The 57333-nt window shown below is 71.4% G+C and carries 46 protein-coding genes, 1 tRNA gene and 2 pseudogenes; 13 read left to right on the plus strand and 36 right to left on the minus strand.

Going from position 1 to position 57333, the window contains the following annotated elements:
* Nucleotides 1-53 precede the first annotated feature (53 nt).
* From ABZZ38_RS01835 to ABZZ38_RS01870, 8 genes are all read right to left on the minus strand, one after another.
* Nucleotides 54-1265, minus strand: coding sequence for a site-specific DNA-methyltransferase (locus ABZZ38_RS01835; protein WP_356734662.1), 1212 nt, complete (start codon nt 1263-1265; stop codon nt 54-56).
* 238 nt (nt 1266-1503) lie between these two features.
* Nucleotides 1504-2025: an ATP-binding protein gene (locus ABZZ38_RS01840; RefSeq protein ID WP_356734664.1), complete on the minus strand. Its 522-nt coding sequence runs from the start codon at nt 2023-2025 to the stop codon at nt 1504-1506.
* 119 nt (nt 2026-2144) lie between these two features.
* Entirely contained in the window at nt 2145-2882 is a 738-nt protein-coding gene (locus ABZZ38_RS01845) for a methyltransferase domain-containing protein (RefSeq protein WP_356734666.1), read from the minus strand.
* Between the two features lie 63 nt (nt 2883-2945).
* Nucleotides 2946-4340: a hypothetical protein gene (locus tag ABZZ38_RS01850; protein WP_356735250.1), complete on the minus strand. Its 1395-nt coding sequence runs from the start codon at nt 4338-4340 to the stop codon at nt 2946-2948.
* Between the two features lie 2 nt (nt 4341-4342).
* The gene (locus ABZZ38_RS01855; RefSeq protein WP_356734668.1) at nt 4343-5107 is read right to left on the minus strand and encodes a hypothetical protein; all 765 of its coding nucleotides are present in this window, start codon (nt 5105-5107) and stop codon (nt 4343-4345) included.
* A 39-nt stretch (nt 5108-5146) separates the two neighbouring features.
* Entirely contained in the window at nt 5147-5731 is a 585-nt protein-coding gene (locus ABZZ38_RS01860) for a hypothetical protein (RefSeq protein WP_356734670.1), read from the minus strand.
* 161 nt (nt 5732-5892) lie between these two features.
* The gene (locus ABZZ38_RS01865; protein WP_356734672.1) at nt 5893-6192 is read right to left on the minus strand and encodes a hypothetical protein; all 300 of its coding nucleotides are present in this window, start codon (nt 6190-6192) and stop codon (nt 5893-5895) included.
* A gap of 80 nt (nt 6193-6272) precedes the next feature.
* The gene (locus ABZZ38_RS01870) at nt 6273-6782 is read right to left on the minus strand and encodes a nucleoside-diphosphate kinase (RefSeq protein WP_030344300.1); all 510 of its coding nucleotides are present in this window, start codon (nt 6780-6782) and stop codon (nt 6273-6275) included.
* A 407-nt stretch (nt 6783-7189) separates the two neighbouring features.
* Here ABZZ38_RS01870 and ABZZ38_RS01875 point away from each other — a divergent pair, with 407 nt between their 5' ends.
* Both ABZZ38_RS01875 and ABZZ38_RS01880 read left to right on the plus strand, forming a co-directional pair.
* Complete coding sequence (locus ABZZ38_RS01875; protein ID WP_356734674.1) at nt 7190-7849, plus strand: NUDIX hydrolase; 660 nt, start codon at nt 7190-7192, stop codon at nt 7847-7849.
* Nucleotides 7846-8259, plus strand: a complete 414-nt coding sequence (locus tag ABZZ38_RS01880) for an NUDIX hydrolase (RefSeq protein WP_356734676.1) — start codon at nt 7846-7848, stop codon at nt 8257-8259. Before ABZZ38_RS01875 ends, ABZZ38_RS01880 begins: the two co-directional genes overlap by 4 nt.
* Before the next feature lie 135 nt (nt 8260-8394).
* Here ABZZ38_RS01880 and ABZZ38_RS01885 read toward each other — a convergent pair whose 3' ends face one another.
* On the minus strand, nt 8395-9222 hold the full coding sequence (locus tag ABZZ38_RS01885) for a hypothetical protein (protein WP_356734678.1): 828 nt from the start codon (nt 9220-9222) through the stop codon (nt 8395-8397).
* A 157-nt stretch (nt 9223-9379) separates the two neighbouring features.
* Nucleotides 9380-10213 (minus strand): annotated as a pseudogene (locus tag ABZZ38_RS01890) (mobilization protein); the annotation flags it as partial.
* Here ABZZ38_RS01890 and ABZZ38_RS01895 point away from each other — a divergent pair.
* Nucleotides 10211-11329 (plus strand): annotated as a pseudogene (locus ABZZ38_RS01895) (site-specific integrase); the annotation flags it as partial. The pseudogenes ABZZ38_RS01890 and ABZZ38_RS01895 overlap by 3 nt on opposite strands.
* A gap of 122 nt (nt 11330-11451) precedes the next feature.
* On the opposite strand, the gene ABZZ38_RS01900 reads toward ABZZ38_RS01895, so the two are convergent.
* From ABZZ38_RS01900 to ABZZ38_RS01950, 11 genes are all read right to left on the minus strand, one after another.
* Nucleotides 11452-11525 (minus strand) — tRNA-Thr (locus ABZZ38_RS01900).
* A 115-nt stretch (nt 11526-11640) separates the two neighbouring features.
* Nucleotides 11641-13185: an alpha/beta hydrolase gene (locus ABZZ38_RS01905; protein WP_356734680.1), complete on the minus strand. Its 1545-nt coding sequence runs from the start codon at nt 13183-13185 to the stop codon at nt 11641-11643.
* Between the two features lie 62 nt (nt 13186-13247).
* Nucleotides 13248-14453: a DNA polymerase III subunit delta' gene (locus ABZZ38_RS01910; RefSeq protein ID WP_356734682.1), complete on the minus strand. Its 1206-nt coding sequence runs from the start codon at nt 14451-14453 to the stop codon at nt 13248-13250.
* A 91-nt stretch (nt 14454-14544) separates the two neighbouring features.
* The gene (gene tmk / locus ABZZ38_RS01915; RefSeq protein WP_356734684.1) at nt 14545-17727 is read right to left on the minus strand and encodes a dTMP kinase; all 3183 of its coding nucleotides are present in this window, start codon (nt 17725-17727) and stop codon (nt 14545-14547) included.
* 232 nt (nt 17728-17959) lie between these two features.
* Nucleotides 17960-20803 carry a type I DNA topoisomerase gene (gene topA, locus ABZZ38_RS01920; protein ID WP_356734686.1) on the minus strand — a complete coding sequence of 948 codons (2844 nt, stop codon included), beginning with the start codon at nt 20801-20803 and terminating at the stop codon, nt 17960-17962.
* Between the two features lie 382 nt (nt 20804-21185).
* Nucleotides 21186-21383, minus strand: a complete 198-nt coding sequence (locus tag ABZZ38_RS01925; RefSeq protein WP_356734688.1) for a hypothetical protein — start codon at nt 21381-21383, stop codon at nt 21186-21188.
* Between the two features lie 580 nt (nt 21384-21963).
* Nucleotides 21964-23484, minus strand: a complete 1521-nt coding sequence (locus tag ABZZ38_RS01930; RefSeq protein ID WP_356734690.1) for a class I SAM-dependent methyltransferase — start codon at nt 23482-23484, stop codon at nt 21964-21966.
* 91 nt (nt 23485-23575) lie between these two features.
* Nucleotides 23576-24322, minus strand: coding sequence for a small secreted protein (locus tag ABZZ38_RS01935; protein ID WP_356734692.1), 747 nt, complete (start codon nt 24320-24322; stop codon nt 23576-23578).
* 187 nt (nt 24323-24509) lie between these two features.
* A complete protein-coding gene (locus tag ABZZ38_RS01940; protein ID WP_356734694.1) occupies nt 24510-26900 on the minus strand; it encodes a sodium-translocating pyrophosphatase in 2391 nt (796 codons plus the stop codon).
* A 247-nt stretch (nt 26901-27147) separates the two neighbouring features.
* Entirely contained in the window at nt 27148-27609 is a 462-nt protein-coding gene (locus tag ABZZ38_RS01945) for an ATP-binding protein (RefSeq protein WP_356734696.1), read from the minus strand.
* 285 nt (nt 27610-27894) lie between these two features.
* Nucleotides 27895-28248, minus strand: coding sequence for an STAS domain-containing protein (locus ABZZ38_RS01950; protein WP_003967428.1), 354 nt, complete (start codon nt 28246-28248; stop codon nt 27895-27897).
* A gap of 80 nt (nt 28249-28328) precedes the next feature.
* On the opposite strand from ABZZ38_RS01950, the gene ABZZ38_RS01955 reads away from it, so the two are divergent.
* Nucleotides 28329-30806 (plus strand): DEAD/DEAH box helicase, encoded by a 2478-nt coding sequence (locus ABZZ38_RS01955; protein WP_356734698.1) that lies wholly within the window; start codon nt 28329-28331, stop codon nt 30804-30806.
* Here ABZZ38_RS01955 and ABZZ38_RS01960 read toward each other — a convergent pair.
* From ABZZ38_RS01960 to ssd, 7 genes are all read right to left on the minus strand, one after another.
* Complete coding sequence (locus ABZZ38_RS01960) at nt 30748-31068, minus strand: Rv3654c family TadE-like protein (protein ID WP_356734700.1); 321 nt, start codon at nt 31066-31068, stop codon at nt 30748-30750. The two genes, ABZZ38_RS01955 and ABZZ38_RS01960, sit on opposite strands and share 59 nt — an antisense overlap.
* A 224-nt stretch (nt 31069-31292) precedes the next feature.
* Nucleotides 31293-31670, minus strand: coding sequence for a TadE family type IV pilus minor pilin (locus ABZZ38_RS01965; protein ID WP_356734702.1), 378 nt, complete (start codon nt 31668-31670; stop codon nt 31293-31295).
* Nucleotides 31657-31845: a DUF4244 domain-containing protein gene (locus tag ABZZ38_RS01970; RefSeq protein ID WP_356734704.1), complete on the minus strand. Its 189-nt coding sequence runs from the start codon at nt 31843-31845 to the stop codon at nt 31657-31659. The genes ABZZ38_RS01965 and ABZZ38_RS01970 overlap by 14 nt, the downstream gene beginning before the upstream one ends.
* Nucleotides 31846-31910: 65 nt before the next feature.
* Nucleotides 31911-32630 carry a type II secretion system F family protein gene (locus ABZZ38_RS01975; RefSeq protein ID WP_356735252.1) on the minus strand — a complete coding sequence of 240 codons (720 nt, stop codon included), beginning with the start codon at nt 32628-32630 and terminating at the stop codon, nt 31911-31913.
* 38 nt (nt 32631-32668) lie between these two features.
* Nucleotides 32669-33541 carry a type II secretion system F family protein gene (locus ABZZ38_RS01980; RefSeq protein ID WP_356734706.1) on the minus strand — a complete coding sequence of 291 codons (873 nt, stop codon included), beginning with the start codon at nt 33539-33541 and terminating at the stop codon, nt 32669-32671.
* A complete protein-coding gene (locus ABZZ38_RS01985; RefSeq protein WP_356734708.1) occupies nt 33535-34686 on the minus strand; it encodes a TadA family conjugal transfer-associated ATPase in 1152 nt (383 codons plus the stop codon). The genes ABZZ38_RS01980 and ABZZ38_RS01985 overlap by 7 nt, the downstream gene beginning before the upstream one ends.
* The gene (gene ssd, locus ABZZ38_RS01990) at nt 34683-35786 is read right to left on the minus strand and encodes a septum site-determining protein Ssd (protein WP_356734710.1); all 1104 of its coding nucleotides are present in this window, start codon (nt 35784-35786) and stop codon (nt 34683-34685) included. Before ssd ends, ABZZ38_RS01985 begins: the two co-directional genes overlap by 4 nt.
* A 608-nt stretch (nt 35787-36394) precedes the next feature.
* On the opposite strand from ssd, the gene ABZZ38_RS01995 reads away from it, so the two are divergent.
* The gene (locus ABZZ38_RS01995) at nt 36395-37225 is read left to right on the plus strand and encodes an HAD-IB family hydrolase (protein WP_356734712.1); all 831 of its coding nucleotides are present in this window, start codon (nt 36395-36397) and stop codon (nt 37223-37225) included.
* Between the two features lie 452 nt (nt 37226-37677).
* Here the strand turns inward: ABZZ38_RS01995 and ABZZ38_RS02000 are convergent, their stop codons facing one another.
* Entirely contained in the window at nt 37678-38514 is an 837-nt protein-coding gene (locus tag ABZZ38_RS02000; RefSeq protein WP_356734714.1) for an oxidoreductase, read from the minus strand.
* 112 nt (nt 38515-38626) lie between these two features.
* Between ABZZ38_RS02000 and ABZZ38_RS02005 the strand changes: the two genes are divergently transcribed.
* Nucleotides 38627-39613, plus strand: coding sequence for an ATP-binding protein (locus tag ABZZ38_RS02005; RefSeq protein ID WP_356734716.1), 987 nt, complete (start codon nt 38627-38629; stop codon nt 39611-39613).
* Here the strand turns inward: ABZZ38_RS02005 and ABZZ38_RS02010 are convergent.
* Nucleotides 39591-40868 (minus strand): hypothetical protein, encoded by a 1278-nt coding sequence (locus tag ABZZ38_RS02010; RefSeq protein ID WP_356735254.1) that lies wholly within the window; start codon nt 40866-40868, stop codon nt 39591-39593. The two genes, ABZZ38_RS02005 and ABZZ38_RS02010, sit on opposite strands and share 23 nt — an antisense overlap.
* A gap of 307 nt (nt 40869-41175) precedes the next feature.
* Here ABZZ38_RS02010 and ABZZ38_RS02015 point away from each other — a divergent pair, with 307 nt between their 5' ends.
* From ABZZ38_RS02015 to ABZZ38_RS02040, 6 genes are all read left to right on the plus strand, one after another.
* Nucleotides 41176-43533: a SulP family inorganic anion transporter gene (locus ABZZ38_RS02015; RefSeq protein WP_356734718.1), complete on the plus strand. Its 2358-nt coding sequence runs from the start codon at nt 41176-41178 to the stop codon at nt 43531-43533.
* A 300-nt stretch (nt 43534-43833) separates the two neighbouring features.
* Nucleotides 43834-45831: an acetate--CoA ligase gene (gene acs, locus ABZZ38_RS02020; RefSeq protein WP_356734720.1), complete on the plus strand. Its 1998-nt coding sequence runs from the start codon at nt 43834-43836 to the stop codon at nt 45829-45831.
* A 162-nt stretch (nt 45832-45993) separates the two neighbouring features.
* Complete coding sequence (gene nhaA / locus ABZZ38_RS02025) at nt 45994-47550, plus strand: Na+/H+ antiporter NhaA (protein WP_356734722.1); 1557 nt, start codon at nt 45994-45996, stop codon at nt 47548-47550.
* A gap of 39 nt (nt 47551-47589) precedes the next feature.
* Nucleotides 47590-48093, plus strand: a complete 504-nt coding sequence (locus ABZZ38_RS02030) for a phage holin family protein (protein WP_356734724.1) — start codon at nt 47590-47592, stop codon at nt 48091-48093.
* Nucleotides 48090-49025: an alpha/beta hydrolase gene (locus ABZZ38_RS02035; RefSeq protein ID WP_356734726.1), complete on the plus strand. Its 936-nt coding sequence runs from the start codon at nt 48090-48092 to the stop codon at nt 49023-49025. The genes ABZZ38_RS02030 and ABZZ38_RS02035 overlap by 4 nt, the downstream gene beginning before the upstream one ends.
* 176 nt (nt 49026-49201) lie before the next feature.
* A complete protein-coding gene (locus tag ABZZ38_RS02040) occupies nt 49202-49402 on the plus strand; it encodes a hypothetical protein (RefSeq protein WP_356734728.1) in 201 nt (66 codons plus the stop codon).
* Nucleotides 49403-49416: 14 nt separating this feature from the next.
* Here the strand turns inward: ABZZ38_RS02040 and ABZZ38_RS02045 are convergent, their stop codons facing one another.
* The 3 genes from ABZZ38_RS02045 to nth all read right to left on the minus strand — a co-directional run bounded on the left by ABZZ38_RS02045 (nt 49417) and on the right by nth (nt 52402).
* Nucleotides 49417-50616 (minus strand): MarP family serine protease, encoded by a 1200-nt coding sequence (locus ABZZ38_RS02045; RefSeq protein ID WP_356734730.1) that lies wholly within the window; start codon nt 50614-50616, stop codon nt 49417-49419.
* Between the two features lie 66 nt (nt 50617-50682).
* Nucleotides 50683-51342: a CoA pyrophosphatase gene (locus tag ABZZ38_RS02050; RefSeq protein WP_356734732.1), complete on the minus strand. Its 660-nt coding sequence runs from the start codon at nt 51340-51342 to the stop codon at nt 50683-50685.
* 268 nt (nt 51343-51610) lie between these two features.
* Nucleotides 51611-52402 carry an endonuclease III gene (gene nth / locus ABZZ38_RS02055; protein WP_356735256.1) on the minus strand — a complete coding sequence of 264 codons (792 nt, stop codon included), beginning with the start codon at nt 52400-52402 and terminating at the stop codon, nt 51611-51613.
* 960 nt (nt 52403-53362) lie between these two features.
* Between nth and ABZZ38_RS02060 the strand changes: the two genes are divergently transcribed.
* Complete coding sequence (locus tag ABZZ38_RS02060; protein ID WP_014046869.1) at nt 53363-54037, plus strand: Crp/Fnr family transcriptional regulator; 675 nt, start codon at nt 53363-53365, stop codon at nt 54035-54037.
* Nucleotides 54038-54204: 167 nt separating this feature from the next.
* Here ABZZ38_RS02060 and ABZZ38_RS02065 read toward each other — a convergent pair whose 3' ends face one another.
* The 3 genes from ABZZ38_RS02065 to ABZZ38_RS02075 all read right to left on the minus strand — a co-directional run bounded on the left by ABZZ38_RS02065 (nt 54205) and on the right by ABZZ38_RS02075 (nt 57042).
* The gene (locus ABZZ38_RS02065; protein WP_356734734.1) at nt 54205-55092 is read right to left on the minus strand and encodes a prohibitin family protein; all 888 of its coding nucleotides are present in this window, start codon (nt 55090-55092) and stop codon (nt 54205-54207) included.
* Nucleotides 55093-55312: 220 nt separating this feature from the next.
* On the minus strand, nt 55313-56143 hold the full coding sequence (locus ABZZ38_RS02070; RefSeq protein WP_356734736.1) for an MBL fold metallo-hydrolase: 831 nt from the start codon (nt 56141-56143) through the stop codon (nt 55313-55315).
* Nucleotides 56140-57042: an NUDIX hydrolase gene (locus tag ABZZ38_RS02075; RefSeq protein WP_356734738.1), complete on the minus strand. Its 903-nt coding sequence runs from the start codon at nt 57040-57042 to the stop codon at nt 56140-56142. Before ABZZ38_RS02075 ends, ABZZ38_RS02070 begins: the two co-directional genes overlap by 4 nt.
* Nucleotides 57043-57333: the final 291 nt, after the last annotated feature.

Consider the following 57333-nt stretch of genomic DNA (forward strand, 5'->3'; position numbering starts at 1 on the left):
CTCGCTCTCCGCTTCGCCTTGTGGCTGATCCTTCCGCCCCCTCCTCCACGCCCCTAGTTCCTCGTCCTGCCCCCGTGGCCGGGGCGGGCCCCCACCTTCTCCAAACGGGGACGGGTGAAGGTCTCAGCCGTCTCTTCGAGGATCTCGGCAGTCACCCAGCGGCGTTCCATCTTGTGCGCTACGGCCGCGGTGGTGCCCGAGCCGGCGAACACGTCGACGACAATGTCGCCTGGGTCAGTGGCGATCTGGATCACGCGCTTCAAGAGAGCCTCAGGCTTCGGGGTCGAGAAGATCCGCGACCGGTCGAAGAGCTTGGTCACCTCGGCCTTCGCCTGGCGGTTGTCGCCGACCTCGTCGTGCGTCCAGAAGGTGGTAGGCACGAGGCCACCCAGTTCCGACTGGAACCGCTTTCGGAACGGGAAGGTGCGCCCCGTCTTCCCCCACCAGAGCCGGTTGTCCTCACGCAGTGCGTCGAATGTCTCCCTCGAGCACGACCACCAACGGTTGCCTCGCGGGGAAAACACATCGCCGTGTGGACCGACTACCTCATAGCGGCCGTCCTCGTATGCGTGGGAGGCCGTGAGGTCCGACCTGCGCCAGGGGCCACGAGGGTCGTTGTCCGGGTTCCAGAACTCCTGGTCGCTCAGCTCGGTGCGATCGATCTTGTTGAGCACAAGATCGCTCTTGGAGCGGGCGTAGACGAGGAGGTAGTCATGCACTGAGGAGAGGTGCTGGGCCGAGTTGTTGCGAGCGTGGATCTTCTGCCAGACGACAGTCCCGACGAAGTTGCCGCGTCCGAAGACCTCGTCCATGAGAACACGGCAGTACGCCATTTCAGCATCGTCCAGATGCACCCAGACCGATCCGCCAGGGGCCAGAAGGTCACGGATAAGAAGGAGTCGGTCACGCATCATCGTGAGCCAGACAGAGTGCTCAAGCGCGTCGTCGTAGTGCTGGAAAGCCTGGCCCGTGTTGAAGGGCGGATCGATGTAGACGAGCTTCACCTTGCCGCGGTAGTGATCCCCGTACTCTGGGTTACGGACCAAGGCATGCAAGGCGTCGTAGCTGTCGCCATGAATGAGAAGGTTGTCAGCTGCCGTGCCGGTGACATCGCCGGCCTTGCCGGCTTCCTGCAGTAGGCGAACTTCCGTAACCCGCGGGTCTTGCCGTGAGACCCACTCGTATCCGCCGTCCGCTGTATTCCGCAGGGCCTCATCCCTGCCGACCCACGACAGGGTCAGGCGCCCACTCGTCACCCGCGACACTCCCATGCACCTCGATCGGCCCGCGATTCAGACGCAGACCACAACACTCACTGCAAAGGTACCGGCCGCCGCCGACAGCGACGGGCGGTTGCGAGTCGTCGGAGCTGCGGTTCTACGGATAGGCACCGTCGGCGGGTGCAGTGTGCGGTGCCTCACAGCCTCAGGCCGGCCTTGATAGGGCTACGAGGTGCAGCGCTCTGACGCTTATGTGACTGCCGTGTGGTGATCAGCGGGGGTCCTACAGATCGCGAAGCGCTACGAGAGCGCGCCCCATCACGAGTGGGGTGATCTCTGAGCCGCCCGACTCTCTGAGCGCGGCTCTCGGATGGCTGGGCACTTCGGCCCAGACGACCTTCCCAGTGAGCGGCTGCGTGGGGAAGTAGCCCCAGCGGTTGGCCATTGCCTGGATAAGGACGAGTCCGCGGCCCCCGGTGGCACTGGCGTCGCCGGCGCGAGGTACCGGCGGTCGGGGGTCAGGGTCACTGACCGCGAGGATGATGCCGCCGTCGGTAGGCCAGAGCCTGAGCAGGATCGTGCCGATGCTGGCAGATTCGGCAGCCGTTTCCGGTGTCCCGGCGAGGCGGGCGTGCTGGATGGCGTTGGTAACCAGCTCCGAGACGAGGAGCCGGGAAACTTCGATTCCCTCGTCGGGGAAGCGCCAGCGCTGGAGGATGTCGACGGTGTGGCGGCGGGCCCAGGCGACGGCGTTGGGGGTGGCGGCGAGGGTCAGCTCGCTGATGGACGGTGGGACCTGGTTCATGCGGGTGGCTCCCTCGGCGGCGTGGCCGGGCGGGTGCGGGGCGCTGTGGCGTAGGTGGAGGCCCGCGAGTCCGGGGCGGCTAGGGACGGGTCGTCCCGGACCCGCGGGCTGCTGAGGGGCTACTTCGTGGCGACGACGTAGACGCTGCCCCATCGGCGCTTCGGATTGGCCATGGCGGGGTCGAACGTCCAGGGCTCGACGGTGGTGAAGCCGGCCTCGGTGAAGAGCTGGACAAGCTTCTCGTGGTCGTACGCCCACAGGTGCGGGGTGTACGTGGGGTCGTCGTCCTGGTCCCGGAAGACGAGATTCACGAGGTCGAGCCGGGTGTTGATGTCGCCACGGCAGTCGCGCTTGGCGTACCAGCGCTCGATCATCTCGTCGGTGGTGTCCATGGGCCCGGGGTACTGGCCCAGGGCGAAGGCAGCGTCGGGAACGCCGGTGACGATCCGGCCGCCCGGGACGAGGACGCGGTGGGCCTCGCGGACGTAGTGCTTGGCCGAGCGCGGGTAGTCGATGTGCTCCAGGAAGTGCTCAGAGAAGATCTCCTCGGTGCTGTCGTCCTGAAGGGGGATGCCCTCGCGGATGTCCCAGAGGAGGTCGGCCGGCGGGACGAGGTCGATGTTGAAGAAGCCGTCGATGCGGTGGGCTCCGCCGCCGATCTGGACCTTGGCGGGCTTGTCGTCGATCCGGCCGTTGGGCCAAGCGCGCCGGCTGGCGTGGTGGTAGCGGTGGAGCTCGATCTCCTTGGCGGCGGCCCGAAGGTTGCGGGCGAGGCCGTGGGTGGTGGCGGGGTCGGCGAGGACGGAGGCGATCTGCTCGCCGAGGAGGTCGACGGAGGGCATGCCGGAGGGACTCATCACGGATCTCCTGCGTGTGAGGTTGCTCGGGGTGGGGTGGGCCGCGAATGGCGGCGGCGGTGATCAGGTGGCGCTGGGCGCGGGGGCGGGCCACTGGTTGTTGCGCATGAGGGTGTATTTGATGTCCACCAGCCGCGGGGCGATGGTCAGCGCGAGCTCTTCGGCCGGGTGGAGGTGACCGGCATCGTCCTGCTCGGCGCGCCAGACGCGGTAGTCGAGGTTGGGGTAGGCCGGGTTGATGCCGATCTCGCCCTTGGGCATCGTGCCGTTGAACGGGGCGACGATGTCCATGTGGTTCCAGTAGTTCCAGGCTTGCAGCGCCTTGTGTTGGTCGAAGTAGAAGTAGAAGTCGGGGTAGCGGCCGAAGGTGCGCAATTCCCGGTGGATGAGGTGACCGAGGAGCGGTCCGAGCTGCGTGGCCAGGGAGTCGAACTCCCAGCGCTTGTGGTGCCAGGCTTCGGGGGCGTCGCCGGGCGCGAAGAGGCGGGCGGCGACGAGGTAGCTGATCCGCTCGACCAGGTACGCGCTCGCGTGGCTGGTGTCGATGGTCGGGTCGACTCGGTGGATGAGCTCGGCCAGCTGCTTCGGACGGGGACGGAACCTTGCGAGGTCGAACTTGCCGGCCATGGCCGGGAAGGAGGCGAACAGCATCTCCTTGTACAGCCAGTTGTTCAGCTCGCCGAGCTCGGCCAGGCGCCGGGTGTGGTTAGACGTCGAGTGAAGCATCAGGTACTCGGCGACCGCTTCGAAGTACAGATAGCCGAGGATCGGCAGGCGGGGGATCGTCTCGTCGAGCAGCTTGAGGAACGGCTCGGCATCGACCTGGGTGCCCTGGTAGGCGACGGCGGCGGCGGTGGCGAGGAATGCGGCTGAGTTCTTGACCCTGCTAACGACGGTCTCGCGCAACTGGTGGCGTTCGTTCTTGCTCAGCAGGTATTCGAGGTGGCTGTAGATCTGCAGGTGGATGAGGCCCAGCCGCAGGTAGTCCACGCCGGCGAGCCCGCGGTACGCCTGCGGTGGGGTGTCGATCTCGAAGATCAGCGGGGTAGGGATGCGGTCGGTGACGCCGAGCTTGGCCAAGAAGGTCGGCGCCTCCTTGGTAAGGACGTAGGAACCGAGGTTGTGCATGCGAAAGCCCTCGTCGGTCGCGGTGAGCGGCGCGCAGTAGATGCTTCCGACGAGGCAGCCGCCCGACGGGTAGAGCACTCCCTGCCGGTTGATCTCCTCCAGGGCGTGGGTGACGTGCAGCAGGTGCAGCTTGCCGTTTCCGCTAAGGGCCTCGAAGAGGGCGTTCTGCCGAAGCAGGTGGCCGTTCGGGGCCTCCTCGGCGAGCCGTCGTTCCCAGCCCGCTGTCTGGGTGGCGAGCGGGTCGGTGAGGTCGGAGGGGCTGGGGATGAGGGTGGAGTCGAAGAAGGCGTGGGCGTCGGCCCACAGGTGGTAGGCGTCGAGGAAGTCCATGGTCACACCAGGCCCTTCTCGGCGAGTGCGTAGCGGACGGCTGCCGTGCCGCTGGCCCCGGCGAGGTAGGCCCGCTCCGAGACCAGGACCAGGTCGAAGGCGAGGTGACGCAGCTGGTCGAAGGCAGGCTCGCGGACGTACCGGGAGTCCGGCCACCACTTCAGCTTCGGCAGCCGGTAGCGGTCCAGGGCATCGGCCGCCTTGACCATGTCGGTGATGCGCTCGGACCGCACGTGGTCGGACTTGTCGTCTGCGGTGAACGCCTCGTACGGAATGTCGTGCAGTCGGACGGCGGTGGCCGCCTGCACGATCCGTCGGGGCGTGGCGGCGAGGCCGAAGTGGCCCCAGACGGTGTCGGCGTTCGCGGCGAGCCAGATGGCCGCGCGGGCGCCATGTCCGCGGTCGTCCTGGTCGTGACGCCGCTGGCAGTCGTGTACGGCGGCGGCGAGGATCGCCGTGGCGGCGTCGGCGTCGTCGAGGCCGTTGGTCTCGGCGAGGACGGCGGCGAGCGCCGCCGTCCTCATGGCGTGCCGGACGCCGTGGAGCGACGTGTACAGCCGAGGGTCCGCCCACCATCGGGTCGGCAGTCCGCCGTGTGCGAGCAGCTCCTTCGACTGCGCGCGCAAGACCGGCGCCGAGGGCGGCGGAAGGTCGGGCCTGCTGTCTCTGATCCACGCGACGGTGGCGTGGTCCATGTGCTGGTGGAGCGGGAGCTGCCCACGGGCAGCCAGGTCGATCAGACTTGCGGTCAACGGGGTCGTGCTCACTCGTGCCCACCCCCTTGGTGGTCTCCGCGGTGATGTTCCCTACCGGATCGGCGCGGCCTGCTGTTCGCGCTCCTTGCGCTCCTTCTCGGCGGCCTCGAAGGCGGCCGTGAAGTCGGCCAGCTCCTCCTCCGTCATCAAGGTCACCCCGAGCGCCCTGGCGACGTCCGTGATCTTGGCCTCCGCCTCGGCGCGGGCGGCGTCCGAGGCGCCGTCCTCCAGCAGCACCTCGAACTCGGCGTGGTAGCCCCACGCCTCGCTCCACTTGACCGCGATCTCGACGTCGTCGAGGCGGAAGTTGTGACGGAAGTTGAACGCCTCGTGCATCGCCGACTCGAACCCGAGCGCGTTGAACACCTTCACCGCAGCGGGAACGTCGGCGGGCGCGATGGCGAACTCGGTCTCCGCGAAGGCTGCACCCTGCCCGATCTTGCTCCCCTTGAGGGTGATCTTGGCGGTGCCGGCGGCGGTGTTGTCGGTGACCTTCAGGAGCTGGTCGGGGAGTACGTAGAAGTAGATGTGCTTGTCGTCAGGGCCCAGGTCCTCCCCGTCCGCCTTCAGGCGGGTGACGAGCTGGTCGTGGACCTCCTTGGTGAAGCGGGCGCGCATCTCGATCTCGACGGCCACGGGGTTGCTGCCTCCTCGTTTCAGGCATGGCGAAGCCAGCCGGACCCTGCCTTGCGGGGGGCCTGTCCGGTCGGGCGATCGCTATGGGATTGGTGGTCGAGCGCGGGGGTGATGCGGCCGATGCGGGTGCCGGCCGCATCACCCCGGTGGATCGGTGGGTGTCAGCCGAGGGTGCCGAAGCGCTCCTCGATGACTCCCGAGTGCAGGTAGGTCGGGAGCTGGACGCCTCCGACCGACGTGCGGCCGGTGGCGACCTGCTCCTCCGTCTCGCTGGGGAAGCCCTCCAGCAGGCGCAGGCACTGCTGGGCCCACTCACGCGAGGCGGGCCAGTCGCCCAGGTCGCGGTGGCGCACGGCCAGGGCGTACGCGGTCTCGGTGGCGGCCCACCGGTCGGTCGCCAGCTCACGCTGGAAGATCGACTCCAGCTCGTCGGTGGAGGCCAGGCGGGTCTGGTTGGTCATGGTGCCCTCTCGGTTCAAACGGTCGTGCCCCAGTGGTGATCAACGCCCCGGCGTCCCCGCGGTGACGCCGTGACCCGCTGCTAGTACGTGTAGATCTCGGCCAGCGTCTTGTAGTCCTGCAGCTCGTCCTTGTCGAACCACAGCTCCACCTCCTGCTTGGCCTCCTCCGCGTTGCCGGAGGCGTGCACGAGGTTCGCGACCGCCTTACCCGAGGCGATGCTGGCCGCCGCGCTGTAGTGCGAGAAGTCGCCCCGTACCGTGCCGGCCGGAGCCTGGTTCGGGTACGTGCTGCCGACGATCTTGCGGACGGTGGCGATGGCGTCGAAGCCCTCCAGCACCAGGGCGATCACGGGCCCCTGCTGCATGAACGTCGCCGTGAGGTTGTAGACCTCCGAACCCAGCCGCTCTTCCAGGTCGAAGTAGTGCTTGCGGGTGAACTCCTCGTCCATCCACTTCATCTTCGTGCCGACGATCTTCAGCGCGGCGTCTTCGAATCGAGTGATGATCCTTCCTGCCAGGCCACGCGCCAGCGCATCGGGCTTGAGCAGGACGAGCGTGCGCTCGACAGTGTGAGCCTGAACCTCGGCCATTGACTCCCTTTCGCCTTGCTAGCAACCGAACATGACGGACAATCAGCCGTCATCTGCTGAGGTTACCGGCGCTGGCAGGGCGGTTCGGGCGTGCGGGCAATGCCCCGGACGGGCGAATGCCGACCAAGGTGCGGCCGATCAGCCCACCGAGAGTCCCGATTCGGCCAACTTCTCTGTCTCCGCTATCCGCTGGGGGTGCACACCTAGAATCTCCCTGTGGTCGTCTGGCGCTCTCGCGCCTCTCATACGCCTCCCAGGGACTGAGCCTTTGGCGGGTGATTCCTTGGCCCCTGGTGACTTCGATTCTTCCGGGGCTCTTCCCGCGTGACCATGAAGTGCCAGTGCAGTGGGAGTGCACTTTCGGCGCGCGGATTTCTGCACCGGGGCGGCGACGAGGGGGCAGTCTTGTGGACGTGATCGAGCGCTGGAGCGGCCGGTACGCCTGCCTGCTGCAGTCCGCCCTACGGCTCGGCAACGAACAGTTCGCCGCTCAGCTGGGCATCGCAGTGAGGACGGTGGCCGCCTGGCACTCCGACGCATCCGTCGTGCCTCGCAGGGAGATGCAGCAGCTCCTCGACACGGCCTATGAGCGGGCTCCTGAGGCTGCGCGACAGCGCTTCGCGCTCCTGCTGGCGAAGGAACGGGCCCCAGCGGACTCGACGCCGCCCGGTGCGCAGGCGCTGCGGGTGGCCATCGCGGTGGTCGTCCGCGACAGCGATGTCCTCTTGGTGTGCCGTCGGGACGACGACGCCGCTGGAATCACGTGGCAGTTCCCGGCCGGGGTCATCAAGCCGGGCGGCAAGGCGGAGACCACCACTGTGCGGGAGACCTTGGACGAGACGGGTGTCCACTGCGCGGTCCGGCAGCACCTCGGGAACCGCCTTCACCCTGTGACCGGCGTGATGTGCGAGTACTTCCTCTGCGAGTACCTGGCGGGCGAAGCCAGCAACACTGACGCAGTCGAGAACATCGACGTCATGTGGGTCCCCAGAAACGCGGTGCCTCGCTTCATCCCCGTCGATACGATCTTCCCACCCATCCTGGCCGCCCTGGAGGAGCAGACGTGACGAACCAGAACACGGACGAGCGCCCGGGAATCGCCGCCGCCATCGTCGTGAACGAGGGCCGCGTGCTGATGGTGCGCCGCCGGGTCAGCGAGGGGCAGCTCTCCTGGCAGTTCCCGGCCGGCGAGGTCGAGCCCGGTGAGTCCCGCGAGGACGCTGCCGTGCGGGAGACCCAGGAGGAGACCGGACTGACCGTGGCCGCGGTGAAGCTGCTCGGCGAGCGCGTCCACCCGAAGACGGGCCGACTGATGTCGTACACCGCCTGCGAGGTACTGGACGGCACGGCCCACGTCGCGGACACCGAGGAGCTGGCCGAACTGGCTTGGGTCACCCATGGCGAGATCCCGGAGTACGTGCCGTATGGACTGTTCGAGCCGGTACAGGAGTACCTCGATACAGCCCTCCTCCCCTGAAAGGCCCTAGTGCCAGGGCCATGCACGCGGCAGAACGCAGCAGCCTGATGTAGGGAGCACGTCAGTAGGCCGAGTCCTGCCACAGCAGCCGGCGCAAGGCCCCATGGAGAGGTACCTTCCATGGGGCCTTAATTCTCAGTCCTCGTAGTCATCGAGGCGCCTCGTACGGCTGTACTCGCGGGCTTCGTGGGCTGTGATCTCGTGCGGGGCGGCGGCGGCCCGGATACGCTCGGCAGCCTCGTCACTCAGGACTCCGCTGGTACGAAGCTCTTCCACCAGCGCCTCCAGCCCTTGGGCGGTTGCGACAGTCCTTTCCGTCGTGCGAGTGAGCTGCGGCTCGTTGATGAGGGCGAAGGACGGCACCTTGACAGGCGGCCTATCTTCATCAGCGACGAGCGTCAGGTTGTGACGTCGGACGCCGACTTCCGCTTCCTGCCAGAGGCACCGACCGAACCGCATTCGGACTGGGTCGTCACTGATGCCACGGCGGACGACATCGAAGTACTCCTGGTCGTCGCGCGCGACGATCAGTTCTTCCAGGCGTGCAACGTCGTCCCCGGAGACCTCCACTACGAAAGTCGCGACGAGCACGTCCTCCACCGTCTCCTTGTACGAGGTCGGTGTCAGGGTGAGGCCGGGAAGCTCCAGCGACGAGACCCGCAGGTCCTCAGCCTCTTGGATCTCGATACGGAAGGTGCAAACCTCGGACCGGTCACCGACGGAGTACGAGTAGCGGTTTCCCGTCACGATCCACGCTGCGTCGGTTCCCAGCAACGGCTGGGCGTCGTCTCCGGAGGAGGCGTCGAGTTCGGCGTTGAGTTCGTCTCGTCTGCGGCCGGGGACACGAAATTCCAGCGCATAGCGGCGAAGCGAGCGACCAGTGTGAGGAGAGACCGCGGCGGGCAAACCTTCTGCTTGAAGCTGCCGGATTTCACCGAGCAGATGGAGCGACACAGTTGTCATGCGTCCACTGTGCCAGCTGGCACTGACAGTGGGTCCGGAGTGCACAGTTACGCAAGCCGCCGACCTCCCCGGCCTCCTCTGCCCTCTCTCTGCCGACGAGCCGTGACCAGGTCGCGTGCGGAGGAGGCATTGCCGGCGGCCAGATAGCCCGGGCACGCTACCTGCGATGCCGATGGCCGTCGCTTCCAAGGCTGGTTGATCCAGGCTGAGCCGCGTAGGGGTACGCCCCCACTGAACGTGTTCCCGCCTGCGCGCTGCGGCGGCGGGCGGCTTCGGCGCGGGGGTTGGGGGCGGGGTTGCGGCTGGTGTGCTGGATGCGGGTGATCAGGACGCGGGCGGGTTGGCGGGCGGTGGTGAGTTCGCGCTGGACGGCGGCCTCCCTGAGGAGCTGGTGGGGTTTGTGGCCGCCGGCCTCGGCGTTGGCCAGGACGGTGGCGAGGGCCGGCCAGGCGGGGTCGGTGAGGATGCGGTCGGCGTGGTCGGGGACGGCGGCCCGGACGTCGTGGGCCAGGGTTCGGCGGACCTGATCGTTCGGCTGGCGGGTGGCGAGGCTGCCGACGACGGGCGTGAGGGCTCGGTCGGCGGCGGCCTGCAGGTGGTGGAGCGTCTGGCGGGCGGCTTCGGCCTGGTGCGCATGGTGCTTCGCCTCGTGCCAGCGGGCGGCGACGATCGTGGCCCAGACGAGGGCGGCCAGCAGGGTTGCCAGGGCGCTGCCGTCGGGGCCGGTGGCGGTGTGGGCGAGGTCGCGGGCCGCTCGGCGCAGGGTGTGGGCGGCCTGGTTCTCGGCGCGGATCTGGGAGCGCTGGGCGCGGGCGAATGCCCGTGAGGCGGCTTGCAGTTCGGCGTGGAGGTGGGCGGGGGCTTTCTGGGCGGTGGCTTCGATGAGGTCGCCGAGCGCGATGATGTGGGCCTGGGCGTGGGTGTCATCGGCCATCCCCTGGTGGAGGGTGTCGAGGGCGTCGATGGCCTGGTGCCAGGGGGTGCTGGGCTGCGTGTCAGCCACCTGAGCGACATGTTCACCGCCATCACCGACGCCAACGCTGAGATCGTGGAGCAGAACGCCCAGCGGCGAGCGGCGGTAGAGGAGTTGGCGACCGTCCCGTGGAAGGGTGTGGTGAACCGCGCTCGCCGCAAGGCCATGAAGGCCGCGATCGACGCCATGCCGCCCTTCCGCCGGGTCACCGGACCGGCCACGCGCCAGCACATCAAGGCCACCCTCCGCGCGGCCCTGAATGACGCCGTCGGGCAGCAGATCATCACGTTCACCCCGGCGGCCCATGTCGAGATCGACCCCGTACGCAAGCCGAAGGCGCTCGTGTGGACGGACGAGCGGGTCGCCAAGTGGGAGCAGACCGGCGAGAAGCCGTCCCCTGTCATGGTCTGGACGCCGGAACAGACAGGCGCTTTCCTCGACTTCGTCGCCGAGGACCGGCTGTACGCGATGTGGCACCTGATCGCCTTCCGCGGCCTGCGGCGAGGCGAGGCGTGCGGACAGCCCTGGTCGGAGACCAACCTCGACCGGCACTCCCTCACGGTCACCGGCCAGCTCGTCCAGGACGGCTGGGAGGTCGAGGCGTCCGAGCCGAAGACGGACAGCGGCTTCCGCGTCGTGGCCCTGGACGACGACACGGTCGACGTCCTCAAGCGGCACCACGAGCAGCAGGAGGCCGCCCGCGCGGAGTGGGGGCCGGCCTGGGTGAACACCGGGCTCGTCTTCACCCAGGAGGACGGCCCCTGGCTCCACCCCGGCAAGGTCACTGACCTCTTCGAGCGGCTCGTCGCCGCCTCCGGCCTCCCGCCGATCCGGCTGCACGACCTCCGCCACGGCGCCGCCACGCTCATGCTGGCGGCCGACATCGACATCAAGATCGTGCCGGACACGCTTGGGCACAGCGACACCCGGATCACGCGTGACATCTACCAGAGCGTGCTCCCCCACGTCGGCAAGAGCGCCGCCGATGCCACCGCGAAGCTCGTACCGCTTCAGCGCAAGGCCGAGCAGGAGGAGCAGGTCCGGAAGGCCGCCAAAGAGGCGAAGAAGGCCGAGAAGGCGAAGGCCAAGGGGAAGAAGAAGGGCAAGGCCAAGAAGGCCGCACGCAAGGGCTGACGGCCGATCCGCTCACGCATCGCTCACGCAAGCACTTCCACGGCATCCCCGTCGTGCGGCTCGGCATGCCCCGGGCATGAAAAAACCCCAGGTCACGGCGAGTGAGTCCTGGGGTGATTCCGAGCCGCCTTCGGGATTCGAACCCGAGACCTACGCATTACGAGTGCGTTGCTCTGGCCAACTGAGCTAAGGCGGCACGCCCCGCGATCCCCTCGGGAAGCCCGTGGGGTGCAGCAGCGTGCCCAAGTCTACACAGGTCCGGAGGGTGCCTCGCACACCCGCGCTTCCCCGGCGGCGGCGGTCGGCGGCGGCTAGCGGCAGCGCTTGCCGTCCGCCGGGACCGTGCCGTCGAGGAGGTAGGCGTTGATCGCCGAGTCGACGCAGTCGCTGCCGCGGCCGTACGCGGTGTGGCCGTCGCCCTCGTAGGTCAGCAGGGTGCCGGAGGCGAGCTGGTCCGCGAGGGCCTCGGCCCACTTGTAGGGGGTGGCCGGGTCGCGGGTGGTGCCGACCACGACGATCGGGGCCGCGCCCCTGGCCTCGATGCGGTGCGGGGCGCCGGTGGCCTTGGCGGGCCACTGGGCGCAGTTGAGGGAGGCCCAGGCGAGGCCTTCGCCGAAGACGGAGGACGCCTTCTCGAAGGACGGGACGGCTGCGGTCACCTCGGCCGGGCTGGTGAAGGCGGGCGGCTGGTCCAGGCAGTTGACCGCGGCGTTGGCGTACATCAGGTTGGAGTAGGTGCCGTCGGGCCGGCGCTCGTAGTAGCTGTCGGCGAGGGAGAGCAGGGGGGCGCCGTCTCCGTTCATCGCCCGGGTGAGTGCGTCGCGCAGCAGGGGCCAGGCGGACTCGTCGTACAGCGCGGCGAGCACGCCCGTGGTGGCCAGGGCCTCGCCGAGCGGGCGGCTCTCGCCGGTCGGGACGGGCCGGGTGTCGAGCCGTGCGAAGAACGCCTTGATGCGGGCGGCGGCCGCCGTGGGGGTACCGGTGCCGAGCGGGCAGCCCGGCCGGCGTGCGCAGTCGGTGGCGAAGGAGTCGAAGGCCCGCTGGAATCCGGCCGTCTGGTCCCGGTTGAGCTCGGCGGTCGGCAGGGAGGGGTCCATCGCGCCGTCCAGGACGAGACGGCCGGTGCGGGACGGGAACAGCTCGGCGTACGTCGCGCCGAGGAACGTGCCGTAGGAGGCGCCGACGTAGTGGAGCTTCCGGTCGCCGAGCGCGGCGCGCAGGATGTCCATGTCACGCGCCGCCTCCACCGTCGAGACGTGCGGGAGGATCCGGCCGGAGCGCTTCGCGCAACCCGCCGCGAAGCGCCGGAAGGACGCGGCCACCAGGTCGTTCTCACGCGGGTTGTCGGGGGTCTGGTCGATCTGTGTGTAGGCGTCCATCGCGGGGCCGTCGAGGCAGTTCACCGGCTCGCTCCGGGCCACGCCGCGCGGGTCGACGGCGACCATGTCGTAGCGGGCGCGGACCGGGGCGGGGTAGCCGACGCCCGCGTACCCCTGGAGGAAGCCGACGGACGAGCCGCCGGGGCCGCCGGGGTTGACGTGCAGCGAACCGAGGCGCTTGCCCGGGCCGGTGGCCCTGATCCGCGTCACGGCCAGTTTCACCTGGTGGCCGTCCGGCTCGGTGTAGTCGAGGGGCACCCGGAGCGTGGAGCACTCGAAGTCGGGGACGCCGCAGGCGCGCCAGCGCAGCCGCTGCCCGTAGTACGCCTTGAGCTCCTCGGTCGAGGCGACGGCTCGCGCCGCTGAGGCGGAGGCGGATGCGGACAGTGCCGTGCCGCCGTCGGTGCAGCCGGCGACGAGCAGACCGAAGGCCGAGAGGACGACGGCGGTGGTACGGAGCAGACGAGCGGAGTTCATGACCGGAGCGTATCCAGGTGGTGACGGATTGTTTCCCTACGCACTCGTATGAGTGACCGCGCTCAGCCTTGACGCAGGGCCACGGTCATCGCTTCCACCGCGAGCAGCGGCGCCACGTTCCGGTCGAGGGCGTCGCGACAGGCGAGGATCGCCTCGATCCGGCGCAGGGTCGCCTCCGGCGTGGAGTCGCGGGCCGTCCGGTCGAGCGCGTCGCGGACGTCCTCGTTGGCGATGGCGATGCGGGAGCCCAGCTGGAGGGCGAGCACATCGCGGTAGAAGCCGGTGAGCTCGCTCAGCGCCAGGTCCAGGCTGTCGCGCTGCGATCGGGTCTTGCGGCGCTTCTGCTTGTCCTCCAGCTCCTTCATGACGCCCGCCGTGCCGCGCGGCATCCGGCCGTTCTGGGAGGCGCCCAGGGCCTGCTTCAGGTCCTCGGTCTCCTTGGCGTCGATCTCCTCGGCGATCTGCTTGGCGTCCTCCGCCGCGGCGTCGATCAGTTCCTGGGCCGCCTTGAGGCAGCCGCCGATGTCGGCCACCCGCAGGGGCAGCTTCAGCACGGTGGCGCGGCGGGCCCGGGCGCGCTCGTCGGTGGCGAGCCGGCGGGCCCGGTCGATGTGCCCCTGGGTGGCGCGGGCGGCGGCGGCAGCGGCCTCCGGCTCGATGCCGTCACGCCGGATCAGGACGTCCGCGACGGCGTCGACCGGGGGTGTACGCAGGGTGAGGTGGCGGCAGCGGGAGCGGATGGTGGGCAGGACGTCCTCGATGGACGGCGCGCACAGCAGCCAGACCGTGCGGGGCGCGGGCTCCTCGACGGCCTTCAGCAGGACGTTCCCCGCGCCTTCGGTGAGGCGGTCGGCGTCCTCCAGGACGATGACCTGCCAGCGGCCGACGGCGGGCGACAGCTGGGCGCGCCGCACCAGCTCGCGGGTCTCCTTCACACCGATGGAGAGCAGGTCGGTGCGGACGATCTGCACGTCGGCGTGCGTCCCGACGAAGGTGGTGTGGCATCCGTCGCAGAACCCGCACCCCGGCTCGCCACCGAGCGCCCGGTCGGGGCTGACGCACTGGAGCGCGGCGGCGAAGGACCGGGCGGCCGTCTCCCGCCCGGATCCCGGTGGACCGGTGAACAGCCAGGCGTGCGTCATCTTCGACGCGTCGGGCGGCGCCGTGCCGTTCGCGTCGGCGGTGACCAGGGCGTCGGCGTCACGGGCGGCGGCGGCGAGCTGCTCCCGGACGCGGTCCTGGCCGACCAGGTCGTCCCATACGGGCATGGGTCACCGCCTTCCTGCGTCCATGCTTCCTGCGTACGTGTCGCTATGGCTTCCCATTGTGGGGGACGGGTCCGACAACGCCGTCCGCCGGTCAGCGCCGGCCGCCGCCCCTGCGGTCGTCCTCGTCGTCGTGCGGCCCGAGCAGCTCGTCCGCGAGCGACGGCAGGTCGTCCAGCGGGGTCTCCTCCGCCCAGTCCGAGCGGCGCCGCGGCCGTCCCCGCTCGTCCACCTGGGGCAGCTCGCGCGTCCGCTCGCCGGGTGCCGGCTCCTCGTCGCGGAAGAACCCGGGCGGCACCCGGTCGGCGGGGCCTTCGGGCCGTACGGGCGGCAGGACGGCCGTCTCGTCGAAGGCACCCGAGTCGTGGACCGGCGGGCGCGCCCCGTCCCGTACCGGCGGCAGGACGGCCGTCTCGTCGAAGGCACCGGAGTCGTGGACCGGCGGGCGCGCCCCGTCCCGTACCGGCGGCAGAACCGCCGTCTCGTCGGCGGCGCCGGTGTCCCGGACGGGCCTGAGGGTCACCGTCTCGTCGATCGCGCCCGCGTCCCGGCCCGCGCCACCCGAGGTGGGCGCGTCGTCCTTGCGCATGTTGATGCGCGGTGCCGGGACCTCCTGGGTCGGCTCGTCCGGGCTCACGACGGGGGTCGGGACCGTGGTGTCGACCGCCGCCGCGGCCGAAGCGGCGGAAGCCGCGGCTGCGGCCTCCGCGAGACGCCGTGCCTCCTCGGCACGCAGCAGGGCCTCCTCCGCCTTGCGCTGCTTCTCCAGGCGTCGTGCCTCCGCCTCCGCGCGCAGCCGCTCCTGCTCTTCCTTCAGCCTGCGCAGCCGCTCCTGCTCGTCGCGGCGGGCCTTCTCCTCGGCCTCGCGGCGGCGCCGCTCCTCCTCGGCCAGCCGGCGCGCCTCCTCGGCGCGGCGCCGGGCCTCCTCGGCCTGGCGCTCGGCCTCACGCTGCCGCGCCTCTTCCTCCTCGCGGCGCTTGCGCTCCTCCTCCTCGGCGCGCAGCCTGGCCAGCTGTTCCTGGCGCTCACGCTCCAGGCGCTCTTCCTCGGCCTTGCGCGCCGCCTCCTCCTCGGCCTTGCGCCGGGCCTCCTCCTCGGCCGCCCTGCGCGCTTCCTCCCGGGCCCTCACCTCGGCCTCGGAGAGCGGCAGCATCTGGTCGAGACGGTGGCGTACGACGGTGGTGACGGCCTCCGGCTCCTGGCCGGCGTCCACCACCAGGTAGCGCCCGGGGTCCGCCGCCGCGAGGGCGAGGAACCCGGCCCGTACGCGCCGGTGGAACTCCGCGGGCTCCGACTCCAGCCGGTCCGGAGCCTCCGTGAACCGCTCCCGCGCGGTCTCCGGGGACACGTCCAGCAGGACGGTCAGATGGGGTACGAGACCGTCGGTCGCCCAGCGTGAGATGCGGGCGATCTCGGTCGGGGACAGGTCGCGGCCGGCGCCCTGGTAGGCGACGGACGAGTCGATGTACCGGTCGGAGATGACGACCGCGCCCCGCTCCAGGGCCGGGCGCACCAGCGAGTCGACGTGTTCGGCGCGGTCGGCGGCGTACAGCAGCGCTTCCGCGCGGTGGGACAGCCCGGCGCTCGACACGTCCAGCAGGATCGAACGGAGCCGCTTGCCGACCGGCGTGGCGCCCGGCTCGCGCGTGACGACGACCTCGTGGCCCTTGGCGCGGATCCACTCGGCCAGCGCCTCCACCTGCGTGGACTTGCCGGCCCCGTCACCGCCCTCCAGGGCGATGAAGAACCCCGTCTTCGCCGGTGCCTGCGCCGGGTCCCCACCGCGCAGCGCGTCCCGCAGGTCGCGGCGCAGCGGCACCCCCGAGCGGTCGTCCGTCCTGGCCAGGACCAGCGCCGCGACGGGCAGCAGCAGCGCGCCGACCAGCATGAGCGTGAAACCGGCGCCGCCGTGCGCGAAGACGAAGTCGCCGCTCGCGAGCCGGTGCGGCCCGATCGCGGCGGCGAGCAGCGGGGCGACCAGCGCGCCGAGGGCTATGGCGACCCGGACGACCGCGTGGAGGTGCTCGGTGACGCGCGGCCGGCGGAACTCCTCCGTCTCCTGATCGATCAGGGTGTGCCCCGTGTTGGCGGCGACACCGGCCGCCAGTCCCGCGCCGAGCGCGAGGAACAGCACGGTCGCCGTGTCCGGGACGAGCCCCGTCGCGAGGAGCGCGACGCCCGTGACGGTGAGGGCCAGCGCCAGCAGCCGGCGGCGCGAAAGCGCCGGGAGCACGGCACGCGCGGACCGGATGCCCAGGCCCGTCCCGCCCGTGAGGGCGAGGATCAGCAGCGCGAAGGCGACGGGACCACCGCCGAGGTCCTTGGCGTGCAGTACGGCGACGGCGGCGGCGGACGCGATGGCGGCGGCGACCGCCGCGCAGGCGAGCACGAGCAGCGGGAGGGCGGCCGTGCGGCCCTTGTCCACACCCCTGCCGGTGGAGGGGCGGCGCAGGCCCTCCAGCGGGGAGCGCGGGCGCGGCGTCTGCGCGTCGGGCAGCTCCAGGAAGTACAGGACGGACACGGAGGCCGCGAAGAGCCCGGCCGCGACGTACGAGCCGAGCGCCGCCTGGTGGGTCGAGAACCACGCGATGCCCGTGCCGAACAGGTTCCCGATGAGCGTGGCGACGAGCAGCGCGGCAGCCGCGCCGGGGATGGCGGCGAAGCCCGTACGCAGGGACAGGCGGCGCAGCGCGTCCATGTGGTCCGGCAGCGGGCGCACGGTCGCGCCCTCCGGCGGCGGGGCGGGCAGCAGCGCGGGGGCGGCGCCCTCCTTGGCGATCGTCCAGAACCGCTCGGCCACCCCGGCCAGGAACGCGGTGATCAGTACGAAGGCGAGCGCCTTGCCGGGCGTCCAGTCGATCCACAGCGGCGCGACCACCAGCAGCCCGACGCGCAGGCCGTCCGCGCCGACCATGGTCCAGCGCCGGTCGAGCGGCCCTGTGGGCGCGGTGAGGGCGGTCATCGGTCCGAGCAGTACGGCGCCGAAGAGGAACGTGGCGAGGATCCGCGCCCCGAACACGGCGGCGACGGCGAAGGCCGCGCCCCGGTAGCCGCCTCCGAACGCGCCCTCGGTGACCGCGGCCTGCAGGGCCAGGAGCACCAGGACGAGGAGGGCGAGGGCGTCACCGACGCCGCCAACGAGCTGGGCGCTCCACAACCGCCGCAGCGGCTGACTGCGCAACAAGGCTCGCACGGCACGCTCGCGGGAGTCCGCGGCAAGTGCGGCGTCGGAGTCTGAGGTGGGGCTCAAGACCGTTGGCTGCTCGGCTCGCGTCATCCCCTCAGCCTATCCGCCCGCACCGACACCCAGTCGTCCCCACCCGAACAAACGACCACGCCCCCAGGGCGGGACGTGGGCCCGGTTACCGGAAGGGCGGGGCCCGGGCCGTGAGAAGGGGGGCGGGCCCGGGCCGACCGGGGATACCATCCCCGACCCGCCCGGGCCCGCTGCCGGCCGGTCCCTACCGGCCCCTGCTCGTCACCACTCGCCCCTACGCGTCCAGCGCGCCCTACTCGTCCGACGACACCTTCGACGCCGCGGCCTTCTTCGCCGCCGTCGTCTTCTTGGCGGCCGTCGTCTTGGCCGTCGTCGTCTTCTTGGCGGCCGTCTTCTTGGCCGCGGTCTTCTTCGTGGCCGTCTTCTTGGCGGTCGTCGTCTTCTTCGCCGCCGCCTTCTTCGCGGTCTTCTTCGCCGGCGCCTTGGCACGCTTCTCCGCCAGCAGCTCGTAACCCCGCTCCGGCGTGATCGTCTCCACGCTGTCGCCCGTCCGCAGCGTCGCGTTCGTCTCGCCGTCCGTGACGTACGGGCCGAACCGCCCGTCCTTCACGACCACCGGGCGCTCGCTCACCGGGTCGGTGCCCAGCTCCTTCAGCGGGGGCTTGGCCGCCGCGCGGCCACGCTGCTTCGGCTGGGCGTAGATCGCGAGGGCTTCCTCCAGCGTGATGGTGAAGAGCTGTTCCTCGTCCGTCAGCGACCGCGAGTCCGTGCCCTTCTTCAGGTACGGGCCGTAGCGGCCGTTCTGCGCGGTGATCTCGACGCCCTCGGGGTCCGTGCCCACGACGCGCGGCAGCGACATCAGGCGCAGCGCGTCCTCCAGGGTGACCGTGTCGATCGACATGGACTTGAAGAGGGAGGCCGTGCGGGGCTTGACGGCGTTCTTACCGGTCTTCGGGGTGCCCTCGGGCAGGATCTCGGTGACGTACGGGCCGTAGCGGCCGTCCTTGGCCACGATGGTGTGCCCGGTCGCCGGGTCCGTACCGAGGTCGAAGTCGCCGCTCGGCTTGGCCAGCAGCTCCTCCGCGAGTTCGACCGTCAGCTCGTCGGGCGCCAGATCCTCCGGCACGTCCGCCCGCTGGTGGCCTTCCTGGTCCTTCTCGCCGCGCTCGATGTACGGGCCGTAGCGGCCGACGCGCAGAACGATGCCGTTGCCGACGGGGAAGGAGGAGATCTCGCGGGCGTCGATCGCGCCCAGGTCGGTGACCAGCTCCTTGAGGCCACCGAGGTGGTCGCCGTCGCCGTTCCCGGCCTCGGCGGCACCGCCGGCACCCGTGCCCTCACCGAAGTAGAAGCGCTTCAGCCACGGCACGGCCTGCGCCTCGCCGCGCGCGATGCGGTCGAGGTCGTCCTCCATCTTGGCGGTGAAGCCGTAGTCGACGAGCCGGCCGAAGTGCTTCTCCAGCAGGTTGACCACGGCGAAGGAGAGGAAGGACGGCACCAGGGCCGTGCCCTTCTTGAAGACGTAGCCCCGGTCGAGGATCGTCCCGATGATCGACGCGTACGTCGACGGACGGCCGATCTCGCGCTCTTCGAGCTCCTTGACCAGCGAGGCCTCGGTGTAGCGGGCCGGCGGCTTGGTGGCGTGGCCGTCCGCCGTGATCTCCTCGGCGGTCAGCGCGTCGCCCTCGGCGACCTGCGGCAGTCGGCGCTCGCGGTCGTCGAGCTCGGCGTTCGGGTCGTCGGCCCCCTCCACGTACGCCTTCATGAAGCCGTGGAACGTGATCGTCTTGCCGGACGCCGAGAACTCGGCGTCCCGGCCGTCGCTCGCCCGGCCACCGATCTTGACGGTGACGGAGTTTCCGACGGCGTCCTTCATCTGGGAGGCGACGGTCCGCTTCCAGATCAGCTCGTACAGCCTGAACTGGTCACCGGTCAGGCCCGTCTCCGCGGGGGTACGGAAACGATCACCCGAAGGGCGAATCGCCTCGTGCGCCTCCTGCGCGTTCTTGACCTTCCCGGCGTACACGCGCGGCGCTGCCGGCAGGTAGTCGGCGCCGTACAGCTGCGTGACCTGCGCCCGGGCCGCCGCGACGGCGGTGTCGGACAGGGTCGTCGAGTCCGTACGCATGTAGGTGATGAAGCCGTTCTCGTACAGCTTCTGCGCGACCTGCATCGTCGCCTTCGCGCCGAAGCCCAGCTTCCGGCTCGCCTCCTGCTGGAGGGTGGTGGTGCGGAAGGGCGCGTAGGGCGAGCGGCGGTACGGCTTGGACTCGACCGACCGGACGCTGAACGACGTCTCGGCGAGCGCGGCGGCCAGGGCGCGGGCGTTCGCCTCGTCCAGGTGCAGCACCTGGCCGGAGGCCGCCTTGAGCTGCCCGTCCGGGCCGAAGTCGCGGCCCTGCGCGACGCGCCGGCCGTCGACCGTGGCGAGCCGGGCGATGAGGGTCGACGGGTCGGACGGGTCACCGGCGCGGCCGGTGGCGAAGGTACCGGTGAGGTCCCAGTACTCGGCGGAGCGGAACGCCACGCGCTCGCGCTCCCGCTCGACGACGAGGCGGGTCGCGACGGACTGCACACGGCCGGCCGACAGCCGGGGCATGACCTTCTTCCACAGGACCGGCGAGACCTCGTAGCCGTAGAGGCGGTCGAGGATACGGCGGGTCTCCTGGGCGTCGACCATGCGCTGGTTCAGCTCGCGCGGGTTGGCGACGGCGGCCTGGATCGCGTCCTTGGTGATCTCGTGGAAGACCATCCGGTGGACCGGGACCTTGGGCTTCAGGACCTCCAGCAGGTGCCAGGCGATCGCCTCGCCCTCGCGGTCCTCATCGGTGGCGAGGAAGAGCTCGTCGGACTCGGCCAGCTGCTCCTTGAGCTTCCTGACCTGGGCCTTCTTGTCGGCGTTGACGACATAGATGGGCTGGAAGTCGTGCTCGACGTCCACGCCGAGGCGGCGCACCTCGCCGGTGTACTTCTCGGGCACCTCGGCGGCGCCGTTCGGGAGGTCGCGGATGTGCCCGACGCTCGCTTCGACGACGTAGCCGGGGCCGAGGTAGCCCTTGATCGTCTTCGCCTTGGCAGGCGACTCGACGATGACGAGTCGGCGGCCGCCCTGTGCGGTCTCGCTGGTCGGGGACAACTTTCGCTCTTCTCTCCGGTCGACGCTCGGTGGCACGTGCGGCGCGGTGCCGGGGGCACCGCGTGCAGTGCTCACGCACTGCTCGCTCTGCTCGCTCACAGCGGTGACGCTGCTGTCGCTGCGGAGTGTGACGGTACAACCCGCCCCCGTGTCAAACGGCAAAAGACCGCAACGGCCACTCGAACGGTAACCCGAGTCCGGGCATTCCTGCCGCCCGGACTCCCGTCGCGCCGCGGAGCCCTTCATTCCGGCGCGGGGGGTCCGGCGCCGTCCGGAGGAGTCGCGATCATGGCCGCCGTCGCGGCTGCCGCACGGGCCGTGCCCGGGTCGCGCCGGGGCGGGGCCTGGGCCGGGCGGGGGTCGTGCAAGGGGCGTGCCGGGGTCAGATCCGGCCGAAGCACCAGACGCCGAGGATGACGAAGGCCGCTCCCATGGAGGTCGCGAATGTGACAGCCGCCACCGGGCTGACACCGTGCGCGACGGGGGCGCGGTGCACCGCCCGTGCCGCGGTCCACATGAGCAGTGCCGCTCCGAAAAGCGTGAACGCCATGCCGGCGAAGATGGCCGGTCCGCTCTCCATCGCCGTACCCCGTCCTGTCCGTCGTGCTCGCGTTCCCCTGGGGCCGAGGCTGACACCTCCGGGCGTCAGCAGCACGAATTGCGGGTGAACGCCACGGGATGCGCCGCACCATTTCACCCACGCGGCGTGGTGGGGAGCCCGGCCCGGGGCGGGGCGGGATGCCCGGGGGCGGGTGCCCGGTGGCCCTCGCGGGGGCGGAGCGCCGCGAGGGGCGGAGGGCCGGGGGCCGGGGCCCGGTCGGGGCGGGGCGGGATGCCCGGGGGCAGGTGGAGTGGCCGGGTGAGCCTGAGGTGAGCCCGGGACCCCGGCGAGCGGAGGGGGCGTCGGGGGCGTCGGGCTGGGTCCGGGCGTGGCGAGGGGGGCGGGATGCCCCGGGGGGTGGGGCGCGGTGAGCCTGGGGTGGGCGGCGAGCCTGAGGTGAGTCCGGGGGCGGGAGCGGGCCCGGGGCGGGGCGGGCCGTGCGGGGGGGCGGATCTTGGCCGGTTTTCCCTCCCCGGGCCCGCGGTCCGGGGAGGGGGCGCGCGGTCACGGCATCCCCGCGGCGTACGGGGCGTCCGCACCGCCGCCGGGGTGCGCGGCGTCACATGGCGGTCGTGGCCGCCGGCTCCAGGAACCCCTCCTCCACGAGCAGCCGGATCGCCTGCGGCGTGCGGTCGCGCAGCAGCACCGGGTCCTCGCCCATCAGCTGGGCGATCGCGTCCAGGATCCGCCCGGCGCTGAGCGTGCCGTCGCACACGCCCGCGAAGCCCGCGCCGACGGCGTCCACCTTGGTGGCGCGCCGCATCCCGCGGTTCTGGCGGAGCACCACATGCTCGGGGTCCTCCGCGCCGGGCAGCCCGACCTGCTCCTGCGTCACCTCGGGGGCGAGCACGAAATGGTCGGCGAGCAGAGCCGCGTCGTCCCGCGAGCCCAGGTAGTCCTGGCGCGCGAAGTGCGCCCGTACCGTCTCACCGAGCGGCTGCTCGACCGGGTGCGGCCACTCCTCGATCACGATCGACGGGTTGTCGGCGCCGGACTTGCGCAGTGTGATCCAGCCGAAGCCGACCGCCCGGGTCTTCAGCGCCTCGAACTCGTCCAACCACGCCTCGTACCGCGCCTCGTACGCCTCCGGGTCGGTGCGGTGGTCCCCCGCGTCCCGCAGCCACAGCTCCGCGTACTGCGTCGCGTCCTGCACCTCGCGCTGCACGATCCAGGCGTCGCAGCCGCGCGGTACCCAGGAGCGCAGGCGCTCCTGCCACTCCTCACCCTCCACGTGCTGCCAGTTGGCGAGGAAGTGCGCGTATCCCCCGTCGCTCAGGTGGTCGCCCGCCTGCTGGACGAGGGTCCGGCACAGGTCGTCCCCGCCCATGCCGCCGTCGCGGTAGGTCAGCCGGGCGCCGGGGGAGATCACGAACGGGGGGTTCGACACGATCAGGTCGTACGTCTCCGCGCCCACCGGCTCGAACAGCGAGCCGGTGCGCAGGTCAGCCTCGGGCGCGCCGGACAGGGCGAGGGTGAGCCGGGTGAAGTCCAGGGCCCGCGGGTTCAGGTCGGTCGCCGTCACCCGCGTGGCGTGCTGGGAGGCGTGCAGGGCCTGGATGCCGGAGCCGGTGCCGAGGTCCAGCGCTGAGGCGACGGGCGTGCGGACGGTGATGCCGGCGAGTGTGGTGGACGCGCCGCCGACGCCGAGGACCACGCCTTCGTTCCTGCCGCTCGCCCCGCTGGCACCGCCCACCGCGCAGCCGAGGTCGGACACGATGAACCAGTCCTGGCCCTCGGGGCCGCCGTAAGGACGCACGTCCACGGTGGCGCGGATCTCGTCACCGTCCTCCACGACCCAGCCGTCGGTGAGCGCCTCGTCCAGGGGGAGCGCGGCGCGCGCCTGCTCGCGCGGCACGGACCGCTGGAGCAGGAAGAGCCGGACGAGCGTGTCGAGCGGCCCGTCCCCGCGGGTGGCGCGCAGGGCGGGCACCGTCTCGCTGCGGGCGAGCGCGGCGTAGGCGGGTGCTCCCAGCCGCTCCAACAGCCCGTCGGCGGTGAAGTCGGCCGCGAGCAGGGCGTCACGGAGGCGGTCGGCGCGGTCGGGCACCGGAAGGCTGGCGAGGAGGCTCGTCGTACTCACCTGTTCATTGTGACCGCCACCACCGACAACCGCCGATCGGCCCGGCTCCCCGGGTGGGAGCCGGGCCGATCCGTACGCGCGGGAAGCGTTCCTACCGGGCGGCCTTGCTCGCCGAGGCCGAAGCGGAAGCCGGAGCCGAGGCGGAAGCGGAAGCCGTTGCGGACGCCGACACCTTCGCGGGCACCGACGCCTTCGCGGGCGAGGAGGCGGAGGCGGCCGGATCGCTCGCCGCCGCCGAGGCGCCCGACGCGGCCGGACCCGGCTTGGCGGGCGGGATGGTCGGAGAGGCCGTCGCCTCGGCCTTCTGGCAGCCGGGCTGCTTGGCCATCGCCTGGCCCAGCTCGCCGGACTGGAGCTTGGCGAGTGCGTCCTGGTCCATCTTCTCGATCTTCTTCAGCCCGTCCGCGACGCCCTGGAGGCCGTCCGCGAACTTGCGCTGGTCCTTCGGGTCGAGCGCGTCGACCTGCTTCTTCAGGCCTTCATAGGCCGTCGCGGTGCTGTTGAGCTCCTTGACCGCGTCCTGCTGGAGCTTCTCGCCGTTGTCGACGGGCGGAACTCCCGCGTCCTGAACGGCCTTGGCCAGCGCCCTGTCCGCGTCGGCGATGTCCTGGAAGGCCTTCGAGTCCGCGGCCTGGATGTCGGCCGGTTTGCCGTCGGCGGCGGTCGAGATGATGGCCTGCTGGGCATCGGCCCTCTTCTGGATCTGCGGTTGGGCCTGGTCACAGACCTTCCCGGCCCAGTCGTTCACCTTGCTGTCGCCGTCGTCGCCACCACAGCCCGACAGCGCGAGCATCAGTACCGCACCGCCGGACAGTGCGGCCGCAAGCTTCTTGTTCACCGGATTGGTCCCTTCCAAGGCTCTCGGCCCCGGAACATACACGCCAAGTGGGCGACTTTCGCGTGTCGTGCCACCGCTCCGAACCCTTTTGTAACCATTTGCACCAAGGGAGAGACAGGTCACGGCGACGCCCGGACGGGCGGACGGAACGTCAATGCGTCCCGTCCGCCCGCCACCTGACCAGGTGTTACAGGACGGGTGCCCGGCTCTCCACCCGATCGGTGGAGTTGTTGTCTTCGTCACCCATGACCACGGAGCGGCGCTTGGAGACGTACACCGCCCCGACGATGACGATGATCGCGAAGGTGGCCACGGCCGCCCGCAGGCCGGCGCTGGCGTCGTCGCCGTAACTGAACTGCACGACGGCCGGCGCGATGAGCAACGCGACCAGGTTCATCACCTTGAGCAGCGGGTTGATGGCCGGTCCCGCGGTGTCCTTGAACGGGTCGCCGACCGTGTCGCCGATGACGGTCGCCGCGTGGGCCTCGCTTCCCTTGCCGCCGTAGTGGCCGTCCTCGACGAGTTTCTTGGCGTTGTCCCAGGCGCCACCGGAGTTGGCGAGGAAGACGGCCATCAGGGTGCCGGTGCCGATGGCTCCCGCGAGGTACGCGCCCAGGGCGCCGACACCGAAGGTGAAGCCGACCGCGATGGGGGCCATGACGGCGAGCAGGCCCGGCGTGGCGAGCTCGCGCAGGGCGTCCTTCGTGCAGATGTCGACGACGCGTCCGTACTCCGGCTTCTCGCTGTAGTCCATGATCCCGGGGTGCTCGCGGAACTGCCGGCGCACCTCGAACACCACCGCTCCGGCCGACCGGGACACCGCGTTGATCGCGAGTCCGGAGAAGAGGAAGACGACCGCGGCGCCGAGGACGAGACCGACCAGGTTGTTGGGCTGGGAGATGTCCATGACCAGGTTGCGCTCGGTCGCGCGGGCTCCGACGTCCGCGACGGCCGTGGCGATGGCGTCGCGGTACGAGCCGAAGAGCGCGGCGGCGGCCAGGACGGCGGTGGCGATGGCGATGCCTTTGGTGATCGCCTTCGTGGTGTTGCCGACGGCGTCGAGGTCGGTGAGGACCTGCGCGCCCGCCCCCTGGACATCGCCGGACATCTCCGCGATGCCCTGCGCGTTGTCGGAGACCGGGCCGAAGGTGTCCATGGCGACGATGACGCCGACGGTCGTGAGCAGGCCGGTGCCGGCGAGCGCCACCGCGAACAGGGCGAGGGTGATCGACGCGCCGCCGAGCAGGAACGCCCCGTAGACCGAGAGTCCGATCAGCAGCGCGGTGTAGACGGCGGATTCGAGTCCGATGGAGATGCCGGCCAGGATCACCGTGGCCGGTCCGGTCAGCGAGGACTTGCCGATGTCCCGCACGGGACGGCGGCTGGTCTCGGTGAAGTACCCGGTCAGTTGCTGGATCAGCGCGGCGAGGACGATGCCGATGGCGACGGCCACCACCGCCAGAACGCGCGGGTCGCCGCCGTGGGTGCGGATCGCGGACTCGGTCACGCCCTCCAGGGCGGCGTAGGACGAAGGCAGGTAGAGGAAGACCGCCACGGCGACCAGCACGAGGGAGATGGTCGCGGAGATGAAGAACCCGCGGTTGATGGCGGTCATCCCGCTGCGGTCGGCGCGCCGCGGGGCGACCGCGAAAATGCCGATCATCGCGGTGACCACGCCGATCGCCGGCACGATCAGGGGGAACGCCAGTCCGGCGTCGCCGAAGGCCGCCTTGCCGAGGATCAGCGCGGCGACGAGCGTGACGGCGTACGACTCGAACAGGTCGGCCGCCATGCCGGCGCAGTCGCCGACGTTGTCGCCGACGTTGTCCGCGATGGTGGCGGCGTTGCGCGGATCGTCCTCCGGGATGCCCTGTTCGACCTTGCCGACGAGGTCGGCGCCGACGTCGGCGGCCTTGGTGAAGATGCCACCGCCGACACGCATGAACATGGCGATGAGCGCCGCGCCGAGACCGAAGCCCTCCAGCACCTTGGGGGCGTCGGCGGCATAGACGAGGACCACGCAGGAGGCGCCGAGCAGGCCGAGGCCCACCGTGAACATGCCGACCACGCCGCCGGTACGGAAAGCGATCTTCATGGCCCGGTGCGAGACGGCCGTCAGATCCTTTTCCGGCTGGCCCGGCGCCGGAGTCGCCTCACGCGCCGCCGCCGCCACGCGCACATTGGCCCGTACGGCCAGACGCATGCCGATATAACCGGTGACCGCGGAGAAAAGCGCACCGACGAGGAAGAACAGGGAGCGCCCCGCACGCTGCGACCAGTCGTCCGCCGGCAGCATCAGCAGCAGGAAGAACACGACGACGGCGAAGACGCCGAGGGTGCGCAACTGTCGTGCCAGATAGGCGTTCGCGCCTTCCTGTACGGCTGCCGCGATCTTCTTCATGGCTTCGGTGCCTTCACCGGCGGCCAGCACCTGGCGCACCAGCAGCTGGGCCACGACGAGGGCGGCGAGCGCCACGGCCGCGACGACGATCACGATGACGCGATTGCCCTCGGTGAGCACCGCGGCGGCGAGAGAAGTGGAGTGCCCGGACAGTTCTGTTTCGAAGAGCCCCGCCATTCGTCCTCCTTGACGTCAGAAGAGCTCAAGATGTGGACGGATTGTAGGGAGCGGAACCCGATCAAAACAGGGCGCCGTAGAACAGGATTGACCGTCGCCCACCGGTCGGCAAATGATCGGTTTCGCGAACGCACTCGAATGCAGTAATGGCCTGGAGCCATTCGCCTCTCTGATCGACGATCCAGGAAAAGGGAAAAGGCCCTGCTGAGCAGGGCCTTTTCCTAGGATCGACGTGGGTCGGAAAGGGTCAGGGCAGGAGGGTGGCAGGATTCGTCGGCCAGCTCATCCGGATGACGCCGCCGCGCTCTCCGGCGGACACCTCCACATCGTCGACGAGCCCGCTGATGACGGCGAGACCCATCTCGTCCTCGCCCTCCACGTCGTCGAAGTCCTCGGTGGGAGGCGCGGCGCCGCCGGCCACGGGCACCCCGGCGGCATCGGCCGCCGCGATGACCGCACCCGGGACCTCGTCGCCGACCTCGATGGAGAACGCCTTGTCCTCCTCGTTCAGTACGACGCGGATGGGGGACGTGACGCCATTGCTGCGGTGCAGCCCGACGGCGCGGGAGCACGCCTCGCCGACGGCGAGCCTGACCTCGTCCAGAACGGCCTCGTCGACCCCTGCCCTGCGCGCCACAGCCGCCGCCACCAGACGGGCGGTCCGGACGTGCTCGGGCTGGGCACTGAAGCGGAGTTCGACGGTAGCCATACGGTCCCCCTCGGACATGAGAGCGTGCGTCTCAGAGGACCGGGCTGAACGCCCGGCACCTCTGCCCTTCCTCCGGAAGCCATCGCCCGGAAGCCTTGCCGGAAGCCGTCATCCGGCTTCCCCGGCCCGGGCCCGCCCGGTCCGGTCCGGGTCCGGCTGCACCCGGGCCCGGCTGTTCCCGGAAGCCCGGCTGTGCCCGGACCCGGCCGGCCCCGAAGCAGGGCCGGGCGAGCCTCGCCCCCGGAGTGTGCCTCCGGGACCGGGGCCCTCGGCCTCCCGTCGACCTCAGTCGGTCGCCGCGACGGCCTCGTCGACCGTGGTGTGGATGGGGAACACCTTGGTCAGACCGGTGATCCGGAAAATCTTGAGAATGCGCTCCTGGTTGCACACCAGTCGCAGCGAGCCCTCGTGCGCGCGAACGCGCTTCAGACCGCCCACCAGAACGCCGAGGCCGGTCGAGTCGAGGAAGTCCACGCCCTCCATGTCGACAACCAGGTGGTAGCTGCCGTCATTCACCAACTCGACCAACTGCTCGCGCAGCTTGGGCGCGGTATACACATCAATCTCGCCACCGACCTCGACGACCGTACGGTCGCCACCAGGGCCGGACACATTGCGAGTCGACAGGGACAGGTCCACGGATCCTCCAGCACCTTGCTATCGAGCGGTCGCCCCCTCGGATCTCCACAGCGGAGTCGGGGGACGGATCGCCAGCCGCGATGGCATTCAATCACTTACCAGCAGCCATGCACGACGCCTTGGGAGCATTGTCCGTCACGCCGGTGACACACTCGGTGCCGATGGCCATGAATCACCGCCCCAGTCGCCCTCCCGAGAGCGGGGGCTCCCGCCCCTCCCCCGGTACGGTCCTCGACCGGCTCACCACCAGGGCGAACCGGGCTGCGCGCATCACTCATACGGAGCACCTGCCCCCTCGGGCGGGTCGGCATGCCCTCTGGCCCGATCGCATCCGCCCCGAGGTGATCAACGCCATTCGAGCGGCCGGTATCGACCATCCGTGGGCCCACCAGGTGGCCGCGGCCGAGCGGGCGCTCGACGGCCAGTCGGTCGTCATCGCCACCGGCACGGCGTCCGGCAAGTCCCTCGCCTACCTGGCACCGGTCCTGTCCGCCCTCCTCGACGGGTCCGAGGCCGCCAACGGCCGGGGCGCCACCGCCCTGTACCTGGCCCCCACCAAGGCCCTGGCCGCCGATCAGAGGCGCTCCGTGAAGGCCCTCGCCGCCCCGCTGGGCAACCGGATCAGGCCCGCCGTGTACGACGGCGACACGCCGGTCGAGGAGCGCGAATGGGTCCGCCAGTACGCCAACTACGTGCTGACCAACCCCGACATGCTCCATCGGGGCATCCTCCCGTCCCACCCCCGCTGGTCCTCCTTCCTGCGCTCCCTGCGCTATGTCGTCGTCGACGAGTGCCACACCTACCGGGGCGTCTTCGGCTCCCACGTCGCCCAGGTACTGCGGCGGCTGCGCCGCCTGTGCGCCCGCTACGGCTCCTCCCCCGTCTTCCTGCTCGCCTCCGCCACCGCCGCCCAGCCGGCCCTCGCCGCCGGCCGCCTCACCGGATTGCCCGTCTCCGAGGTCGCCGACGACGCCTCGCCGCGCGGCGAACTCGTCTTCGCCCTGTGGGAGCCGCCGCTCACCGAGCTGCAGGGCGAACAGGGCGCCCCGGTGCGCCGCACCGCCACCGCGGAGACCGCCGACCTGCTGACCGACCTGACCGTCCAGGGCGTCCGCTCGGTCGCCTTCGTACGCTCCCGGCGCGGCGCCGAGCTGATCTCGGTCATCGCCAAGGAGCGCCTCGCGGAGGTCGACCGCTCACTGCCCCAGCGGGTCGCCGCCTACCGCGGCGGCTACCTGCCCGAGGAGCGGCGGGCCCTGGAGCGTGCCCTGCACTCGGGCGAGCTGCTCGGGCTGGCGGCGACCACCGCCCTGGAGCTGGGCATCGACGTCTCCGGCCTGGACGCCGTCGTGATCGCCGGCTATCCGGGCACACGGGCCTCGCTCTGGCAGCAGGCCGGGCGCGCCGGGCGCGCCGGCCAGGGGGCGCTCGCGATCCTCGTGGCCCGCGACGACCCGCTGGACACGTACCTCGTCCACCACCCGGAGGCACTGTTCCGGCAGCCGGTCGAGTCGACCGTCCTGGACCCGGACAACCCCTACGTCCTCGCCCCCCATCTGTGCGCGGCGGCGGCGGAACTCCCGCTCACCGAATCCGATGTGACGCTGTTCGGCCCGGCCGTACCGGAACTGCTGCCCCAGCTGGAGTCGGCGGGCCTGCTGCGGCGCCGCAGTTCCGGCTGGTACTGGACCCGGCGCGAGCGCGCCGCCGACCTCACCGACATCCGGGGCGAGGGTGGCAGCCCCGTCCGGATCGTCGAGGCCGGCACGGGCCGGCTGCTCGGCACCGTCGACGAGTCCGCCGCGCACGCCGCCGTGCACGAGGGCGCCGTCCACCTGCACATGGGCCGCACCTACCTGGTCAGGGAGCTGGACCTGAAGGACTCGGTGGCCCTCGTGGAGGAGGCCAACCCGCCGTATTCGACGACCGCCCGTGACACCACCTCCATTTCCGTACTCGAGACCGACACCGAGATTCCGTGGGGCGACGGCCGGCTGTGCTACGGCTCCGTCGAGGTCACCAACCAGGTCGTGTCCTTCCTGCGCCGCCGCCTGATCACCGGCGAAGTGCTCGGCGAGACCAAGCTGGACCTGCCGCCGCGCACCCTGCGGACCCGCGCCGTGTGGTGGACGGTCACCGAGGACCAACTGGACGCCGCCCGGGTGAACCCGGAGCAACTCGGCGGCGCCCTGCACGCCGCCGAGCACGCCTCCATCGGCCTGCTGCCGCTCTTCGCCACCTGCGACCGCTGGGACATCGGCGGCGTGTCCGTCCCGCTCCACCCGGACACCCTCCTGCCGACGGTCTTCGTCTACGACGGCCATCCGGGTGGCGCGGGGTTCGCCGAGCGGGCGTTCCACACGGCTCGTGAGTGGCTCACCGCGACCCGCGAGGCGATCGCCTCCTGTGAGTGCGAGGCGGGCTGCCCGTCCTGCATCCAGTCCCCCAAGTGCGGCAACGGCAACGATCCGCTCCACAAGCGCGGCGCCGTCCGTCTCCTCACGGAACTGCTGCGGGGAGCCCCGGCAGCGCCCCGGGAGGCCCCGCCCGCGACCTGACCTCCGGGACGTACGGGCCGAATCGTGCCCGCGCGGTCACATCCGCGATCTCACCGCGAACGGTGCACCGCACCACCTCGGCCCGCTGCGCCCGCGCGACCATGGCCGCCGCGTCGCAGGCGTGATCCTTGCCCCACAGGGCCCGGTCGGCCGCCGCGAGAGCGGCCAGGTCCGCCGCGCCGCCCGCCATGTGCCGCGCCGCCACCACCTGGCCCAGGGTGAGGACGGCTACGAAGACCGTGCACATCACGCTCACCGCCATGGCCACCCACACGGTCGCCGCGCCTTGGTCCGAACGGGTCCGTGTGGCCGCGCCCCGGTCCGAACGGCCTCGTGCCCTTGCAGCCGCACCCCGGTCCGTACGGGCCCGTGCAGCCGCGTACGGGTCCGTACGCACCCCGACAGCCGCACCCCGGTCCGCAGGGGCCCGTGCAGCCGCGTACGGGTCCGTACGGATCGAGGCGGGCCGGCCTTGGTCCGGCCGGGTCATGGCATCACCCCCACGGTGTCCTCGGCCAGCGCGGCCGCCTCCGCTCCGAGCCTCAGGCCCAGCGCGCCGGGCCCGGGCACCGGCGCCTCCACCCGTACCCGCCACAGCTCCCCGGCCCGCCGCACCGACACCCGGGCCCGTGCCGGGGCGGCCGCACGGGCCGCCGCCACAGCCGCCTCCCCGGGTTCCGAGCGGGCCGCGGCGCGTGCCCCGGCCCGTGCGGCGTCCACGCACTGGATCTGCGCGGCGGCCGCGGCGAGCGCCCACACCAGCGCCATCGTGAAGGCCACGAGCACGGGAATCGCCATCGCCGCCTCCGCGGTCACCGACCCACGATCCGCGCCACCGCGGCGACGGGAGTCAGAACGGGGCATCGAGTGCCCTCCCGATCAGGGACTCCAGCCGGGCCGACACGGCGTCACCCGTGACGATCTTGTAGAGCACCACCGCGCAGCCGCAGGCAGCGAGCGTGACCATGGCGTACTCGGACGTCGCCATACCCGCGTCCCGCCTCAGCCGTGCCAGACCGGCCCTCCACCGCTTCCACATGTCATCCCCCTTGTGTCGTCGACCTTCGATTCACACGTGTCGTTCATGCCGTTCAGCGGGGCCGTTCAGCGCAGTCCGCTCGCCAGTCCCACCACCACCGGCACCACACCGACGGTGAGAAACGCGGGCAGGAAGCACAGCCCCACCGGTGCGGTGATCAGCACCTGCGCGCGCTGGGCGCGGGCCGCGGCCGCCCTCGCGTGCTCGGCCCGCAGCCCGGCGGTCAGGCGGGAGACCGCTTCGGCGGCCGGAGCCCCCGAGGCCGCGGCCCGCTCCATGCAGCGGGCCAGTGCCCGGGCGCCCGGTATCGCCCCGAACGCGCCCCAGGCCTCACCCGGTTCGCCGCCCAGTCGCAGCTCGGCCGCCGTCCGCGCCAGCCGGTCGCCGACCGGGCCGCCCAGGGACTGCCCCACCGCCTCCGCGGCTTCGCGTGGGCTTGCCCCGGCCGACAGGCAGGCCGCCAGCAGGTCGGCCGCCAGGGGAAGCCCGCGCGCCGTATCCGCGCCGTCGGCCGCCGGTTTCGGACGCCGCTGCCGGCGCCGCACGCCATAGGCGCACACACCTCCGACCACGCACCCGGCGAACCCACCGACCAGGACGTAACCGATCAGTGCGGCGACCGCCGGTGCCGTCCACCGTTTCAGCCGCTCCCCGTACGTCGGCCACCTGAGCGGGCGCCGGAGCGGGCGCCGTGCCCCCAGCAGGGCCTCCAGCCGGCCGCGCACCCGCCGCTCACGCCGCAGGGCCGCCGCCGTGCAAACCGCCCAGACCACGCAGGTGGTCACCGCGCCGACCGTCGCAGGCGTGTGCGCCCAGGGCCCGGTCACGGCTCCTCCCCGGCCCGCACGATCCGCCCGGCCCACCACAGGCCGGCCCCCTCCAGCAGGCCGCCCACCAGCAGGCAGACGGCGCCCGCCGGCGTGTGCAGCAGCACCCGCAACGGGTCGGCGCCCAGCGCCCACCCCATCGCCAGTCCCACCACCGGCAACAGCGCCAGCATCCCCACGGTGACCCAGGCCCCCGCGAGCTGGGCCCGCAGTCGCTCCCGTTGGTCCCGCCGCTCCCGCAGCGCCGCTTCCAGCCGGTCCAGTCCCGCGGCGAGACCGGCCCCGCCGTCCACCGCCACCTGCCAACAGGCGGCCATCCCGGCCAGGCCGTCCGCACCTTCCTCGCCGGCCGCCCGGCGCAGCGCCTCCGGTACGTCGCCGCCGAATCGCACCGCCGCGAACACCGCCGCCTCCTCGCCACCGAGGGCGCCCGTGGCACCGGCGGCGAAGCGCAGTGCCTGCCCCGGCTGCCACCCGGCGCGCAACTCGCCGACGACGGCCCCGCACAGCGCGATCACCGCTTCCGCTCGCCGGTCCCGCGCCCGCCTGCGCTCCCCGGCCACCAGCCGCCGTCTCACCAGCGGCACCGCTGCCCCGCCGATGAACAGCGGCAGCACCGACTCGCCCAGCAGCGCGACGAGTCCGCCCACCACCAGGCACAGCCATTCCCGCCGCAGCCGTAGGACGGGCCACCACCGTCGCCATGACCACGGCGCCGGCGGCCCCACGGCACTGCCCGCCTCCGCACCCGCGCCCGGTCCCGCGAACACCAGGCGTGCCCGCCGCGATCCCGGACCCCGGTCCGCGAACAGCCAGGCCGCCGCCCCCGCGCATACGGCCGCCGCGTACACCGGCTGCCCCGTCAGCATCGCGCACCCCCGATCAGCGACCGCAGCCGCTCCCAGCCCCGCTCGTATCCGAACCCGTCGGCGCCCCACCGCAGCGCGGGCACCGTCACGACCAGCCCGTGCCGGTCACGCTCCAGCACATGCACCTCGGCGATCCGCCGCTGTCCGCCCCGGTCCCGCACGAGGTGCACCACCACCGACAGCCCGGCCGCCACCTGGCTGTGCAGCGCCGCCCGGTCGAGTCCCGCGGCCGTCCCCAGCGCCTCCAGCCGGGCCGGCACGTCGGCCGCGGTATTGGCGTGCACCGTGCCGCAGCCGCCTTCGTGCCCGGTGTTCAGTGCGGCCAGCAGGTCGGTCACTTCGGCGCCCCGCACTTCGCCCACCACCAGCCGGTCGGGGCGCATCCGCAACGCCTGCCGCACCAGATCGCGCAGCGTCACCCGGCCCACGCCCTCCTGGTTCGGCGGGCGGGCCTCCAGCCGCACCACATGGGGGTGGTCCGGCCGCAGCTCGGCCGAGTCCTCGGCCAGTACGATCCGCTCCCGCTCCCCCACCAGCCCCAGCAGCGTGGAGAGCAGCGTGGTCTTACCGGAGCCGGTCCCTCCGCTGACCAGATACGAGACCCGGGCCCCGACCAGTGCCCGCAGCACCCGGTCACCGCCGGGCGGCACCGTCCCCGCCGCCACCAACTCCCCCACGGAGAAGGCGCGCGGACGCACCACCCGCAGCGACAGACAGGTCGAGCCGACCGCGACCGGCGGCAGCACCGCGTGCATCCGCGTCCCGTCCGGCAACCTGGCGTCCACCCAGGGGCGGGCGTCGTCCAGTCGCCGTCCCGCCACCGCCGCCAGGCGCTGTGCGAGCCTGCGCACCGAGGCCGCGTCCGGGAAGGTCACGCCGGTCAACTCGAGCCCTGCTCCCCGGTCCACCCACACCCGGTCCGGCGCCGACACCAGGACATCCGTCACGGCCGGGTCCGCCAGCAACGGCTCCAGCAGGCCGGTCCCTACCAGTTCGCATCGCAACTCCTCGGCGGCGCCGAGCACTTCCGCGTCGCCCAGCAGTCGGCCCTGCGCCCGCAGCGCCGCCGCGACACCGGCCGGTGTCGGATCGGCCCCGCTCTCGGCGAGCCGCTGCCGGACCGCCTCCAGCAGCGCGGCCGTCATGACGCCGCCTCCCCGGCGAGCACGCGATCCCAGAACGCCGCGCAGAACCGCCCCAGCGGCCCCCGCACGCTGTCACCGGGCGGCACGCCCGCGTCCAGATCGGTCATCAGCCCCGGCTCCGGGGGGAGTTCCCCGACGAGCGGCAGCCCCAGCACATCGGTCACCCACTGCTCGTCCACCCCCGCCGCGTACGGCCCGCGCACCACGACCCGCAGATCGCGCAGGACCATGCCCACCGTCGACGCCACCCGCTTGGCGCCCGCGACGGCACGCAGTTCGCCGGGCACGACCAGCAGCCCGAGGTCGAGCTGAGCCAGCGCCTCCACGGTGGCCTCGTCGACGCGGCGCGGCAGGTCGACGACCACCACGCCGCCACGTCTGCGCGCCGCCGCCAGCACCGAGCGCATCGCCTCGGGCGGGATCGTCACCGCGTCGCCCCGGTCCCAGCTGAGGACCCGCAGGCCGCGCAGTGAGGGCAGCGACTCCTCCAGCGCCCCGCCGGCGACACGGCCCTTGGAGGCCGCGAAATCCGGCCATCGCAGGCCCTCGGTCTGCTCGCCGCCGAGCAGGACATCGAGCCCGCCGCCCAGCGGATCGCCGTCCACCAGCATGGTGCGCCGCCCACCGCGGGCCGCGGTGACCGCCAGTGCGCAGGCCAGTGTGGAGGCGCCGGCTCCGCCCCGCCCGCCGATCACTCCGACGGTCAGCGCCTGCCGGCCCACGCCCTCGACGGCATCGGCGATCCGGTCGACGAGCCAGCCCTCCGCGTCGGGAAGCCGCAGCACACAATCCGCGCCGATCTCCACCGCCCGCCGCCACACGGCGGGATCGTCCTGGTCACGGCCGACGAGCAGGACACCCCGTCTGCGGGTGGCTCCCCGGCACCTGACGGCCGCGTCGTCTCCTACGAGGACCAGCGGGGCGGTCTCCCAGCTCGCCGCCCGCTCCGGCACCGCATGATGGACCTCCGGGTGCGCGCCGGCCGCGGCGCACAGCCTGAGCAGATCGTCGAGGAGCTCCGCGTCCTCCGTCACGATCAGCGGTCCGGCCCGCTGCCCCTCGACTGCCGACACCCGGTCCGGTGTGATCGATCCAGCCATGTTCTTCGCCCCCTGTCTCCGCCTGCCGTGTCCGCGAGACCGTTTGCGGTCCCCTCGCGGCCTGTGGTCGAGCAGCGGTCCACTCGTGTCTTTCCGGGGCCCGCAGGGTGTTCGCGGGCCCGCTCCACCGTCTCCGCGTCGGCTTCGACGGTGTTCGCACACGAGGGGAGATCCGCGATTCCAGCCATCCGCGGACTTCGCTGCGGGAATGACGGTGCACGACTTCCGGAAAAGAAGTGGATCTTGCTGCAAAACTGTGGACAACTCGCCACTTGTGAATATCCGGTTAGCCCATACCAGCGACTTCCGGAGAGCAGCACATCCGCTACGCTGAGTGAGCAGTCAGCCGCGTCGAGGGCAGCCGAAGCCAAGGCCATGAAGGAGGCGCAATGATCGGATCCAGCCGTGACCGGCGGGCAAAAACGCGTCCGGACATGCGACGACCCCCGCCGGGGGGGAGAGCGGGGGTCGTCTCTCCGGCCGACTCGGGGGGGGAGGAGCCGGACCGGGTTAACACGGTCGCGAACGATCCGTGACTTCCATGGTGTACCCGAGAGCCTTCTCAAGCAAACCCACGCGCCCCAGCGTACGCCGAATGGCGGGCACCTATGCTCAAGCTCGTGGAAAACCACTCCTTGCCGCGCACAGCAGCCTTCTTTGACCTGGACAAGACGGTCATTGCGAAGTCATCGACTCTGACCTTCAGCAAGTCCTTCTACCAAGGCGGTCTGATCAACCGCCGCGCCGTCCTGCGGACCGCCTACATCCAGTTCGTGTTCCTGGCCGGCGGCGCCGATCACGACCAGATGGAGCGGATGCGCGCCTACCTCTCCGCGCTCTGCAAGGGCTGGAACGTCCAGCAGGTCAAGGAGCTGGTGGCCGAGACCCTGCACGACCTGATCGACCCGATCATCTACGACGAGGCCGCCTCCCTCATCGAGGAGCACCACGCCGCCGGCCGGGACGTGGTGATCGTCTCGACGTCCGGCGCCGAGGTCGTCGAGCCGATCGGTGAGCTGCTGGGAGCCGACCGGGTCGTGGCGACCCGGATGGTCGTCGGCGACGACGGCTGCTTCACCGGAGAGGTGGAGTACTACGCCTACGGCCCCACCAAGGCGGAGGCGGTCCGGGAGCTCGCCGCGTCGGAGGGCTACGACCTGGCGCGGTCGTACGCGTACAGCGACTCGGCCACCGACGTACCCATGCTGGAGGCCGTCGGGCACCCCTACGCGGTCAACCCGGACCGCGCGCTGCGCCGTGAGGCGGTGGCCCGCGGCTGGCCGGTTCTCGTCTTCACCCGTCCGGTCCGGCTCAAGCAGCGGCTGCCGGCCCTCAGGATGCCGCCCCGCCCGGCCCTCGTCGCGGCAGCCGCGGTGGGCGCGGCGGCGGCCACGGCCGGGCTCGTCTGGTACGCCAACAGGCGCCGCCCCTCCGCCTAGGATGTCCGCCGGCCCCGGAATGGGGGCCCCGAGGGAAATGCGGAGACGCGCCGCCGGAGTCCCCGTCCCTTCCCATTTGACCCGAAAGGCAAATAAGTGGTGTGAGGGCTTTCACATCCCCCCGGACGGTAGTACAAAGGACTTAACGGCCCGCGAGACCGAGGAGATCCGAGAGGATCCCCTGTTGAGCTGGAAGGCCCCACGGACCGAACAGCACAGGAGCTGAGCACCCACGCGACGTCGACCCGTCGATTACGGGCCAGCCGCACCAGGCGTCGGGCAAAGCAACCCCGCCTGATGGGCATATATCGAGGACGCATGGTCACTCAGCCGATGTGCCAGCGGCGGTACCGGGTTACCGGTACCGCCGCAACCCTGTCCGTACCGAGCCACGTCGGCGACGCGACCGGGCGGCCCGCTGCCCGACCCGCCATGGCCCGGCCGGGAGCCGGCTAGGCGGCTCCGCGCTGCAGCGCCTCGCACACCGCCGTCGACTCCCGTACACCGAGCTCGATCGCACGGCCGCAGTGCGCGATCCAGGCGGCCATGCCCTCCGGCGTCCCGGTCAGATAGCCCTCGAACGCGGCGACATACGCCGCCCGACCCTGCTCGGCGTGCCCCACTTCGGCCGGGCAGATCGCCTTGGGGTCCAGCCCGCTGCCGATCAGCACGATCCGCTCGGCGGCACGCGCCACCAGACCGCTGTACGAGGTGAAGGGGCGCAGCGCGAGCAGTTCGCCGTGCACCACCGCGGCCGTCACCAGGGCCGGTGCCGAGGTCCCCGCGATGATCAGTTCCGACAGGCCGTCCAGCCGGCCCGCCACCTCCGACGCGTCCGGCAGTGCCGCCTGGATCAGTGGCTCGTCCACGGCTTCGCCGTCACGCCGCGGTCGGCCCACCGAGTCCAACCCACCCGGCGACGTGCCCGCGTCACCCGCGGCCACCAGGTGCAGCCGGGCCAGCACCCGCAGCGGCGACTGCCGCCAGATGGACAGCAGCTGGCCCGCCTCGGCGCTCAGACGCAGTGCGGCACCGACGGTCCGCGCCTCCTCGTCCGCGCCGAAGTCGGTACGGCGGCGCACCTCTTCCAGGGCCCAGTCGGCACCGGCCAACGCAGCCGAGCCACGGGCGCCGCGCAGCGCCGCCTCGGAGGTGATCTCGTTGCTCCTGCGACGCATCACCCGGTGACCGTAGACCCGGTCGACGGCCTTGCGTACGGACTCGACGGCTTCGGGCACGCCCGGCAGCGCACCCAGGGCGGCCAGGGGGTCAGCGGCACTCGTACTCATAAGTAGCGAGGCTACGCGCACCCTGCTTCCCGCCCACTCCGGAGTGGCGTTCCTCATACATTTCGGCGACGTGGCGCGATGACATCACCACACACCGCTACCCTTGATGAACATGAAGATCGCTTTCGTTGGGAAGGGCGGCAGCGGCAAGACCACGCTGTCCTCGCTCTTCATCCGCCACCTCGCCGCCGCCGAAGCCCCCGTCATCGCGGTGGACGCCGACATCAACCAGCATCTGGGCGCCGCACTCGGCCTGGATGAGGCGCAGACGGCGGCGCTGCCCGCGATGGGCGCGCACCTGCCGCTGATCAAGGAGTACCTGCGGGGCGCGAACCCCCGCATCGCGTCCGCCGAGACGATGATCAAAACGACTCCGCCCGGGGAGGGATCGCGCCTGCTCCGGGTGCGGGAGGACAACCCCGTTTACGACGCGTGCGCCCGCACGGTCCGGCTGGACGACGGTGAGATCAGGCTGATGGCGACCGGCCCGTTCACCGAGTCCGACCTGGGGGTCGCCTGCTACCACTCGAAGGTCGGGGCAGTGGAACTGTGCCTCAACCACCTGGTCGACGGGCCCGAGGAGTACGTCGTCGTCGACATGACGGCCGGTTCGGACTCGTTCGCCTCCGGGATGTTCACGCGCTTCGACATGACGTTCCTGGTGGCCGAGCCGACCCGCAAGGGCGTCTCCGTCTACCGCCAGTACAAGGAGTACGCGCGCGACTTCGGTGTCGCGCTCCGGGTCGTCGGCAACAAGGTGCAGGGCCAGGACGACGTGGACTTCCTGCGGGACGAGGTCGGGGACGACCTGCTCGTGACGGTCGGTCACTCGGACTGGGTGCGCTCGATGGAGAAGGGCCGCCCCGCGCGGTTCGAGCTGCTGGAGGCGGAGAGCCGGGCGGCGCTCGCCACGCTGCGGCGCGCCGCGGACGAGACGTACCCGCACCGCGACTGGGAGCGGTACACGCGCCAGATGGTGCACTTCCATCTGAAGAACGCGGAGAGCTGGGGGAACGCGAAGACGGGCGCCGACCTGGCGGCGCAGGTCGACCCCGCCTTCGTACTGAGTGAGGGGATCAGCGCTGTTCAGCCCGCGTGACGGGTGAGGCCTCGGGAGTGGCCGGCCGAGCGGCGAGGAAGGCCGCCCAGCCGCCCTCCGGCGCCTGACCGACCTTCAGGGTCCGCAGCTTCGCCAGTACGGCGGGGTCCTGGGCGTCCAGCCAGTCGGCGAGTTGGCGGAAGGACACGCACCGCACCTCCTGCCGGACGCAGACGTTCGCGATGGTCTCCTCGATGGCGCGCATGTACGTGCCGCCGTTCCAGGACTCGAAGTGGTTGCCGATGATCAGCGGGGCGCGGTTGCCGTTGTAGGCGCGGTCGAAGGCCTGCACCATGCCGTCGCGGAACTGATTGCCCCAGTACTGGTGCATGGCGGGGTCGCCCTTCGCGGTCCCGGACTGGTTGACCATGAAGTTGTAGTCCATCGACAAGGTCTCGAACTGCCGTCCCGGGACAGGGATCATCTGCAGCGACAGGTCCCACAGGCCCCGTTCCTTCCCGGGCCAGACCTGGTCGTTGACGCCGCTGGTGTCGTAGCGCCAGCCGAGCTCGCTGGCGGCGCGCACGAAGTTGTCCCGCCCCTCCAGGCAGGGCGTGCGGGCGCCGATGAGCTCCTTGTCGTAGTCGAAGGGCAGGGGCTTCTCGGTCGTCAGGCCGGAGTTGGTCTTCCAGCGCTTGACGAAGGACTTGGCCTGGGAGATCTCGCTCTTCCAGTCCTCGACCGACCAGGTGCCGACACCGGACTCGGGGCCGCAGAAGTGGCCGTTGAAGTGGGTGCCGACCTCGTTGCCCTCCTGCCAGGCCCCGCGCAGTTCGCGCACGGTGTCACGGATGCCCTCACGGTCGTTGAAGCCGATGTCGGAGCGGCCGGGCGCGTGACCGGGCGGGTCGTAGAGGCTCGCCTTCTCCTCGGGGAGGAGATAGACGCCGCTGAGGAAGTACGTCATCGTCGCGCCGTACTTCTTGCCCACCTTGCGGAAGTGGGAGAAGAGCTTCTGGCTGTCCTCGCCGGCACCGTCCCAGGAGAAGACGACGAACTGCGGCGGCCGCTCGCCCGGCTTCAGCCGCTGCGGCTTGAGCAGCCCCGGCTGGACGCCGGTGAAGGCGGTGGACCCGTCCCCGATGAGCCGGACCGTGTTCTTGGGGCCCGCGGCTTTCCTGGGGCCCATGGAGCCGATGGTGCGGGCGTCCTCGCCGGAGCCGGCGCATCCGGCCAGCCCGGCGACCATCGCGGCCGTTGTCGCGACCGCAGCCGCGACCGTGCCGACAGTGAACCTTCTCGTGACGGCCATCATCCGCCCGCCCTTCTCTTCTTCCGGGGGTGCTGCGAGCGCCGTCAAGCTCGCATCGCGGGCAGGCATATGAAGGTATGACAAGCCGTACTAGAACGATTAGTCACCGAATCAGGTGAAACACTGCACCATTTGCCCTGAAAGTAATGCCTGAATCTTTACTCTGCATTACGATCCATTTACCGAGAGTTGGCAATCTCTCTACTGCACGCCGTAAGCCCACGGCCGCCGTGACACACGGCCGCGCACCCCCACACGTTCGTTCCACTCGCACGTAACGCGACCGCGCCGCCCGGAGGACATGGGAACCATGACCGCCTGCATTCCCCCACGCCTGTCCCGCACCGACCGGACATCCCGCACGTCCGGCGCGTCCCGAGTCCAGCGACCGCACAGTCCACCCGGCGACCGCCTGCCCCGCTTCACCGGCCGGTTCCCCATCGCGGGCTCCGACCTGTCCGCCTCCATCGCCGTCTTCCTCATCGCCCTGCCGTTGTCCCTCGGCATCGCCCTCGCGACGGGCGCGCCGCTGCAGGCCGGACTGGTGGCAGCCGCCGTCGGCGGCATCGTCGCCGGGCGCCTCGGCGGCTCACCACTGCAGGTGAGCGGGCCCGCGGCCGGACTCACCGTTGTGACAGCCGAGTTGATCCAGAGGTTCGGCTGGCGCACCACCTGCGCCATCACCGTCCTCGCGGGGCTCGGCCAACTCGGTCTGGCCACCCTCCGGGTGGCCCGCTCGGCACTCGCCGTATCGCCGGCGATCGTGCACGGCATGCTGGCCGGCATCGGGACGACCATCGCCCTCGCCCAGCTCCACGTGGTCCTCGGCGGTACGCCGCAGAGCTCCGCCGTGGCCAACGTCCGCGGGCTGCCCGCCCAGTTGAGCGAACCGCACCTGGCCGCCCTGTCCGTGAGCGCCCTCACCATCGCCGTCCTGCTGATGTGGCCCCGGATTCCGGGACGGACCGGCCGGATCGTACGGAAGGTGCCCGCCGCGCTCGCCGCGGTCGCGGCGGCGACGCTCCTCGCGGCGGTGGCCGGCATGAAGGTGCCCCGCGTGGACCTGCCGTCCTGGAGCAGTCACGCCCTGCCCGGGCTGCCCGAGGGGCCCGTCCTCGGGATCGCCGCCGGTGTGCTCACGATCACGCTCGTCACCAGCGTCCAGTCGCTGCTCTCCGCCGTCGCCGTCGACAAGCTGGTCGCAGCCCGCAAGGAACCCAAAGTTCATGTGCCGCGCTCCAACCTCGACCGTGAGCTCGCGGGACAGGGGGCGGCGAACATCGTCTCCGGCGCGCTGGGCGGGCTGCCCGTGGCAGGCGTCGCGGTGCGCAGCGTCGCCAATGTGTCGTCGGGTGCGGTCAGCCGTCACTCCACGATGCTGCACGGCCTGTGGGTGGTCCTCGCCGCGCTCCTCCTCGTACCCGTGCTGGACCTGATCCCGCTGCCCGCGCTCGCCGCGCTGGTGATGGTCGTCGGCATCCAGATGGTCAGCATCACCCACATCCGCAGCGTCACCCGTCACCGCGAGGCGGTGGTGTACGCGGTGACGGTCACCGGCGTCGTGCTCATCGGCATCCTCGAGGGCGTGGCCCTCGGCATCGCGATGGCCACCGGACTCGCGATGCACCGGCTGGCCAAGACCCGGATCACCGTTGAGAAGCGGGAGGACGCCGAACACATCACCGTACGCGGCCAGCTGACGTTCCTCGCCGTGCCGAGACTGAGCCGGGCGCTGCACCAGGTTCCTCAGGGGGCGTACGCCGTCGTCGAGCTCGACGGGTCCTTCATGGATCACGCCGCGTACGAGACCCTGCAGGACTGGCAGCTGTCCCACATGGCCCGCGGCGGCCAGGTCGAGATCACCGGACGTTCCGGGGTGCGCACCACCGAACTGGGGCCGAGTGGGCACACCTGCTGCCGGCCCTGGACGCCATGGCGCAACCATCACTGCGGCGAGCACCCGGTCGCCGAGCCCACGTGCGGCACGGGGCGTCAGCTCGCCGACGGGCTGAGCTCCTTCCAGCGCAATACGGCTCCGCTGGTGCGGCACGAGCTCGCGCGGCTGGCGCGCGAGGGCCAGAACCCGTCGCAGCTCTTCCTGACCTGCGCCGACTCCCGCCTGGTCACCAGCATGATCACGGCCAGCGGTCCGGGTGACCTGTTCACCGTGCGGAACGTGGGCAACCTGGTGCCGCTACCCGGCGAGGAGAGCGGGGACGACTCGGTGGCGGCCGCGATCGAGTACGCCGTGGACGTCCTCCAGGTGCAGTCCATCACCGTATGCGGGCACTCGGGATGCGGTGCCATGCACGCCCTGCTCCACAGCGGTCCGGGGGGCGGCGCGCACACCCCGCTGCAGCGCTGGCTGCGGCACGGGCAGTCGAGCCTGGAGCGGATGAAGAGCAAGCAGCGCGCCTGGGCACGCATCTCGGGGCGGCTGCCGACCGACGCGGTCGAGCAGTTGAGCCTGACCAACGTCGTCCAGCAGCTGGAGAACCTCAGGGGCCACCCCTCGGTGGCGCGGCGGCTCGCCGACGGGACGCTGAAGCTGCAAGGGATGTACTTCCACGTCGGTGAGGCGCAGGCGTATCTGCTCACCGGTTCGGATGGGGTCGACGAGGTCTTCGACCGGGTCACCCCCACGTCCCGGGAGGGAGCCCCCGCCTGAGCGCCGCCCTGCGCCCGCCGTCCCCGCGTCGGGGGAGGCAGCCGGCTGCGCGGCCGAGGGCGGCGCCGGACCACCGGTGCGGCCGGCCCCGTCCGTGGCGGGGTCGGCCTCCGGTGCGGTCGGCCCGGTCCGTGGTGGCGTGGGGTGAACCTTCGCCCGGGTGGAGCCGTGGATGAGGGCGTGGCTCCTTCTCCTCACCGCCCGGGGAGGAGGAGCCACTTGACCGCACCGTCTCCGCACAACAGGTCTAAACCAATGGCCGGGAAGCCCTTGTCATCGTGGGTATCCGGCTGATGAGCTATGCGCGGGGACACACCGGACGCCCTGGGAATGGGAGATGTCGTGAGCAACGAGAGCCTGGCCAACCTTCTGAAGGAGGAGCGGCGGTTCGCACCGCCCGCGGAGCTGGCCGCGAACGCCAACGTGACGGCGGCCGCGTACGAGCAGGCCACGGCGGACAGGCTCGGTTTCTGGGCCGAGCAGGCGCGCCGGCTCAGCTGGGCCACCGAACCGACCGAGACACTCGACTGGTCCAACCCGCCCTTCGCCAAGTGGTTCGCCGACGGCACGCTCAACGTCGCGTACAACTGCGTGGACCGCCATGTCGAGGCCGGGCACGGCGACCGGGTCGCCATCCACTTCGAGGGCGAGCCGGGCGACAGCCGCGCCCTCACCTACGCCGAACTCAAGGACGAGGTCTCCAAGGCGGCCAACGCCCTGACCGAGCTGGGCGTCCGCAAGGGCGACCGGGTCGCGGTGTACATGCCGATGATTCCCGAGGCGGCCATCGCCATGCTGGCCTGTGCCCGCATCGGCGCCGCCCACTCCGTCGTCTTCGGCGGCTTCTCGGCCGACGCCGTGGCGTCCCGTATCCAGGACGCCGACGCCAAGCTGGTCATCACCGCCGACGGCGGCTACCGACGCGGCAAGCCCACCGCGCTCAAGCCCGCCATCGACGAGGCCGTGGCCCGCTGCCCCCAGGTCGAGCACGTCGTCGTCGTGCGCCGCACCGGTCAGGACACCGCCTTCACCGAGGGCCGGGACCTGTGGTGGGACGACGTCGTCGCCCGCCAGTCCACCGAGCACACCCCCGAGGCGTTCGACGCGGAGCACCCGCTCTTCATCCTCTACACGTCCGGCACGACCGGTAAGCCGAAGGGCATCCTGCACACCTCCGGCGGCTACCTCACCCAGGTGGCGTACACGCACCACGCCGTCTTCGACCTCAAGCCGGAGACCGACGTCTACTGGTGCACCGCCGACATCGGCTGGGTGACGGGCCACTCGTACATCGTGTACGGGCCGCTGGCCAACGGCGCGACGCAGATCATGTACGAGGGCACACCGGACACGCCGCACCAGGGCCGGTTCTGGGAGATCGTGCAGAAGTACGGCGTCACGATCCTCTACACCGCGCCCACCGCGATCCGTACGTTCATGAAGTGGGGCGACGACATCCCCGCGAAGTTCGACCTGAGCAGCCTGCGCGTCCTGGGTTCGGTCGGCGAGCCGATCAACCCCGAGGCGTGGATCTGGTACCGGGAGCACATCGGCGCCGGCAGGACCCCGATCGTGGACACCTGGTGGCAGACCGAGACCGGCGCGATGATGATCTCGCCGCTGCCCGGCGTCACCGAGACCAAGCCGGGCTCCGCCCAGACCCCGCTCCCCGGCATCTCGGCGACCGTCGTCGACGACGAGGCGAACGAGGTTCCCAACGGCGGAGGCGGCTATCTCGTCCTGACCGAGCCGTGGCCGTCGATGCTGCGCACCATCTGGGGCGACGACCAGCGGTTCATCGACACCTACTGGTCGCGCTTCGACGGCAGGTACTTCGCCGGTGACGGCGCCAAGAAGGACGACGACGGCGACATCTGGCTGCTGGGCCGCGTGGACGACGTCATGCTCGTCTCCGGCCACAACATCTCCACCACCGAGGTCGAGTCCGCGCTCGTCTCGCACCCGAAGGTCGCCGAGGCGGCGGTCGTCGGCGCGGCGGACGAGACGACCGGCCAGGCCATCGTGGCGTTCGTGATCCTGCGCGGTACGGCCAGCGAGGACGACGCCCTGGTGAGCGACCTGCGCAACCACGTGGGCGCCACCCTCGGCCCGATCGCCAAGCCGAAGCGGATCCTCCCGGTCGCGGAGCTGCCCAAGACCCGCTCCGGCAAGATCATGCGTCGTCTGCTCCGCGACGTGGCGGAGAACCGTCAGCTCGGTGACGTCACCACCCTCACCGACTCGTCCGTCATGGACCTGATCCAGTCCAGGCTGCCGTCCGCCTCCAGCGAGGACTGACCCCACCACCCCACCGCACGATCACGGAGGGCACCCGGCGCGCAATCGCCGGGTGCCCTCCCCGTGCCTGCCGGGTAGGGTGAGGATCACGTCAACAAAATGACGAAGTGATCAGCAGTACGTGAGGGTGCGCCGGGAAGTCTGGTCGGCAGGTATGCCGCCATGCCCGCTGAACCACCGGAGGTCCCCCTCGTGTCCGCGCCCACCCCCCCTTCACGCCCCGCCCGCACGTTCCTCGGGCGCCTCCCCTTCACGGAGCGGACGTACCTCGCGGACGCGCTGCGCACCGAGACCGTCGGTGGCGTACTCCTCCTGCTCGCCGCGATAGCCGCCCTCGTCTGGGCGAACACCCCGATCAGCGGCAGCTACGCGGCCGTGCGGGACTTCCACGTCGGCCCGTCCGCGCTCGGGCTGAACCTGTCCCTGCAGCACTGGGCCGCCGACGGACTGCTCGCGATCTTCTTCTTCGTCGCCGGTGTCGAGCTCAAGCGCGAGCTGGTCGCGGGTGAGCTGCGCGATCCGAAGGCCGCCGCACTCCCCGTGGTCGCCGCGCTCTGCGGCATGATCGCCCCCGCCCTCGTCTACATCCTGGTCAACGTCGCCGGTGGCGGCTCGCTGGCCGGCTGGGCCGTGCCGACCGCCACCGACATCGCCTTCGCCCTCGCCGTGCTCGCCGTGATCGGCACGTCGCTGCCGTCCGCGCTGCGCGCCTTCCTGCTCACCCTCGCCGTCGTCGACGACCTCTTCGCGATCCTGATCATCGCCGTCTTCTTCACCGACGACCTGAACTTCGCCGCACTCGGTGGCGCGGTCGCCGGCCTCGCCGTCTTCTGGCTGCTGCTGCGCAAGGGCGTGCGCGGCTGGTATGTGTACGTGCCCCTGGCCCTGATCATCTGGGGCCTGATGTACAACAGCGGCGTCCACGCGACCATCGCCGGCGTCACCATGGGCCTGATGCTGCGCTGCCTGCGCCGCGACGGTGAGAAGCGGTCGCCGGGCGAGCACATCGAGCACCTGGTCCGGCCCGTGTCCGCCGGGCTGGCGGTGCCGCTGTTCGCGCTGTTCTCGGCCGGCGTGTCGGTCTCCGGCGGCGCCCTCGCCGACGTGTTCTCCCAGCCCGTCACGCTCGGTGTGGTCCTCGGCCTGGTGGTCGGCAAGGCCCTCGGCATCTTCGGCGGGACGTGGCTCACGGCCCGCTTCACGAGGGCGACGCTCAACCAGGACCTGGCCTGGGCGGACCTCTTCGCCGTCGCCACGCTCGCCGGCATCGGTTTCACCGTCTCGCTGCTCATCGGCGAGCTCGCCTTCACCGGCGACCCGGCGCTGACGGACGAGGTCAAGGCGGCGGTCCTCATGGGCTCCCTCATCGCCGCCGTACTCGCCTCCGTGCTGCTGAAGCTGCGCGTACGCAAGTACCACGCCCTGTTCGCCGAGGAGGAGCGGGACGAGGACATGGACGGCATTCCGGACGTGTACGAGGAGGGCGACCCGGCGTACCACCACAGGATGGCCGCGCTGTACGAGAAGAGGGCGGCCGAGCACCGTCGGCAGGCAGAGGAGGCGGAGCAGGCCGCCGCCTCGGGCGCGGCCTCGGGCGCCGCGCCGGGCGTCGCATCGGGAGCATCCGGACCGTCGGGAGCGCCCGGAGCCGCCCCGTCAGCCGATTCCGCGGCGGAAGTGGCGGGGGCATCGCGCACTGACGGCGACCGTCCGGCATGATCTGAGGTCGGACCGTAGGAGAGAAGAGGGAGCGAGACCATGAGCGACCCCGCCGGCAAGGGTGCACTGAGCACACCTGGTACGGACCGCAGTCTCGGTCAGCTGGTCGCCTCGGCGACCACCGAGCTGTCCGCGCTGGTGCACGACGAGATCGCCCTGGCCAAGGCCGAGCTGCGACAGGACGTCAAGCGCGGTGCGATCGGTGGTGCGGCCATCGGTATCGCGGGGGTGTTCGCGCTCTTCTCGCTTCCGGTGCTGAGCTTCGCCGCGGCGTACGGCATCCACAACCTGGGACTCGGGCTCGCCTGGTCCTTCCTGATCGTCGGCGGCGCGTACCTGGTGCTGGCGGCGCTGCTGGCGCTGCTGGCGGTGACCAAGTTCAAGAAGGTCAAGCCGCCGGAGAAGTCCATCGCCTCGGCGAAGCGGACGGCCGCCGTGCTCGGCAACGCCAAGCCCCACCCGCGTACCGCCCCCGCCGCCGATGGCCGTCCGGCCCTTCCGGTCAAGGGCGAGGCCGAGGTTGTGGCACGCTCATCCGCATGACGGTCCCTGAGAGCAGCACTGGCAGTCCGGTACGGATCGATGGCCCCTGGACCCATAGGGACGTGGCCGCCAATGGGGCGCGCTTCCATATCGCGGAGATGGGCGACGGGCCGCTGGTGTTGCTGCTGCACGGCTTCCCGCAGTTCTGGTGGACGTGGCGCCATCAGCTGACCGCCCTTGCCGACGCCGGTTTCCGGGCGGTGGCGATGGACCTGCGGGGCGTGGGCGGCAGTGACCGTACGCCGCGCGGTTACGACCCCGCCAACCTCGCCCTCGACATCACGGGTGTGGTGCGGTCGCTGGGCGAGCCGGACGCGGCGCTCGTCGGACACGACCTGGGCGGCTACCTGGCGTGGACGGCGGCGGTCATGCGGCCGAAGCTGGTGCGGCGGCTCGCGGTCTCCTCGATGCCGCATCCGCGCCGCTGGCGCTCGGCGATGCTCTCGGACTTCGCGCAGACCCGCGCCGGTTCGTACGTATGGGGGTTTCAGCGCCCCTGGCTGCCGGAGCGTCAGCTCGTCGCCGATGACGCGGCGTTGGTGGGTCGTCTGATCCGGGACTGGTCCGGGCCGGGACCCGTCCTCCCGGACGATGAGGCGATCGACGTCTACCGGCGGGCGATGACCATCCCCTCGACGGCGCACTGCTCGGTCGAGCCGTACCGATGGATGGTGCGGTCGATGGCCCGGCCGGACGGCATCCAGTTCAACCGGCGCATGAAGCGGCCGGTACGGGTGCCGACCCTGCATCTGCACGGCTCCCTCGACCCGGTGATGCGCACGCGCAGTGCGGCGGGGTCGGGCGAGTACGTGGAAGCGCCGTACCGCTGGCGGCTGTTCGACGGTCTCGGGCACTTCCCGCACGAGGAGGACCCGACCGCGTTCTCCACCGAGCTCATCAACTGGCTGAAGGACCCGGAGCCGGACCGCTAGGGCTCCCCCGCGGCTCCCGGGCGGTTCCTCGGCGGCGCCCTCTGGCGGACCCTTGGTGGTAACTCCGGGAACCGGGCGGAACGGTTGTCCTATGAACGGCCAAATGCCTGGCGCATAAGCCAATTGGCGGTCCCGGGGGCGGTTACCGACCTTGGGGCACGGGCAGACGTCCGGGTATGGGCTGGACGCACGACTACGCTGACGCAGCACGCAACCGCCGCTCGGCCTCCGCGCCGATCTCCGCGAGGAGCGGCCCGCAGGGTTCGCAGGGCCAGGGGCCGCAGGGCCAGGGCTTGGATCCGCGCCTCGGCATCTCCCGCATCCTTCGTCGCCGGGCCCGCTGGGTCTCGGCGCGGCTGCGCCACACCCGCGTCTAGTTCCGCGGGCGGCGTCACAGGGCGCAGCCCTGGCTGTCGACCTGCTGGTTGGCGGTGCGACCGCGCGTGATGTCGTCGCGGATCTCGTCGGCCGTCAGGGCGTAACCGGTGTTCACGTCGTCCAGGGACCTCGCGAAGATGACGCCGTACACCTGGCCGTCCGGGGTGAGGAGCGGCCCGCCGGAGTTGCCCTGGCGGACGGTCGCGAAGAGCGAGTACACATCGCGGCGCACCTCATCGCGGTGGTAGATGTCCGGGCCGTTGGCGTTGATACGGCCGCGGACGCGCGCCGAGCGGACGTCATAGGCGCCGTTCTCCGGGAAGCCGGCCACGATGGCGCCGTCGCCGCTGCGGGCGTCCGTGTCCGCGAACCGGAGCGGCGTCGCTTCCAGGTCCGGCACGTCGAGGACGGCGATGTCGCGCTGCCAGTCGTAGAGCACGACCTTCGCGTCGTACAGCCTGCCCTGGCCACCGATCTGGACGGTCGGTTCGTCGACGCCGCCGACGACATGGGCGTTGGTCATCACGCGGCGTTCCGCGAAGACGAACCCGGTGCCTTCGAGGACCTTGCCGCAACTCGGGGCCGTGCCGACGACCTTGACGATGGACTTCTGGGCTCGGGCGGCGACCGGGCTGCCCGCGAGTGCCGGGTCGGGTGGCCGGACCTCGGTGATGGGCTCGTTGGCGAAGGGGCTGAAGACCTGCGGGAAGCCGTTCTGCGCCAGTACGGAGGAGAAGTCCGCGAACCAGGTGGAGGCCTCGGCGGGCATCACGCGGGAGACGCCGAGCAGCACCTTGGAGTTACGGACCTCCTTGCCGAGCGTCGGCAGGGACGTACCGGCGAGGGCGGAGCCGATCAGCCAGGCGACCAGCAGCATCGCCACCACGTTGACCAGGGCGCCGCCGGTGGCGTCCAGGGCGCGGGCGGGCGACCAGGTGATGTGCCGGCGCAGCTTGTTGCCCAGGTGGGTGGTGAACGCCTGACCCACGGAGGCGCACACGATGACGATCACGACGGCGACGATGGCGGCGGTCGTCGACACCTTGGCGTCGTCGGTCAGCGGACCCCAGGCCAGCGGAAGCAGGTAGACCGCGACGAGGCCGCCGCCGAGGAAGCCGATCACCGACAGGATTCCGACGACGAAGCCCTGGCGATAGCCAACGATCGCGAACCACACGGCGGCGACCAGCAACAGGATGTCCAGCACGTTCACCGTCATTAGCCTCGCAGATTCGTCTCCGGTCACCCCGACCGGCCTCGGAGCAGAGCCTTCAGCCTGTCATGAGCGCCAGTCGAGCGGGACCTGCTTGGTCCGGTCCCAGGGGCGTTCCCACCCGGCGAAGTGGAGGATGCGGTCGATCACGCCGGCCGTGAAACCCCATACAAGAGCGGATTCGACCAGGAATGCCGGACCGCGGTGGCCGCTCGGGTGCACGGTCATCGCGCGGTTGGCCGGGTCCGTGAGATCGGCCACTGGCACGGTGAAGACCCGGGCGGTCTCGGCGGGGTCGACGGCGCGGAAGGGGCTCGGCGCATGCCACCAGCCGAGCACGGGCGTCACGACGAAGCGGCTCACCGGGATGTAGAGGCGGGGCAGTACGGCGAAGATCTGTACGCCCGCGGGGTCGAGCCCCGTCTCCTCCTCGGCCTCGCGCAGCGCGGCGCGTACGGGGCCGGTGGTGGCCGGATCGCCGTCCTCGGGGTCGAGCGCGCCGCCGGGGAAGGACGGCTGGCCGGCGTGTGAGCGGAGGCTGCCGGAGCGCTCCATGAGCAGCAGCTCGGGGCCGCGGTCTCCCTCCCCGAAGAGGATCAGCACGGCGGCCTGGCGACCGCCGCTCTCGGGCGGGAGGAAACGGCTGAGCTGCTCGGGCGCGAGGGTCCGCGCCGCGCGGGCCACGGGCCGGAGCCACTCGGGCAGCCCTTCGTCGGTGACGGCCACATCCGCCCTCGCGGCTGCCCTCGCGGCTCCTGCGGCGGCTCCTGTCGCGGCTGTGGACCGGGCTGCGGCCGTGGCTGTGGTCCGGGCTGCCGCCCGGGTGTCGTATTCGGTTTCTGGTCTAGCGCGCGTCATGGGCACCCCCGCTTCTCACAACGCTTTCCGGCCACCGGTTCGTTCCTCCCATGTCACTCACCGTCGCTCGCCACCGGTCATCCGCCATCCGTCATGTGCCACCTGTCGCTCGCCACCTGCCCCGCACCTCCGGCCGTCACTCGTCGTCCCCGGCGCCCAGCGGGGCGGCCGGACTGCCGGGGTAGTCCGGCGGCGGGGCCAGGCGCTGGCCGGGAAGGCCGCCCATCTCGTACTTGAGCAGCTTCTTCGCCTTCTCGGGGTCCGTCTCCCCCTCGCCGTACGAAGGGCACAGGGGGGCGATCGGGCAGGCGCCACAGGCGGGCTTGCGGGAGTGGCAGATGCGGCGACCGTGGAAGATCACGCGGTGCGAGAGCATCGTCCACTCGGACTTCGGGAAGATCGCACAGATCTCCTCCTCGACCTTCTCGGGGTCCTCCTGCTCCGTCCACTTCCACCGCCGGACGAGACGGCCGAAGTGGGTGTCGACGGTGATGCCGGGAACCCCGAAGGCGTTGCCCAGGACGACATTGGCGGTCTTGCGGCCGACCCCCGGGAGGGTGACGAGGTCCTCCAGGCGGCCGGGGACCTCACCGCCGAAGTTGTCGCGGAGCGCCTTGGAGAGCCCGATCAGGGATTTCGCCTTGGCCCGGAAGAACCCGGTGGGCCGGATCAGCGCTTCCAGCTCCTCGGGAACGGCGGCGGCCAGATCCTCGGGGGTCGGGTACTGCGCGAACAGCGCCGGGGTCGTCTGGTTGACGCGCAGATCGGTGGTCTGGGCGGACAGGACGGTGGCGACGAGCAGCTCGAAGGGGTTGCGGAAGTCGAGCTCGGGGTGGGCGTACGAGTAGATCTCGGCCAGTTCCCGGTTGATGCGCCGCGCCCGGCGCACCATCGCCAACCGCGACTCACCGCCGGAGCCGGCGGGCACCGGGGCGGATGCGGTGGTGGCGGCCGTTGTGGTGGCGGGGCCCGCATTGGCGGCTCGGGTGGTCTTCGCCGCGCCGGTCGCTTTGGTGGCCGGGGTCGCTTTGGTGGCCGGGGCCGCCTTGTTGGCCGGGGCCGCCTTGTCGGCCGGGGCCGCCTTGTCGGGCCGTGGGGCCTTCGCCGCGCCGGTCGCCTTCGTGGCTGCGGTGGCTCCGGTCGCCTTGGTGGGCCGTGGGGCCTTGCCCGTCCCGCCGGCTCCGGCCGTCTTGGCGGTAGCCGCCTTGGCCTTACGGGACCGGGTCGTACGGGCCTCGCCCGTACCGGACCGGGCCGTACCGGACGGGGTCGTACCGGACGGGGTCTTACGGGCCTCGCCCGTACCGGACGCCTCGGACGCCTCGGACGCCTCGGACGCGTCGGCGGCGCCCGTCGCCCCGCCCGCCCGCGCCCCCTTGGCGGAGGCCGCCCCCTTGGCCGCGCCGGTCTCCGGCGTACCCCCCGTCCTCACGCCGAGCTCGGCCGGGGCATCGCCGGGGACCGGGTCGGCGGGCGCCCGGCCCTCGTCCGTGCGCCCGGAGACCCTCCGTTGGCGTGGAGACTCGGCCGCCACGGCAGCGCTCTGCGGCTCGGCGCGATCGCGCGACGCGACGCGCGAGGACCCTTTCGCCGGTTTTGTCGGCCTTTTCGGCGAAGGCGATACATGTTCGCCCACAGCGGAATTCTGCTCCCCTGACACTCTCCCGGCCCCCTTGGCCTGCGCTCTCACCGGCGAATTGGACACCCGGCCAGCCTAAGCGCCCGCACTGACATCCGCCCCGGTCACAGGCGATCACGACCCAATCGGGGCCCTGCCGTACGGACGCGCGTACCAATGCGTCAAACTTGTTGTGATTGATCGCACTGTTTTACCGTCCGGCATCATGGGACCCAATGTCCCGGAGCAGGTCGACATAGGAGAGAACTCGTGGACGACGTTCTGCGGCGCGCCCCGCTCTTCGCGGCGCTCGATGACGAGCAGGCCGCGGAGCTCCGCGCCTCGATGAGTGAGGTGACGCTCGCCCGTGGCGACGCCCTCTTCCACGAAGGCGACCCGGGCGATCGGCTCTACGTGGTCACCGAAGGCAAGGTGAAGCTCCACCGCACCTCCCCCGACGGACGCGAGAACATGCTCGCCGTCCTCGGCCCCGGAGAGCTGATCGGTGAGCTGTCCCTCTTCGACCCGGGCCCGCGCACCGCCACCGCGACCGCGCTGACCGAGGTCAAGCTGCTCGGCCTGGGCCACGGTGACCTGCAGCCCTGGCTGAACGCCCGCCCCGAGGTGGCCACCGCCCTGCTGCGCGCCGTCGCCCGGCGCCTGCGCAAGACCAACGACCAGATGTCCGACCTGGTCTTCTCCGACGTGCCGGGCCGTGTCGCCCGCGCGCTCCTCGACCTGTCGCGCCGCTTCGGCGTGCAGTCCGAGGAGGGCATCCACGTCGTGCACGACCTGACCCAGGAGGAGCTCGCCCAGCTGGTCGGCGCCTCCCGCGAGACGGTCAACAAGGCGCTCGCCGACTTCGCCGGCCGCGGCTGGCTCCGCCTGGAGGCCCGCGCCGTGATCCTGCTGGACGTGGAGCGGCTCGCCAAGCGCTCGCGCTAGGACGTCGCGCCGGCAGACGCGCCGCACGTCACAGGCCGTAAGAAAAGGGCCGCCCCCTCCGTGGGGGCGGCCCTTTTCGTGCGGCCTTCCGTACGGCCCTTTTCGTGCGTCGCGGCCGTTGCCGCGCGCCGGCGTCTTGTCGGCGCGCACCGGCGGGCGGCGCCGCGTCAGTTCTTCTTGGTGCCGTCCACGATCACCGGGGTCCCGTTCCCGCCGCCGCACGGCACCGCGTACACCGGGTGCTTGGCTGCCGCCTGCTTGAAGGCCTCGATGCACTGGTTCATGAGGACCTTGTCGGTGAGCGAGTCACTGAGGATCTTGTTGGCCCGCGCGAGGCCCTCCGCCTCGATCCGGCGCTGCTCGGCCTCCGCCTTCGCCGTACGCGCCGCCTCCGTCGCCCGCTCCGTCGACTGCTGCTGCTGGATCTTGCGGTCGATCTGGCTCTGCAGCTGGTCCGACGGCTTCACGTTCCGCAGGTTCACCGTGGTCACGGCGATGCCGCGTGGCGCCAGGCGCTCCTTGATCAGGTCGGCGATCTCCGTGTTGATCTTCTCGCGGGCGGAGGCGTACCCCTCCTCGCTGGTGTGGCGGGCGAAGACGTTACGGATGATCTCCCGGCTGTCCGGGAAGACGAGCCGCTGCTGGATCGCGTCCTCGCTGCCGGCCAGCCGGTACAGCTCCACCGCCTTCGCCGGCGTCACCGCCCACTTCACGGTCACCTCGGCGTACATCACGCCGCCCTGCGACGAGCGGACCTCGACCACGTCCTTGTCGGACAGGTTCAGGTCGACCGGGCGCGTGGAGAAGGTCGTGACGTTCGTGAACGGCGAGGTGACGTTCATGCCGGACGTCATCGGCGATCCCACCTTGCCGAAGGCGACCGGCACGCCGACCTCGTACGCGCTGACGATGTGCACGCAGCTGGAGATCGCGGCGAACAGCCCCGCGAGCAGAGCGCCGGCCGAGCCCAGCTTGAGGCCGCGCCGGTCGGTACCGCGCCCGACGAAGAAGAGCACCGCCGCAGCGATGAGAAGCAATATGGACAGGACAAACACGTACGTTCCCCCCGATGGAAAGCGTCAAGAAGTGGCTGCGCGGCCGAGCGGCCACGAAGCCGGGTAAGCGGAGCGTAAAGCATGGCCCCGTGGCTCCGATCCGCAAGCAGGCCCTGCGGCTCCGATCCACCCCGGCCGGCCCGGCTCATCATCGGTCGGCCCGGCTCATCATCGGTCGGCCCGGCTCAGCCCCGGCTGGTTCGGCCCGCCCCTGTGCCTGTCAGATCAGCCCGTGCTCGGTCAGGTACTCCAGTTGCGCCCGCACCGACAGCTCGGCCGCCGGCCAGAGCGTCCGGTCCACGTCCGCGTACACGTGCGCCACGACCTCCGATGCCGTCCGGTAGCCGTTCTCGACCGCCGTCTCCACCTGGGCGAGGCGGCTCGCCCGGTGGGCCAGGTAGTACTCGACCGCCCCCTGTGCGTCCTCCAGCACCGGCCCGTGTCCCGGCAGCACCGTATGGACCCCGTCGTCGACGGTCAGCGACCGCAGCCGCCGCAGCGAGTCCAGGTAGTCCCCGAGCCGCCCGTCCGGGTGCGCCACCATCGTCGTACCGCGCCCCAGGATGGTGTCGCCCGTCAGCACCGCGCGGTCGGCCGGCAGGTGGAAGCTCAACGAGTCGGCGGTGTGCCCGGGCGTCGGTACGACGCGCAGCTCCAGGCCGCCCACCTCGACCACCTCGCCCGCCGCGAGCCCTTCGTCACCGAGCCGCAGCGCCGGGTCCAGCGCGCGCACGGCCGCCCCCGTGAGCTCCGCGAACCGCACCGCGCCCTCCGCGTGGTCCGGGTGGCCGTGGGTGAGGAGGGTCAGCGCGACACGCTTGCCGAGGCGCTCGGCGGTCTCGACGACCCTGGACAAGTGCCCCTCGTCGAGCGGACCGGGGTCGACGACGACCGCGAGCGCGGAGTCCGGCTCGGACAGGATCCAGGTGTTGGTGCCGTCGAGGGTCATCGCCGACGCGTTCGGCGCGAGGACGTTGACGGCGCGTGCGGTCGCGGGGCCGGACAACACGGCTCCGCGCGGCCGGCCGGGGAGCGCGGCGGCGTCGGTCATGCGGAGGACCCCCCTGTGGGTACGTGCTTGGTGAACTCGTCGTGGCCCGGCCAGCTCAGCACCACCTCGTCGCCTTCGAGGCGCGCCTGTGCCAGTACGGGAGTGAGGTCCTGGTCCGGCGCGGCGGCCAGGGCGGCGCCGGCCGTCCCGTACCGCTCCAGGGCGCGCAGGGTGGCGATCGTCGGCGGCATCATCAGCAGCTCGCCGCGGTCGTACCCGGTCGCCGCGTCCACCGGGCGGATCCACACCGCGCGGTCGGCCTCCGTGGGGAGGTGGGGAACGTCCGCCCCGGGGCCGTGGGAGAGGGTCCGCTGGCCCGTCGGCAGCGCGGCCACGAAGAACCAGGTGTCGTAGCGGCGCGGCTCGAACTCCGGGGTGATCCAGCGCGCCCACGCGCCCAGCAGGTCGGAGCGGAGGACCAGCCCCCGCCGGTCCAGGAAGTCCGCGAAGGCCAGCTCGCGGGCGACCAGCGCCGCCCGGTCCGCGTCCCAGTCGTCGCCCGTGGTGTCGTCGACGACCGAGTCGGCGGTCGGCCCGGCCAGCAGGACGCCGGCTTCCTCGAACGTCTCGCGCACCGCCGCGCACACGATGGCCTGCGCCTCGGCCGGCTGTGTCACCCCGAGCCGGGCCGCCCAGTCGGCGAGCGACGGGCCCGCCCACCGCACCGGGTGCTCGTCGCGCGGGTCGACGCCGCCACCCGGATAGGCGTACGCACCAGCCGCGAAGGCCATGGACGTGCGCCGGCGCAGCATGTGGACCTCGGGTCCACCGCCGTCGGCGCCGTCCCGCAGGAGCAGCACGGTCGCGGCCCGCTTGGGGGTCACGGCCGTGAGCGCCCCGCCGGCGAGCGCGCGGATGCGGTCGGGCCACTCCGGTGGATACCACTGACCATTGGACATGGCCGGATGCTATGCGCATCCGACGCGATGTTCGAGAGGGAAGGTGGATACGGCAACGGCCCCGCGCCCACCGAGGAGCACAGGGCCGTACGGACCGACGGCACCGGTCCGGGCAACTCAGGAGGACGACCGAGGAGCCCAGGAGGACATCCGGGATGCCCGGAGGACGTCCGGGAGGCCCGGGAAGACCAAAGGCACTCCGGGAACCCGGCGCGTCCGAGAAAGCCCAGGAGGACGCCCGGGAAGCCGGGAATACCGGAGGCTCCGGGAACCCGAGGAAGCCCAGGTTGC

The sequence above is a fragment of the Streptomyces sp. NPDC006368 genome (genome assembly GCF_040612535.1).
In the GTDB taxonomy this organism is placed as follows: domain Bacteria; phylum Actinomycetota; class Actinomycetes; order Streptomycetales; family Streptomycetaceae; genus Streptomyces.

Excerpts from the sequence above, each read along its gene's own strand:
- ABZZ38_RS02035 (WP_356734726.1), top strand. The coding sequence starts at position 48,090 with ATGACGGTCCCTGAGAGCAGCACTGGCAGTCCGGTACGGATCGATGGC.
- ABZZ38_RS02000 (WP_356734714.1), bottom strand. The coding sequence starts at position 38,514 with ATGAGTACGAGTGCCGCTGACCCCCTGGCCGCCCTGGGTGCGCTGCCG.
- ABZZ38_RS02005 (WP_356734716.1), top strand. The coding sequence starts at position 38,627 with ATGAAGATCGCTTTCGTTGGGAAGGGCGGCAGCGGCAAGACCACGCTG.
- ABZZ38_RS01965 (WP_356734702.1), bottom strand. The coding sequence starts at position 31,670 with ATGCCCCGTTCTGACTCCCGTCGCCGCGGTGGCGCGGATCGTGGGTCG.
- ABZZ38_RS01870 (WP_030344300.1), bottom strand. The coding sequence starts at position 6,782 with ATGGCCGAGGTTCAGGCTCACACTGTCGAGCGCACGCTCGTCCTGCTC.
- ssd (WP_356734710.1), bottom strand. The coding sequence starts at position 35,786 with ATGGCTGGATCGATCACACCGGACCGGGTGTCGGCAGTCGAGGGGCAG.
- ABZZ38_RS01840 (WP_356734664.1), bottom strand. The coding sequence starts at position 2,025 with ATGAACCAGGTCCCACCGTCCATCAGCGAGCTGACCCTCGCCGCCACC.
- acs (WP_356734720.1), top strand. The coding sequence starts at position 43,834 with ATGCGCGGGGACACACCGGACGCCCTGGGAATGGGAGATGTCGTGAGC.
- ABZZ38_RS01925 (WP_356734688.1), bottom strand. The coding sequence starts at position 21,383 with ATGGAGAGCGGACCGGCCATCTTCGCCGGCATGGCGTTCACGCTTTTC.
- ABZZ38_RS01845 (WP_356734666.1), bottom strand. The coding sequence starts at position 2,882 with ATGAGTCCCTCCGGCATGCCCTCCGTCGACCTCCTCGGCGAGCAGATC.
- ABZZ38_RS01985 (WP_356734708.1), bottom strand. The coding sequence starts at position 34,686 with ATGACGGCCGCGCTGCTGGAGGCGGTCCGGCAGCGGCTCGCCGAGAGC.
- ABZZ38_RS01885 (WP_356734678.1), bottom strand. The coding sequence starts at position 9,222 with ATGACAACTGTGTCGCTCCATCTGCTCGGTGAAATCCGGCAGCTTCAA.
- tmk (WP_356734684.1), bottom strand. The coding sequence starts at position 17,727 with ATGACGCGAGCCGAGCAGCCAACGGTCTTGAGCCCCACCTCAGACTCC.
- ABZZ38_RS01865 (WP_356734672.1), bottom strand. The coding sequence starts at position 6,192 with ATGACCAACCAGACCCGCCTGGCCTCCACCGACGAGCTGGAGTCGATC.
- ABZZ38_RS02015 (WP_356734718.1), top strand. The coding sequence starts at position 41,176 with ATGACCGCCTGCATTCCCCCACGCCTGTCCCGCACCGACCGGACATCC.
- ABZZ38_RS01955 (WP_356734698.1), top strand. The coding sequence starts at position 28,329 with ATGGCATTCAATCACTTACCAGCAGCCATGCACGACGCCTTGGGAGCA.
- ABZZ38_RS02030 (WP_356734724.1), top strand. The coding sequence starts at position 47,590 with ATGAGCGACCCCGCCGGCAAGGGTGCACTGAGCACACCTGGTACGGAC.
- ABZZ38_RS01905 (WP_356734680.1), bottom strand. The coding sequence starts at position 13,185 with ATGAACTCCGCTCGTCTGCTCCGTACCACCGCCGTCGTCCTCTCGGCC.
- ABZZ38_RS01940 (WP_356734694.1), bottom strand. The coding sequence starts at position 26,900 with ATGGCGGGGCTCTTCGAAACAGAACTGTCCGGGCACTCCACTTCTCTC.
- ABZZ38_RS02075 (WP_356734738.1), bottom strand. The coding sequence starts at position 57,042 with ATGTCCAATGGTCAGTGGTATCCACCGGAGTGGCCCGACCGCATCCGC.
- ABZZ38_RS01910 (WP_356734682.1), bottom strand. The coding sequence starts at position 14,453 with ATGCCCGTATGGGACGACCTGGTCGGCCAGGACCGCGTCCGGGAGCAG.
- ABZZ38_RS02010 (WP_356735254.1), bottom strand. The coding sequence starts at position 40,868 with ATGATGGCCGTCACGAGAAGGTTCACTGTCGGCACGGTCGCGGCTGCG.
- ABZZ38_RS02040 (WP_356734728.1), top strand. The coding sequence starts at position 49,202 with ATGGGCTGGACGCACGACTACGCTGACGCAGCACGCAACCGCCGCTCG.
- ABZZ38_RS01970 (WP_356734704.1), bottom strand. The coding sequence starts at position 31,845 with ATGTGGAAGCGGTGGAGGGCCGGTCTGGCACGGCTGAGGCGGGACGCG.
- ABZZ38_RS01980 (WP_356734706.1), bottom strand. The coding sequence starts at position 33,541 with ATGCTGACGGGGCAGCCGGTGTACGCGGCGGCCGTATGCGCGGGGGCG.
- ABZZ38_RS02070 (WP_356734736.1), bottom strand. The coding sequence starts at position 56,143 with ATGACCGACGCCGCCGCGCTCCCCGGCCGGCCGCGCGGAGCCGTGTTG.
- ABZZ38_RS01995 (WP_356734712.1), top strand. The coding sequence starts at position 36,395 with ATGCTCAAGCTCGTGGAAAACCACTCCTTGCCGCGCACAGCAGCCTTC.
- nhaA (WP_356734722.1), top strand. The coding sequence starts at position 45,994 with ATGCCCGCTGAACCACCGGAGGTCCCCCTCGTGTCCGCGCCCACCCCC.
- ABZZ38_RS01960 (WP_356734700.1), bottom strand. The coding sequence starts at position 31,068 with ATGGCGGTGAGCGTGATGTGCACGGTCTTCGTAGCCGTCCTCACCCTG.
- ABZZ38_RS01945 (WP_356734696.1), bottom strand. The coding sequence starts at position 27,609 with ATGGCTACCGTCGAACTCCGCTTCAGTGCCCAGCCCGAGCACGTCCGG.
- ABZZ38_RS01850 (WP_356735250.1), bottom strand. The coding sequence starts at position 4,340 with ATGGACTTCCTCGACGCCTACCACCTGTGGGCCGACGCCCACGCCTTC.